The sequence below is a fragment of the Pseudomonas sp. GW821-FHT02C04 genome (assembly GCF_059421845.1).
On the sequence record NZ_JBWKVT010000012.1, the window covers coordinates 57,672 to 115,342 of the forward strand.

Annotated in this window: 48 protein-coding genes, 1 other RNA gene and 2 pseudogenes (2 of these 51 cut by a window edge); 20 read left to right on the top strand and 31 right to left on the bottom strand. The window is 58.4% G+C overall.

Translation table 11 applies throughout. The features are described from left to right. From secG to rlmE, 6 genes are all read right to left on the bottom strand, one after another. Positions 1–119, bottom strand: the start of a protein-coding gene (gene secG / locus AC07VV_RS29180; protein WP_011332406.1) for a preprotein translocase subunit SecG. Its footprint begins 265 nt before the window's first position; 119 of the gene's 384 nt are visible here — the first part of the coding sequence; the start codon lies at positions 117–119; its stop codon lies off the left edge, out of view. Between the two features lie 4 nt (positions 120–123). Continuing rightward, on the bottom strand, positions 124–879 hold the full coding sequence (gene tpiA / locus AC07VV_RS29185) for a triose-phosphate isomerase (protein ID WP_096818836.1): 756 nt from the start codon (positions 877–879) through the stop codon (positions 124–126). Positions 880–944: 65 nt separating this feature from the next. Beyond that, positions 945–2,282 carry a phosphoglucosamine mutase gene (gene glmM, locus AC07VV_RS29190; protein ID WP_102619399.1) on the bottom strand — a complete coding sequence of 446 codons (1,338 nt, stop codon included), beginning with the start codon at positions 2,280–2,282 and terminating at the stop codon, positions 945–947. A 16-nt stretch (positions 2,283–2,298) separates the two neighbouring features. Next, the gene (folP, locus tag AC07VV_RS29195) at positions 2,299–3,150 is read right to left on the bottom strand and encodes a dihydropteroate synthase (protein WP_495038213.1); all 852 of its coding nucleotides are present in this window, start codon (positions 3,148–3,150) and stop codon (positions 2,299–2,301) included. A gap of 8 nt (positions 3,151–3,158) precedes the next feature. After that, the gene (gene ftsH / locus AC07VV_RS29200; RefSeq protein ID WP_085711849.1) at positions 3,159–5,069 is read right to left on the bottom strand and encodes an ATP-dependent zinc metalloprotease FtsH; all 1,911 of its coding nucleotides are present in this window, start codon (positions 5,067–5,069) and stop codon (positions 3,159–3,161) included. 202 nt (positions 5,070–5,271) lie between these two features. Beyond that, positions 5,272–5,901 (bottom strand): 23S rRNA (uridine(2552)-2'-O)-methyltransferase RlmE, encoded by a 630-nt coding sequence (gene rlmE / locus AC07VV_RS29205; protein ID WP_096818828.1) that lies wholly within the window; start codon positions 5,899–5,901, stop codon positions 5,272–5,274. 101 nt (positions 5,902–6,002) lie between these two features. Between rlmE and AC07VV_RS29210 the strand changes: the two genes are divergently transcribed. Further along, positions 6,003–6,311, top strand: a complete 309-nt coding sequence (locus AC07VV_RS29210) for a YhbY family RNA-binding protein (RefSeq protein ID WP_011332401.1) — start codon at positions 6,003–6,005, stop codon at positions 6,309–6,311. 9 nt (positions 6,312–6,320) lie between these two features. Here the strand turns inward: AC07VV_RS29210 and AC07VV_RS29215 are convergent, their stop codons facing one another. The 8 genes from AC07VV_RS29215 to grpE form a co-directional block, all read right to left on the bottom strand. Beyond that, complete coding sequence (locus AC07VV_RS29215) at positions 6,321–6,725, bottom strand: MFS transporter (protein WP_495038214.1); 405 nt, start codon at positions 6,723–6,725, stop codon at positions 6,321–6,323. 28 nt (positions 6,726–6,753) lie between these two features. Next, positions 6,754–7,230, bottom strand: a complete 477-nt coding sequence (gene greA / locus AC07VV_RS29220) for a transcription elongation factor GreA (protein WP_096819323.1) — start codon at positions 7,228–7,230, stop codon at positions 6,754–6,756. 2 nt (positions 7,231–7,232) lie between these two features. After that, positions 7,233–10,454, bottom strand: a complete 3,222-nt coding sequence (gene carB / locus AC07VV_RS29225; protein ID WP_096818824.1) for a carbamoyl-phosphate synthase large subunit — start codon at positions 10,452–10,454, stop codon at positions 7,233–7,235. Positions 10,455–10,580: 126 nt separating this feature from the next. Continuing rightward, the gene (gene carA, locus AC07VV_RS29230) at positions 10,581–11,717 is read right to left on the bottom strand and encodes a glutamine-hydrolyzing carbamoyl-phosphate synthase small subunit (RefSeq protein ID WP_096818820.1); all 1,137 of its coding nucleotides are present in this window, start codon (positions 11,715–11,717) and stop codon (positions 10,581–10,583) included. 257 nt (positions 11,718–11,974) lie between these two features. Beyond that, positions 11,975–12,781 (bottom strand): 4-hydroxy-tetrahydrodipicolinate reductase, encoded by an 807-nt coding sequence (gene dapB, locus AC07VV_RS29235; RefSeq protein WP_085729543.1) that lies wholly within the window; start codon positions 12,779–12,781, stop codon positions 11,975–11,977. Positions 12,782–12,790: 9 nt separating this feature from the next. Further along, the gene (dnaJ, locus tag AC07VV_RS29240; RefSeq protein WP_249485688.1) at positions 12,791–13,915 is read right to left on the bottom strand and encodes a molecular chaperone DnaJ; all 1,125 of its coding nucleotides are present in this window, start codon (positions 13,913–13,915) and stop codon (positions 12,791–12,793) included. A 296-nt stretch (positions 13,916–14,211) separates the two neighbouring features. After that, entirely contained in the window at positions 14,212–16,128 is a 1,917-nt protein-coding gene (gene dnaK / locus AC07VV_RS29245; protein ID WP_495038215.1) for a molecular chaperone DnaK, read from the bottom strand. Between the two features lie 102 nt (positions 16,129–16,230). Continuing rightward, positions 16,231–16,800, bottom strand: a complete 570-nt coding sequence (gene grpE, locus AC07VV_RS29250) for a nucleotide exchange factor GrpE (protein WP_495038216.1) — start codon at positions 16,798–16,800, stop codon at positions 16,231–16,233. Between the two features lie 240 nt (positions 16,801–17,040). Here grpE and recN point away from each other — a divergent pair, with 240 nt between their 5' ends. Then, positions 17,041–18,714, top strand: coding sequence for a DNA repair protein RecN (gene recN / locus AC07VV_RS29255; RefSeq protein WP_495038217.1), 1,674 nt, complete (start codon positions 17,041–17,043; stop codon positions 18,712–18,714). Positions 18,715–18,789: 75 nt separating this feature from the next. Here recN and fur read toward each other — a convergent pair whose 3' ends face one another. Continuing rightward, positions 18,790–19,194: a ferric iron uptake transcriptional regulator gene (gene fur / locus AC07VV_RS29260; RefSeq protein ID WP_064119476.1), complete on the bottom strand. Its 405-nt coding sequence runs from the start codon at positions 19,192–19,194 to the stop codon at positions 18,790–18,792. A gap of 97 nt (positions 19,195–19,291) precedes the next feature. Between fur and AC07VV_RS29265 the strand changes: the two genes are divergently transcribed. Beyond that, entirely contained in the window at positions 19,292–19,819 is a 528-nt protein-coding gene (locus AC07VV_RS29265; protein ID WP_096818809.1) for an outer membrane protein assembly factor BamE, read from the top strand. 60 nt (positions 19,820–19,879) lie between these two features. Here AC07VV_RS29265 and AC07VV_RS29270 read toward each other — a convergent pair whose 3' ends face one another. From AC07VV_RS29270 to AC07VV_RS29280, 3 genes are read right to left on the bottom strand one after another with little or no spacing between them, the layout of a single operon-like run. Further along, the gene (locus AC07VV_RS29270; RefSeq protein WP_495038218.1) at positions 19,880–20,194 is read right to left on the bottom strand and encodes an RnfH family protein; all 315 of its coding nucleotides are present in this window, start codon (positions 20,192–20,194) and stop codon (positions 19,880–19,882) included. Further along, positions 20,187–20,621 carry a type II toxin-antitoxin system RatA family toxin gene (locus AC07VV_RS29275; RefSeq protein WP_016986510.1) on the bottom strand — a complete coding sequence of 145 codons (435 nt, stop codon included), beginning with the start codon at positions 20,619–20,621 and terminating at the stop codon, positions 20,187–20,189. Before AC07VV_RS29275 ends, AC07VV_RS29270 begins: the two co-directional genes overlap by 8 nt. Before the next feature lie 7 nt (positions 20,622–20,628). Continuing rightward, positions 20,629–22,032 carry a sodium-dependent transporter gene (locus AC07VV_RS29280; RefSeq protein WP_096818805.1) on the bottom strand — a complete coding sequence of 468 codons (1,404 nt, stop codon included), beginning with the start codon at positions 22,030–22,032 and terminating at the stop codon, positions 20,629–20,631. A 119-nt stretch (positions 22,033–22,151) separates the two neighbouring features. Here AC07VV_RS29280 and smpB point away from each other — a divergent pair, with 119 nt between their 5' ends. Then, complete coding sequence (gene smpB / locus AC07VV_RS29285; protein WP_007915208.1) at positions 22,152–22,634, top strand: SsrA-binding protein SmpB; 483 nt, start codon at positions 22,152–22,154, stop codon at positions 22,632–22,634. Positions 22,635–22,690: 56 nt separating this feature from the next. On the opposite strand, the gene AC07VV_RS29290 is transcribed toward smpB, so the two are convergent. Then, complete coding sequence (locus AC07VV_RS29290; RefSeq protein ID WP_096818803.1) at positions 22,691–23,458, bottom strand: FCD domain-containing protein; 768 nt, start codon at positions 23,456–23,458, stop codon at positions 22,691–22,693. A gap of 261 nt (positions 23,459–23,719) precedes the next feature. On the opposite strand from AC07VV_RS29290, the gene AC07VV_RS29295 reads away from it, so the two are divergent. The 8 genes from AC07VV_RS29295 to AC07VV_RS29330 all read left to right on the top strand — a co-directional run bounded on the left by AC07VV_RS29295 (position 23,720) and on the right by AC07VV_RS29330 (position 32,771). Beyond that, entirely contained in the window at positions 23,720–25,414 is a 1,695-nt protein-coding gene (locus tag AC07VV_RS29295) for a lactate permease LctP family transporter (protein ID WP_495038219.1), read from the top strand. A 150-nt stretch (positions 25,415–25,564) separates the two neighbouring features. Beyond that, positions 25,565–26,389 (top strand): (Fe-S)-binding protein, encoded by an 825-nt coding sequence (locus AC07VV_RS29300; RefSeq protein WP_495038220.1) that lies wholly within the window; start codon positions 25,565–25,567, stop codon positions 26,387–26,389. After that, positions 26,386–27,840, top strand: a complete 1,455-nt coding sequence (locus tag AC07VV_RS29305; protein ID WP_085711865.1) for a LutB/LldF family L-lactate oxidation iron-sulfur protein — start codon at positions 26,386–26,388, stop codon at positions 27,838–27,840. The genes AC07VV_RS29300 and AC07VV_RS29305 overlap by 4 nt, the downstream gene beginning before the upstream one ends. After that, the gene (locus tag AC07VV_RS29310; RefSeq protein WP_495038221.1) at positions 27,840–28,511 is read left to right on the top strand and encodes a LutC/YkgG family protein; all 672 of its coding nucleotides are present in this window, start codon (positions 27,840–27,842) and stop codon (positions 28,509–28,511) included. The genes AC07VV_RS29305 and AC07VV_RS29310 overlap by 1 nt, the downstream gene beginning before the upstream one ends. Further along, entirely contained in the window at positions 28,508–31,330 is a 2,823-nt protein-coding gene (locus tag AC07VV_RS29315; RefSeq protein WP_495038222.1) for an FAD-binding and (Fe-S)-binding domain-containing protein, read from the top strand. The genes AC07VV_RS29310 and AC07VV_RS29315 overlap by 4 nt, the downstream gene beginning before the upstream one ends. 127 nt (positions 31,331–31,457) lie before the next feature. After that, positions 31,458–31,736 carry a PA2433 domain-containing protein gene (locus AC07VV_RS29320; RefSeq protein WP_495038223.1) on the top strand — a complete coding sequence of 93 codons (279 nt, stop codon included), beginning with the start codon at positions 31,458–31,460 and terminating at the stop codon, positions 31,734–31,736. A 95-nt stretch (positions 31,737–31,831) separates the two neighbouring features. After that, positions 31,832–32,221, top strand: a transfer-messenger RNA (tmRNA) gene (gene ssrA, locus AC07VV_RS29325). Positions 32,222–32,288: 67 nt separating this feature from the next. Next, complete coding sequence (locus tag AC07VV_RS29330; protein WP_495038224.1) at positions 32,289–32,771, top strand: cysteine hydrolase family protein; 483 nt, start codon at positions 32,289–32,291, stop codon at positions 32,769–32,771. Positions 32,772–33,128: 357 nt separating this feature from the next. On the opposite strand, the gene AC07VV_RS29335 is transcribed toward AC07VV_RS29330, so the two are convergent. Beyond that, positions 33,129–37,769 (bottom strand): AAA family ATPase, encoded by a 4,641-nt coding sequence (locus AC07VV_RS29335; protein ID WP_495038225.1) that lies wholly within the window; start codon positions 37,767–37,769, stop codon positions 33,129–33,131. A gap of 1,010 nt (positions 37,770–38,779) precedes the next feature. On the opposite strand from AC07VV_RS29335, the gene AC07VV_RS29340 reads away from it, so the two are divergent. The 3 genes and pseudogenes from AC07VV_RS29340 (at position 38,780) to AC07VV_RS29350 (ending at position 40,182) form a co-directional block, all read left to right on the top strand. Further along, the gene (locus AC07VV_RS29340) at positions 38,780–38,989 is read left to right on the top strand and encodes a YegP family protein (RefSeq protein ID WP_495038226.1); all 210 of its coding nucleotides are present in this window, start codon (positions 38,780–38,782) and stop codon (positions 38,987–38,989) included. Positions 38,990–39,202: 213 nt separating this feature from the next. Next, positions 39,203–39,685, top strand: a pseudogene (locus tag AC07VV_RS29345) (isochorismatase family protein). Positions 39,686–39,825: 140 nt separating this feature from the next. Further along, complete coding sequence (locus AC07VV_RS29350) at positions 39,826–40,182, top strand: DUF6124 family protein (RefSeq protein ID WP_495038227.1); 357 nt, start codon at positions 39,826–39,828, stop codon at positions 40,180–40,182. A gap of 138 nt (positions 40,183–40,320) precedes the next feature. Here AC07VV_RS29350 and AC07VV_RS29355 read toward each other — a convergent pair whose 3' ends face one another. Continuing rightward, positions 40,321–40,899, bottom strand: a complete 579-nt coding sequence (locus AC07VV_RS29355) for a GNAT family N-acetyltransferase (protein ID WP_495038228.1) — start codon at positions 40,897–40,899, stop codon at positions 40,321–40,323. A gap of 156 nt (positions 40,900–41,055) precedes the next feature. On the opposite strand from AC07VV_RS29355, the gene rimJ reads away from it, so the two are divergent. Beyond that, positions 41,056–41,643 carry a ribosomal protein S5-alanine N-acetyltransferase gene (gene rimJ / locus AC07VV_RS29360; RefSeq protein ID WP_495038229.1) on the top strand — a complete coding sequence of 196 codons (588 nt, stop codon included), beginning with the start codon at positions 41,056–41,058 and terminating at the stop codon, positions 41,641–41,643. 30 nt (positions 41,644–41,673) lie between these two features. Beyond that, complete coding sequence (locus AC07VV_RS29365) at positions 41,674–43,149, top strand: ArnT family glycosyltransferase (RefSeq protein WP_495038230.1); 1,476 nt, start codon at positions 41,674–41,676, stop codon at positions 43,147–43,149. 64 nt (positions 43,150–43,213) lie between these two features. Here the strand turns inward: AC07VV_RS29365 and AC07VV_RS29370 are convergent, their stop codons facing one another. Then, positions 43,214–44,035 carry a phosphatase PAP2 family protein gene (locus AC07VV_RS29370; RefSeq protein ID WP_495038231.1) on the bottom strand — a complete coding sequence of 274 codons (822 nt, stop codon included), beginning with the start codon at positions 44,033–44,035 and terminating at the stop codon, positions 43,214–43,216. Continuing rightward, positions 44,032–44,703 (bottom strand): lipopolysaccharide core heptose(II)-phosphate phosphatase PmrG, encoded by a 672-nt coding sequence (gene pmrG, locus AC07VV_RS29375; protein WP_096818773.1) that lies wholly within the window; start codon positions 44,701–44,703, stop codon positions 44,032–44,034. The genes AC07VV_RS29370 and pmrG overlap by 4 nt, the downstream gene beginning before the upstream one ends. Positions 44,704–45,091: 388 nt before the next feature. Here pmrG and AC07VV_RS29380 point away from each other — a divergent pair. Both AC07VV_RS29380 and AC07VV_RS29385 read left to right on the top strand, forming a co-directional pair. Beyond that, positions 45,092–46,018, top strand: a pseudogene (locus AC07VV_RS29380) (methyl-accepting chemotaxis protein); the annotation flags it as partial. A 144-nt stretch (positions 46,019–46,162) separates the two neighbouring features. Beyond that, positions 46,163–46,876 (top strand): methyl-accepting chemotaxis protein, encoded by a 714-nt coding sequence (locus tag AC07VV_RS29385; RefSeq protein WP_415753118.1) that lies wholly within the window; start codon positions 46,163–46,165, stop codon positions 46,874–46,876. A gap of 95 nt (positions 46,877–46,971) precedes the next feature. On the opposite strand, the gene AC07VV_RS29390 is transcribed toward AC07VV_RS29385, so the two are convergent. The 8 genes from AC07VV_RS29390 to AC07VV_RS29425 all read right to left on the bottom strand — a co-directional run bounded on the left by AC07VV_RS29390 (position 46,972) and on the right by AC07VV_RS29425 (position 57,337). Continuing rightward, positions 46,972–47,403, bottom strand: coding sequence for a type II toxin-antitoxin system VapC family toxin (locus tag AC07VV_RS29390; RefSeq protein ID WP_495038232.1), 432 nt, complete (start codon positions 47,401–47,403; stop codon positions 46,972–46,974). Further along, positions 47,400–47,645, bottom strand: coding sequence for a FitA-like ribbon-helix-helix domain-containing protein (locus tag AC07VV_RS29395; protein ID WP_495038233.1), 246 nt, complete (start codon positions 47,643–47,645; stop codon positions 47,400–47,402). The genes AC07VV_RS29390 and AC07VV_RS29395 overlap by 4 nt, the downstream gene beginning before the upstream one ends. Before the next feature lie 94 nt (positions 47,646–47,739). Then, positions 47,740–49,113: a DUF1329 domain-containing protein gene (locus tag AC07VV_RS29400; RefSeq protein WP_495038234.1), complete on the bottom strand. Its 1,374-nt coding sequence runs from the start codon at positions 49,111–49,113 to the stop codon at positions 47,740–47,742. Between the two features lie 31 nt (positions 49,114–49,144). Further along, on the bottom strand, positions 49,145–51,103 hold the full coding sequence (locus AC07VV_RS29405; RefSeq protein ID WP_495038235.1) for a DUF1302 domain-containing protein: 1,959 nt from the start codon (positions 51,101–51,103) through the stop codon (positions 49,145–49,147). 45 nt (positions 51,104–51,148) lie between these two features. Continuing rightward, positions 51,149–52,435: a phospholipase gene (locus tag AC07VV_RS29410; RefSeq protein WP_495038236.1), complete on the bottom strand. Its 1,287-nt coding sequence runs from the start codon at positions 52,433–52,435 to the stop codon at positions 51,149–51,151. A gap of 116 nt (positions 52,436–52,551) precedes the next feature. Next, positions 52,552–54,120 (bottom strand): FGGY-family carbohydrate kinase, encoded by a 1,569-nt coding sequence (locus tag AC07VV_RS29415; RefSeq protein WP_495038237.1) that lies wholly within the window; start codon positions 54,118–54,120, stop codon positions 52,552–52,554. A 20-nt stretch (positions 54,121–54,140) separates the two neighbouring features. Continuing rightward, positions 54,141–55,736 carry a glycerol-3-phosphate dehydrogenase/oxidase gene (locus AC07VV_RS29420; RefSeq protein ID WP_495038238.1) on the bottom strand — a complete coding sequence of 532 codons (1,596 nt, stop codon included), beginning with the start codon at positions 55,734–55,736 and terminating at the stop codon, positions 54,141–54,143. Positions 55,737–55,741: 5 nt separating this feature from the next. Continuing rightward, entirely contained in the window at positions 55,742–57,337 is a 1,596-nt protein-coding gene (locus AC07VV_RS29425) for an FAD-binding oxidoreductase (protein WP_495038239.1), read from the bottom strand. A gap of 211 nt (positions 57,338–57,548) precedes the next feature. Here AC07VV_RS29425 and gliR point away from each other — a divergent pair, with 211 nt between their 5' ends. Continuing rightward, a protein-coding gene (gene gliR / locus AC07VV_RS29430) for an AraC family transcriptional regulator GliR (protein ID WP_495038240.1) crosses the window boundary here: on the top strand, positions 57,549–57,671 show its 5' end (the start). 906 nt of this gene lie beyond the right edge of the window; the window shows 123 of its 1,029 coding nt (coding positions 1–123); the start codon lies at positions 57,549–57,551; its stop codon lies beyond the right edge, outside the window.

Consider the following 57,671-nt stretch of genomic DNA (forward strand, 5'->3'; position numbering starts at 1 on the left):
GAAGCACCTGCTCCGAAAGACGCGCCAGCGTCCGCACCCTTACCCTGCTGCAGCAAAACCAGAGCTACTACGCCCAATGCACCCAGCAGATGAAAAACGACTACGACTGTTTCCAGCATTTTTTCAGTTTCCCGCGGCGCGACAGATCGCACCGAACTCATCTGCATTCAGGGAAGCTCCACCAATGAGCCCCCCATCGATATCCGGCATGCCGAACAGTTCGACCGCATTGGCCGCCTTCACGCTGCCGCCGTATAGAAGCCGCACACCTCGCGCGACTTCAGAATTCTCTGCCGCCAACTGCTCGCGAATGGCTTTATGCACATCCTGAGCCTGTTGCGGCGTTGCAGTCAGCCCGGTACCAATGGCCCAGACCGGCTCGTAAGCGATCACTGCATTGGCAAAAGCACCGACACCCAGCTCCTCTATGATACTGCCCAGCTGACGCCCGACAACCTCAAGAGTTTTTCCAGCTTCGCGCTGCTCCAGGGTCTCCCCCACACACAACACCGGAATCAAGCCACATGCCTGTGCCGCTGCGAACTTGCGATTCAGCATCCCGTCTCGCTCGCCCATGATCTGGCGGCGTTCGGAGTGCCCGACAAGCACCAGGGAACAACCTGCATCCACCAACTGACTCGGTGCAACTTCACCGGTCAATGCACCTTGCATCGATTCCACCGCAGAGTTCTGCGCGCCGACCGAAATCGACTTTCCTTTCAAGCCATCAATCACTTGATTGATATGCAGACAAGGCGGGAATACCGCGACATCAACACCGCTTGGCAAGGCCAGATGACGAAGGCCGTTGATCAGCTCAGCGACGCTGGCGCGGGTACCGTGCATCTTCCAGTTACCAGCTACCATAGGGCGACGCATGCTGTACCTCGTCGGTCAAAGTGGGCGCAGATGTTACCCAACACAATCATGGCTGGCAAGCCGTATCAGGCAGAAACTTCAGTTACCAGTTTTGCCAGTTCTTCGGCATAGCTGCGAACCTGCGCTTCATCCTCGCCCTCGACCATGACACGCACCAGAGGCTCTGTCCCGGACTTGCGCAGAAGCACACGGCCACGACCCGCCATCGCCTCGGTTACACGCTTGCTGGCTTCCTTGACAGCCGGGTGGTCGAGCGGACTGTCGCCGCCGCCAAAACGCACATTGATCAGCACCTGAGGGCACTTGCGCAGCGCCTGGCGGGTTTGCGCCAGACCTTCGTTGCGGGTTTTCAGTGCCATCAACACCTGCAACGCCGCGATGATCGCATCACCCGTTGTGGTGTGATTGAAGCAGACGACATGCCCGGAGTTCTCACCACCGACCAGCCAATCGCGCTCCAGCAACTCTGCAATCACATAACGGTCGCCGACATTTGCACGCACAAAAGGGATACCCAGATCTGCCAGGGCCAACTCCAGACCCAGGTTGCTCATCAGCGTACCGACCACGCCCCCCTGCAACTTGCCGCGCTCATGCAGATCGCGCGCGATGATGAAAATCAGCTCATCGCCATCAACAACCGCACCGGTATGATCAACCATCAACACCCGGTCGCCATCACCATCGAAAGCGATACCCAGGTCGGCGTGCTCGGAAAGCACCGCCGCCTGCAGCGGCCCCATGTGCGTCGAGCCACAGTTGTCGTTGATGTTCAGGCCGTTGGGCTGGGCGGACAACACCACAACCTCGGCACCCAACTCACGGAAGACGCTCGGCGCGACCTTGTAGGTTGCTCCGTGCGCGCAGTCGATCACGATCTTGAGACCGGCAAAACTGGTGTTGGTCGGGACGCTGCTCTTGCAGAACTCGATGTATCGGCCGGACGCATCGTTGATTCGCGAGACCTTGCCGATCTTGCTCGACTCGACGACTGTCATTGGAGTATCGAGCAGCTCTTCGATCATCAGCTCCAGCTCATCCGGCAACTTGGTGCCGCGACCGGAGAAAAACTTGATGCCGTTATCGTCGTGAGGATTGTGCGAAGCACTGATCACGATACCGGCCTCAGCCTGGAATGTGCGCGACAGGTAAGCGATAGCAGGCGTCGGCATCGGCCCGAGCAGCATCACGTCGGCACCTGCCGATGTGAGGCCAGCTTCCAGAGCCGACTCGAACATATAACCGGAAATTCGTGTGTCCTTGCCAACGAGCACCTTGCAGGCGCCCATTTTTCGGAATGCCATCCCTGCTGCCCAGCCAAGCTTGAGCATGAAATCCGGAGTAATCGGGTACTCACCGACGCGACCACGAATACCGTCGGTACCAAAGTATTTCTTGCTCATAAGTGCTCCATCATTCTTATTCGGCTGATTCTACGGCCGCGATCATCCGCACGACATCCACCGTCTCTGCCACATCATGGACGCGCAATATACGCGCGCCTTTGACGGACGCCAGTGCAGCCAGGGCCAAACCACCATACAGGCGCTCGCCCACAGGGCGATTCAGTGCCTGCCCGATCATGCTTTTTCGCGAGACGCCGACCAACAGAGGTCGCCCCAATGCATGAAGGGCATCCATATGCCTGAACAAGCTTAGATTGTGCTGCAGGGTTTTGGCGAAACCGAAGCCAGGATCGAGAATGATCCGCTCCGCAGGTATGCCAGCCGATGCGCATCGCTCCATACGCTCGGCGAGAAATTCACCCACTTCACGGGTGACATCCTGATATTGCGGATTGTCCTGCATGTCACCGGGCTCACCCAGCATATGCATCAGACAGACCGGCAACCCCGTGGCCGCAGCGGCATCCAGCGCACCGTCACGGCGTAGCGATCGCACGTCGTTGATCAACCCGGCACCCAGGCGTGCAGTTTCCCGCATGACGGCTGGAGTCGAGGTATCGACAGAGATGATCACATCCAGCTCGCGATTGATCAGCTCCACGATTGGCGCTACACGCTCCAGCTCCTCGATCGGTGAAACCGCTCGCGCACCAGGCCGCGTGGACTCTCCGCCGACATCAATCAGCGTCGCACCGGCCAGCACCATCGCCTCGGCATGACGCAGGGCCGCATCAAGCTGACTGTATCGGCCGCCATCGGAGAAGGAATCGGGAGTGACATTGAGAATGCCCATGACATGCGTCCGGGCCAAATCAAGAACCCGGTTGCCGCAAGGCAACCGGGTCAGGGACTGTACAGAAGTCATTTCAAACCTTAAACGTCAGCAGCCGGACCGCCAATCGGTGTTTCCGGACGCTCATCCTGAACCACCGGAGGAGGCGTGCCAGTACCGGTGCCACCCGACCAGTCGCGAGGTTCGCGTGGCGTGCGACCCGCCATTATGTCGTCGATCTGTTCGGCATCGATCGTCTCGTACTTCATCAGGGCATCAGCCATGGCATCGAGCTTGTCACGGTTGTCCGTAAGGATCTGTTTGGCGGTGCCGTAGCACTGATCGATGATGCTGCGCACTTCCGAATCGATCAACTTCGCGGTTTCACCCGAGAAGCTGGCGTTCTGACCACCGCCACCACGACCCAGGAACACCTCACCCTCTTCTTCCGCATACATCAACGGACCGAGTTTTTCAGACAGCCCCCACTTGGTCACCATGTTTCGCGCAATCTGGCTGGCACGCATGATGTCGTTGGAGGCGCCGGTAGTCACACCGTCGAAGCCCAGGGTCATTTCTTCAGCGATACGACCGCCGTACAGCGAGCAGATCTGACTGATCAACGCACGCTTGGACAGGCTGTAGCGATCTTCTTCCGGCAGGAACATGGTCACACCCAGCGCACGACCGCGCGGGATGATCGACACCTTGTAGACCGGATCATGCTCAGGCACGACGCGACCGACAATGGCGTGACCGGCTTCGTGATAAGCCGTGTTCTGCTTCTCTTTCTCGGACATGACCATGGATTTGCGCTCGGCACCCATCATGATCTTGTCTTTGGCCAGTTCGAATTCCTTCATCTCGACAATGCGCTTGCCGGCACGGGCAGCAAACAGCGAAGCCTCGTTGACCAGGTTCGCAAGGTCAGCACCGGAGAAGCCCGGAGTACCACGAGCGATAACAGCTGGAGCAACGTCATCACCCATCGGCACTTTACGCATGTGCACTTTGAGGATCTGTTCGCGACCACGGATATCCGGCAGACCGACCACCACCTGACGGTCGAAACGACCCGGACGCAGCAAAGCAGGGTCCAGTACGTCAGGACGGTTGGTTGCAGCGATGACGATGATGCCGTCATTCATTTCGAAGCCGTCCATCTCGACCAGCAACTGGTTGAGAGTCTGCTCACGCTCGTCGTGACCACCACCCATGCCAGCGCCACGATGGCGACCAACGGCGTCGATCTCGTCGATGAAGATAATGCAAGGTGCGTGTTTCTTCGCCTGTTCGAACATATCGCGAACGCGGCTGGCGCCGACACCGACGAACATTTCGACGAAGTCGGAACCGGAAATGGTGAAGAACGGCACTTTGGCTTCGCCGGCAATCGCCTTGGCCAGCAAGGTTTTACCGGTACCCGGAGGACCGACCATCAGAACACCGCGAGGAATGCGACCACCCAGACGCTGGAACTTGCCCGGATCACGCAGGAACTCGACGAGCTCGCCGACCTCTTCCTTGGCTTCGTCGCAACCGGCAACGTCAGCCAGGGTGGTTTTCACCTGGTCTTCGGACAGCAGGCGCGCCTTGCTCTTGCCAAAGCTCATCGGCCCGCCCTTGCCACCGGCACCACCCTGCATCTGGCGCATGAAGAACATGAACACCGCGATGATCACCAGGATCGGGAAGCTGGCCACCAGAAGCTGGGTCCAGATGCTTTGCTGCTCAGGCTGCTTGCCTTCGACCACGACGTGGTTGTCGACCAGGTCGCCGATCAGGCCATTGTCCTGAATTGCCGGACGAATGGTCTTGAAGCTGTCGCCATCATTGCGCTTGCCGGTAATCACGTAGCCATCAACCGCTACGCGCTCGACCTTGCCATCCTTGACCTGCTGGATGAAGTCGGAATAGTTGAGGGTCTGCGGCTCGTTAGGGCTGGAGAAGTTGTTCATCACCGTCACCAGGACAGCCGCGATGATCAACCACAGGATCAGATTCTTTGCCATATCGTTCAATTAACTACCCTCTGAAGCAAGCTCCGCTACTGGCGCGCGCTTCGCATGATATTCACCGGCCTAACTTACTACATTACCTACAGCTCTGGCAGGCGCCGTCTGTAACCCTTTGTGAAACACTTTCTACACAATATTCGCTTATGCGCGCGGGGCGAAATACGAAAAACCTATCACCCCGCCAAAAAACCTCGTTTTACTCGCTACGGCCGCGATAGCCCCAAGCCAGCATATATTGCTCTCGGGAGCTGCCACGGGAAGAGTCCGGCTTGATCATCTGGATCTTGTCGAACTTCTTGCGAGCATCCTTCAGGTAAACATCAAACCCTTCGCCCTGAAAAATCTTGATCACGAAATTGCCACCCGGCTTGAGTATCCGCTCCGCCAGATCAAGCGCCAGCTCGCAAAGGAACATGGCTTTTGGCATATCCACTTCAGGCGTACCACTCATATTGGGGGCCATATCGGAAATCACAAGGTCCACCTGCGAATTACCCACAGCCTCAAGGATCTGAGCGAGCACTGCGTCCTCGGTGAAGTCACCCTGGATGAAAGTCACGTCCGGAATGCTGTCCATTTCCAGGATGTCCGAGGCGATCAGTCGCCCCTGACCACCGATCAGCCGACTGGTGACCTGCGACCAGCCACCAGGTGCCGCGCCGAGGTCGACGACGCTCATGCCCGGACGGATCAGCTTGTATTTCTCCTGGATCTCCAGAAGTTTGTAACTCGCACGCGAGCGGTAGCCATCCTTCTGCGCTTGCTTCACATAGGGATCGTTGACATGTCGTTTCAGCCAACCAAGGCTTGTCTTGGAACGCGCCATTGGGCACCTCGTTGATTAGGGTCGTGATTAATTGGGCGGATCCACGAGCCCTCGGGTAAAATGGCCGCCATTTTACAGAATCCAGACGAAAGGGTCAGATTATGCCGCTCACTCCAGAGCAGAAGAAACAGTACAAATCCATCGGTCACCACCTGAAACCAGTTTTGACGGTGGCTGACAACGGTTTGACTGAGGGTGTTTTAGCCGAACTCGAACGCGCATTGGCGGATCACGAACTGATCAAGATCAAGCTCAACATCCTCGATCGCGAAGCACGCCTGGCGTCCGTTGCAGAGCTGTGCAAGGTCGGCAAGGCCGATCTGGTTCAGGTCATCGGCAAGATGGCACTGATTTACCGCAAGAACTTCAGCGTCAACAAGCAGCTGTCGAACGTCCATCGCTTCAAGTGATGGCAAGGGTCAAGGGTGTGCTTCGCGCACCCTGCCACTCCATCCCGGCACCGGTTGCAACACCAGCACCAACCCGGAAAAACCCAGAACAAGATAGCTGAACACCTGCCAGCGCTGCGCATCCGGCCAGCCGACACGCACTGCGACATACATCGCACTCGCATACAACGCCATCAGCAGCACTTGCCCGCGAAAATCCCGCCATAGACTGGCAAGGCCCTCGGCCTGTACCAGCACCAAAGCCTGAAAAATCACGCACGCGGCAGCAAAACCCACCACCGGCACTTCAAACGCACTGGCGACTTCGTCGATCAGCAGCGGCGCCAGGCCAATCTTGCCCAGCACCGGCCGCAGACCAAGGTGCACCAGCCATAATCCGCCGACCCACAACATCTGGGTCAGCTGCCAGAGCATGGCGCCCGCATGCAGCGGGCGCCCTGTTTCAGATGTGACGGACTTCGACAATCTCGTACTCGATAACGCCACCAGGCGTTTTCACGGCAACAACGTCACCCTCTTCCTTGCCGATCAGGGCACGGGCCAGAGGCGAACCGACCGAAATCTTGCCGAGCTTGAAGTCTGCTTCATCCTCACCAACGATGTGGTAAGTGACGCTTTCATCAGTCTCGACGTTGGCGATTTCAACAGTGGTGCCGAAAATCACTTTGCCTGTGTGAGGAATGGTCGTGACATCAATGACGACCTGATTCTGGATCCGGCCTTCGATATCACGGATGCGCGCCTCGACCATGCCCTGCTGTTCGCGGGCAGCATGGTATTCGGCGTTTTCCTTCAAGTCACCCAACTCGCGGGCCGTACCGATGTCCTGGCTGAGCTTCGGACGAACGACCTTGGTCAGGTGAGTATGTTCTTCTTCCAGGGCGCGAGCGCCCTGAACAGTCATCGGGTACTTGGTTATGCTCATGCCTTCAATCCTGCGTGTAGATCCTGCAAGCGGCGTACGGTCTTCTCGGGACCGAACTTCAGCGCTTCGCAGATGGCTTCGCCAGCAGCAATGGTGGTGGTGCAGTAAATCTTGTGCTGCAGGGCGTTGCGGCGAATGGAATAAGAGTCGGCGATCGACTGACGACCTTCGGTGGTGTTGATGATCAGGGTGACTTCGTCATTCTTGATCATGTCGACCACGTGCGGACGACCCTCGGTCACCTTGTTCACGCGACGCACTTTCAGACCTGCGGCCTCAATCAGCTTGGCAGTGCCGGCAGTAGCGACCACTTCGAAGCCCAAGTTGATCAGATCACGGGCCACGCCCGCAACCAGCGGCTTGTCGTCATCACGTACGCTGATGAATGCGGTACCGCCGGTCGGCAGCACTTCGCTCGCGCCCATCTGGGCTTTGGCAAAGGCTTCGCCGAAGGTATCGCCGACGCCCATCACTTCACCGGTGGACTTCATCTCTGGGCCGAGGATCGGGTCCACGCCAGGGAATTTGGCGAACGGGAACACCGCCTCTTTCACGCTGTAGAAATTCGGGATGATTTCCTTGGTGAAGCCGATTTCCTTCAGGGTCTTGCCGGCCATTACACGGGCAGCAATCATCGCCAGGGAAACACCGATGCACTTCGATACGAACGGCACGGTACGGGAAGCACGCGGGTTGACTTCGATGACGTAGATGTCTTCGCCTTGCAGCGCCAACTGAACGTTCATCAGGCCGACCACGCCCAGTTCCAGGGCCATTTTCTTGACCTGTTCGCGCATCTCGTCCTGGATGTGCGCCGGCAGCGAGTACGGCGGCAGCGAGCACGCGGAGTCACCGGAGTGAACGCCCGCCTGTTCGATGTGCTGCATGATCGCGCCGATCACGACATCCTTGCCGTCGCAGACCGCATCCACGTCCATTTCGATGGCGCAGTTGAGGAAGTGGTCGAGCAGCACCGGGCTGTCGTTCGACACTTGCACCGCGTCACGCAGGTAACGCTTGAGTTCTTCTTCCTTGTAGACGATTTCCATCGCCCGGCCGCCCAGCACGTAGGACGGACGCACCACCAGCGGGTAACCGATCTTCGCGGCAGCGCGAACAGCTTCGTCTTCGCTGCGCACGGTAGCGTTTGGCGGCTGACGCAGGTTCAGACGCTCAACCATCTGCTGGAAGCGCTCACGGTCTTCGGCACGGTCAATGGCGTCAGGGCTGGTGCCGATAATCGGCACGCCGGCCGCTTCAAGGGCGCGAGCCAGTTTCAGAGGGGTCTGGCCACCGTACTGGACGATCACGCCTTTCGGCTTCTCGACGCGGCAGATTTCCAGCACGTCTTCCAGGGTCACCGGCTCGAAGTACAGACGGTCGGAAGTGTCGTAGTCAGTGGAAACGGTTTCCGGGTTGCAGTTGACCATGATGGTTTCGTAGCCGTCTTCGCGCAGTGCGAGAGCGGCGTGTACGCAGCAGTAGTCAAACTCGATGCCCTGGCCGATACGGTTCGGACCGCCACCCAGAATCATGATCTTGTCGCGACCGGACGGCGCTGCTTCGCACTCTTCCTCGTAAGTCGAGTACAGGTAAGCGGTGTCGGTGGCGAACTCGGCGGCGCAGGTGTCGACGCGCTTGTAGACCGGGAACACTTCCAGTTTTTGACGGTGAGTGCGCAGGTTCTTCTCGGTGACGCCCAGCAACTTGGCCAGACGCTGATCGGAGAAGCCTTTGCGCTTGAGCTTGAACATCAGGTCGCGGTCGATAGCGGACAGACCGAGGGTCTTGACCTTCTCTTCGTCCTTGATCAGATCTTCGATCTGCACCAGGAACCACGGGTCGATCATGTTCATGCCGAAGATTTCTTCGACGGTCATGCCGGCGCGGAAAGCGTCCGCCACGTACCAGATACGCTCGGCGCCCGGAACAGTCAGCTCGCGCTTGAGCACGCTCATGCTTTCCGGATTGCTCAGGTCGACTTTCTCGTCCAGACCGCAAACGCCCACTTCCAGACCGCGCAGGGCTTTCTGCAGGGATTCCTGGAAGGTACGGCCGATGGCCATGACTTCGCCTACCGACTTCATTTGAGTGGTCAGGCGAGCGTCAGCGTTGGCGAACTTCTCGAAGGCGAAGCGCGGCAGCTTGGTCACGACGTAGTCGATGGAAGGCTCGAAGGACGCCGGGGTCTTGCCGCCGGTGATGTCGTTCGACAGCTCGTCGAGGGTATAGCCGACTGCCAGTTTGGCTGCGACCTTGGCGATCGGGAAACCGGTGGCTTTCGAAGCCAGGGCCGACGAACGCGATACACGCGGGTTCATTTCGATCACGACCATGCGGCCGGTGTCCGGGCAGATGCCGAACTGAACGTTGGAACCGCCGGTCTCGACGCCGATCTCGCGCAGTACCGCCAGCGAGGCGTTACGCAGGATCTGGTATTCCTTGTCGGTCAGGGTCTGGGCTGGAGCCACGGTGATCGAGTCACCGGTGTGCACGCCCATCGGGTCGAAGTTTTCGATCGAGCAGACGATGATGCAGTTGTCCTTTTTGTCGCGGACAACTTCCATTTCATATTCTTTCCAGCCGATCAGCGATTCGTCGATCAGCAGTTCCTTGGTCGGCGACAGGTCCAGACCACGGGCGCAGATTTCTTCGAACTCTTCACGGTTGTAAGCGATACCGCCACCAGTACCGCCCATAGTGAAGGACGGACGGATGATGCACGGGAAGCCCAGGCGCTCGAGCACCGCGTTGGCTTCTTCCATGCTGTGGGCGATACCGGAACGCGGGCATTCCAGGCCGATGGACTTCATCGCCTTGTCGAAACGCGAACGGTCTTCAGCCTTGTCGATGGTGTCGGCGTTGGCGCCGATCATTTCCACGCCGAACTTCTCCAGAACGCCTTCGCGCTCCAAGTCCAGGGCGCAGTTCAGAGCGGTCTGGCCGCCCATGGTTGGCAGCACCGCATCCGGACGCTCTTTTTCGATGATCTTGGCAACGGTCTGCCACTTGATCGGCTCGATGTAGGTGGCGTCGGCCATGTCCGGGTCGGTCATGATGGTGGCCGGGTTGGAGTTCACCAGGATGACGCGGTAACCCTCTTCGCGCAGGGCTTTGCAGGCCTGGGCGCCGGAGTAGTCGAATTCGCAGGCCTGGCCGATAACGATCGGGCCAGCGCCGAGAATCAGGATGCTTTTAATGTCTGTACGTTTTGGCATGGGTTTGTCACTCAAATCCGCAGGTCAGTCGGCAAGCCGTCTTGATCGATTTCTGAAGTCCCGAGGGGGCCGCCGGTTTCGGGGCCACCCTCGAGGGGCTTCTCGCTACAGTCTCAAGGCGAACGCTTAGCGTCGCTTGGCCATCTCGTTGATGAAGCGGTCAAACAGTGGCGCCACATCGTTCGGGCCCGGGCTCGCTTCAGGGTGACCCTGGAAGCTGAACGCGCTCTTGTCGGTGCGCTCGATACCTTGCAGGGTGCCGTCGAACAGCGATTTGTGGATCGCGCGGACGTTGGCTGGCAGGGTCGCTTCGTCAACCGCAAAACCGTGGTTCTGGCTGGTGATCATCACGACGCCCGTGTCCAGATCCTGTACCGGGTGGTTGGCACCGTGGTGGCCGTGACCCATTTTCAGGGTCTTGGCGCCGGAGGCCAGAGCCAGCAGCTGGTGGCCGAGGCAGATGCCGAAGACCGGAATTTCGGTTTCCAGCACTTCCTTGATTGCCTTGATCGCGTAGTCGCAAGGCTCCGGGTCACCAGGGCCGTTGGACAGGAACACGCCGTCCGGCTTCAGGGCCAGTACGTCGGCAGCCGGGGTTTGCGCCGGCACTACGGTGACGCGGCAGCCGCGCTCGACCAGCATGCGCAGGATGTTGACCTTGACGCCGTAGTCGTAGGCAACCACGTGGTAAGGCAGCTCGGAGGCTTCGATGGTCGCGTGGCTGTCGGTTTTCAGATCCCAGACAGTGGAGCGCCATTCGTACTGGGTCTTGGTGCTGACGACTTTCGCCAGGTCCATGCCCTTCAGGCCCGGGAAGCCTTGTGCGGCGGCAATGGCAGCGGCTTCGGAGATGTTGTCGCCGGCCATGATGCAGCCGTTCTGTGCGCCTTTTTCACGCAGGATGCGGGTCAGGCGACGGGTGTCGATACCGGCGATCGCCACAACATTGTTGGCTTTCAGGTAGTCGGACAGGGACATCGTGTTACGCCAGTTGCTCGCTACCAGCGGCAGGTCACGGATGACCAGGCCAGCGGACCAGACGCGGTCGGACTCGGCGTCTTCCGGCGTGGTGCCGGTGTTGCCGATGTGCGGGTAAGTCAGGGTAACGATCTGTTGGGCGTAGGAAGGATCGGTAAGGATTTCCTGATAGCCGGTCATTGCGGTGTTGAACACCACCTCACCAACGGTCTGACCGTCGGCTCCAATGGCTTCGCCGCGAAAAATGCTGCCATCAGCAAGGGCGAGTATGGCTGGCTTAGTCAAGAAGACCTCCCGTAAATAACGCATGAAAGGGCAATCGCAGGTTGTAAAAAAGCGGAGTGACGTATGGACACGTCACCCCGCTTCTTCACTGAATTATTCTGCGCGCTTTTAGTGGACACACTAAAGCTGTAGCTTACAGAAAAAGGGATTTTTGGTCTACCGCCAATGAGCCTGAAAGGCCGGAGAATGCGACAGGGCGTCGCTGGGCGGAGTAAAACCGGCACAAACAGGGCGTTTGCGCCGGATTCAAACAAGGCTCAACGCAGGTCGAGCACGTCCTGCATGTCGTAAAGACCGGGTTCGCGAGCATCCAGCCACAACGCTGCACGCACCGCGCCCTTGGCGAACGTCATGCGGCTCGAAGCCTTGTGCGTGATCTCCAGACGCTCGCCTTCACAGGCGAACAACACCGTGTGATCGCCCACCACATCACCACCGCGAACAGTGGCGAAACCGATGGTTTCACGCTCACGCACACCGGTGTGACCTTCACGACCATAGACCGCAACCTTCTGCAGATCGCGATCCAGCGCACTGGCGATCACCTCGCCCATGCGCAGAGCGGTGCCCGATGGCGCATCGATCTTGTGACGGTGATGAGCCTCGATGATTTCGATGTCCGCGTCATCACCCAGCACGCGAGCCGCCATGTCGAGCAATTTCAGCGACAGGTTGACGCCAACGCTGAAGTTGGCGGCGAACACGATCGGAATATCCTTGCCCGCTTCGGCCAGCAGCTGCTTCTGGGCAGCATCCAGACCGGTGGTGCCGATCACCATGGCTTTACCGGCCTTGCGGCAGAACGCCAGGTTTTTCAGCATGACTTCCGGCAGGGTGAAGTCGATCAACACGTCGAACTCTTCCGCGACCGACTCCAGATTCCCGGACAGCGGCACGCCGATTCGCCCAAGCGAGGCCAGCTCACCGGCATCCACCCCGATCAGCGTACTGCCAGGGCGGACAATGGCGGCCGTCAAACCGGTCAGCGGCGCGCGCTGTTGCACGGCCTCGACCAGAATCTTGCCCATGCGCCCGGCGGCGCCCATCACAGCTATACGTCGCATGCCGACTCCTTACAGATCGCCGAAGAAGCGCTTCACGCCATCGAACCAACCGGTGGTTTTTGGTGAATGGCTGTTGTCGTCCGCAAGAGAGCTGCGGAACTCTTCAAGCAATTCACGCTGACGACGATTCAGGTTGACCGGGGTCTCGACCGCTACACGGCACATCAGATCACCTGCACCGCCACCACGCACCGGCGCCACACCTTTACCACGCACGCGGAATTGCTTGCCGGTCTGAGTCCCCTCAGGGATCTTCAGCTTGACGCGACCGTCGAGGGTCGGAATTTCCAGCTCGCCACCCAGCGCCGCATCGACAAAGCTGATCGGCACTTCGCAGAACAGATGCTTGCCGTCACGCTGGAAGATCGCGTGCTCGCGCACATTGATCACAACATAAAGGTCGCCAGTCGGCCCACCCTGAGTACCCGCCTCGCCTTCGCCGGACAGACGAATGCGGTCACCGGTATCAACGCCGGCTGGCACTTTGACGGAGAGGGTTTTGTATTCTTCGACGCGACCGTCACCGTGGCAGGAGTCGCACGGGTCGGAAATGATCTTGCCCTGACCATGGCAACGCGGGCAGGTCTGCTGTACGGAGAAGAAGCCTTGCTGCATGCGCACCTGGCCGATGCCGCCGCACGTCGGGCACGTCGATGGCGACGAACCTTTCTTGGCGCCCGAACCATCGCATGGCTTGCAGTTGACCAGCGTCGGAACGCGGATATTCACGGTCGTACCGCGCACCGCTTCTTCCAGGTTCAGCTCCAGGGTGTAGCGCAAGTCGCTGCCACGCTGGGCGCCGCCACGGGAACCACCGCGACCGCCACCAAAGAAGTCACTGAATACATCACCGAAAATATCGGAGAAGTTCTGACCGCCGAAACCGGCACCGCCGCCACCCATGCTCGGGTCGACGCCGGCATGGCCGTACTGATCGTACGCCGCACGCTTGCTGGAATCGGACAATACTTCGTAGGCCTCGTTGGCCTCTTTGAACAGTTCTTCCGACGCTTTGTCATCGGGATTACGGTCCGGGTGATGCTTCATCGCCAGACGGCGATAGGCCTTCTTCAGGTCTGCGTCGCTTGAGCCACGCTCAACACCCAACACTTCGTAATAGTCACGCTTTGCCATAAGTCTTTGCACTCTTAAGGACGTTCGGCAAACCCCTCCTGAGCTTCGCCAAACTCGTTGAGCCCCAATACAGGCCCGGACCCAACTCACGTCAATTCAACGATCCTGGTCTTTGATTCATGCGGCACTTGCAGCGCGAAAAGCAGGAGCATTTCCGGCCATGCCACCAACACACGAAGCTTGTCGCATGCTGTAAAAATTCGCGTATTCCAGATACGCCAACGCGGGAGCAAGCTCCCGCGCGGCGACATCCTACCAGTCAGTGCCCAAAGGCAGTCAACCGGCCGACCAACAACTTACTTGTGGTCTTTGACTTCTTCGAACTCGGCATCGACAACATCGTCAGCCTTTTCAGCTTTCTCTGCGTGCGGAGCCGCGCCTTCGGCAGGCTGAGCCTGTTCGGCGTACATCTTCTGGGCAACCGGCGCGGAGACTTTCGACAGCTCTTCGATCTTCGCTTCGATGGCAGCCTTGTCGTCGCCTTTGACGGCAGCTTCCAGGGCAACCACGGCCGCTTCGATTGCAGTTTTCTCTTCTGCAGTCACTTTGTCGCCAGCGTCGGTGACCATCTTGCGAGTCGAGTGAACCAGCGCGTCACCCTGGTTACGGGCACCGGCCAGTTCTTCGAACTTGCGGTCTTCCTCAGCGTTCAGCTCGGCGTCGCGCACCATCTTCTGGATTTCTTCATCCGACAGACCGGAGTTGGCCTTGATGGTGATCTTCTGCTCTTTGCCAGTCGCCTTGTCTTTCGCGCCGACGTGCAGGATGCCGTTGGCGTCGATGTCGAAGGTCACTTCGATCTGTGGCACACCGCGTGGCGCTGGTGGAATCTCGGCCAGGTCAAACTTGCCCAGGGACTTGTTCTGTGCGGCTTGCTTGCGCTCGCCTTGCAGGACGTGAATGGTCACGGCGCCCTGGTTGTCGTCGGCAGTCGAGAACACTTGCGATTTCTTGGTAGGAATCGTGGTGTTTTTCTCGATCAGCGCGGTCATCACGCCGCCCATGGTTTCGATACCCAGGGTCAGCGGGCTGACGTCGAGCAGCAGAACGTCTTTCACGTCACCAGCCAGAACGGCACCCTGGATGGCAGCACCCATGGCAACGGCTTCGTCCGGGTTGACGTCTTTACGAGCTTCTTTACCGAAGAAATCGGTAACCAGTTTCTGTACCAGCGGCATACGGGTCTGACCGCCGACCAGGATCACGTCGTTGATCGCGCCAACGTCGAGACCGGCGTCTTTCATGGCGATACGGCAAGGCTCGATGGTGCGCTGAACCAGGTCTTCAACCAGTGCTTCGAGCTTGGCACGCGAGATTTTCACGTTCAGGTGCTTAGGACCGGTGGCGTCTGCAGTGATGTACGGCAGGTTCACGTCGGTCGACTGAGCGGACGACAGCTCGATCTTGGCCTTCTCGGCAGCTTCTTTCAGGCGCTGCATGGCCAGCGGGTCACCCTTAAGGTTCATGCCGCTTTCTTTCTTGAATTCGTCAACGAGGTAGTCGATCAGACGAATGTCGAAGTCTTCACCGCCCAGGAACGTGTCACCGTTGGTGGCCAACACTTCGAACTGGTGCTCGCCGTCAACTTCAGCGATTTCGATCACGGATACGTCGAAAGTACCGCCACCCAGGTCGTAAACGATCACGGTGTGATCGCCCTTGGCCTTGTCCATACCGTAAGCCAGAGCGGCTGCGGTTGGTTCGTTGATGATACGTTTTACGTCCAGACCCGCGATGCGGCCGGCGTCTTTGGTCGCCTGACGCTGACTGTCGTTGAAGTAGGCCGGAACGGTGATCACCGCTTCAGTCACTGCTTCGCCGAGGTAGTCTTCGGCGGTCTTCTTCATCTTCTTCAGAATTTCAGCCGAGATTTGTGGCGGTGCCATTTTCTGGCCGTTCACTTCAACCCAGGCGTCGCCGTTGTCAGCCTTGGCGATCTTGTAAGGCACCATCTGAATGTCTTTCTGTACGACTTCTTCTTCGAAGCGACGACCGATCAGACGCTTTACCGCGTACAGGGTGTTGTGCGGGTTGGTCACTGCCTGACGCTTGGCGGACTGGCCGACCAGGATTTCGCCATCGTTGGCGTAAGCAATGATCGACGGCGTGGTACGCGCGCCTTCGGCGTTTTCAATAACTTTGGCTACGCCGTTTTCAAGAATGGAGACGCAGGAGTTGGTAGTCCCCAGGTCGATACCGATAATTTTGCCCATGTTAACTCTCCCGAAACTTTGGATTTGGTTGCCGCAGTGGTTGTGGCCAACTGCGGTAGCACTTAAACGCTTGACTTCTAAATGGGGGCCTTGCGGCTAATTTCAAGCCTTCTCGTCAATCGAAGGCGAAACTGGCGCCGGTGCCTTGCTGACCACGACCATCGCCGGACGCAGCAGGCGACCATTGAGCTGGTAGCCCTTCTGGAAAACCTTCAATACGCTGTTCGGTTCCACATCTGCGCTTTCCTGCATGGCCATCGCCTGATGCTGAACAGCGTTGAACGGCTCACCTTCCTGCGGTGCGACAGCCACAAGCTGATAGCGCGAAAGGGTGTCGTGGAACATTTTCAGGGTCAGCTCGATGCCTTCGCGCATCGGACGGATGCTTTCGTCGTCCGGGTTCGACAGCTCAAGGCCGCGTTCCAGGCTGTCGACGATCGGCAGCAGGTCGCCGGCGAATTTTTCCAGCGCAAACTTGTGAGCCTTTTCGACGTCCTGCTCGGCACGGCGGCGGACGTTCTGCAGATCGGCAGCTACGCGCAGAGATTGATCCTGCGCGGCGGCCAATTGCTCTTCGAGCACTTGTACACGGGTCGCCAGGTCATCACCCGCTGTCTCGGGCGCCTGATTGGCTTCTGCTTTTTGCGTATCTACTGTCTGTTCGTCAGCCATAGAATTCTCCTTTCAATAACGTCCGCGAGCTCGACTCGCGCTTCTGCCCCGGTATATGGGGCCGCAAAATCAGGCTTCAAGGGCTGACAATGATTAACCCTACAAAAAAGTGCTGCATTGTCATTCCCGGGCGCGATAAGCATTTGATCGGATCAAGCCAATCGAGCTAAGCGAGGGCATTGTCAGGCCGAAACAAAACACTGTATAAATAACCAGACCTAAAGCCTGGGAGCGGCCCTTATGCTGGTGCACCTGTCCGTACACAACTACGCCATCGTTGAACATCTCGATCTCGAACTCGATCGCGGGATGAGCGTGATTACCGGGGAAACCGGCGCCGGCAAATCGATCATGCTCGACGCGCTGGGCCTGACCCTTGGCGATCGCGCCGACAGCGGCGTGGTTCGCCCGGGCGCCGACAAGGCCGATATCCTGGCAACCTTCGACCTGGTCGACATTCCCGAAGCCAGCGCCTGGCTGGCCGAGCGCGACCTGGAAATCGACGGCCCGTGCATTCTGCGCCGGGTCATCACCTCGGAAGGCCGCTCCCGTGGCTATATCAATGGCACGCCCTGCCCGCTCGGCGACCTCAAAGCCCTCGGCGAGCTGTTGATCGACATCCACAGCCAGCACGAACACCAATCCCTGCTCAAGACGGACACCCACCGCCGCCTGCTCGACGAGTACGCCGGCGCCACCGATCTGGCCCGACAAGTACAACTGGCCGCCCAGCGCTGGCGCCAGACCCGCCTGGAGCTGGAGCGCCTGTCCAACTCCGGCGACGAACAACGCGCACGCCATCAACTGCTCAGCTATCAGCTCGAAGAACTGGAAAATCTCGGCCTCGGCGAGAACGAGCTGGAAGATCTGGAGCAGGAACACAAGAACCTGACCAACGCCGAAACCCTGCTGGGCATCTGCCGGCAAGTGGTCGAGCAGTGCAGCGAAAGTGATTCCGGCAATGTGCTGAATGCACTGACCGCCAGCCTCAATCGCCTGTCGAGCGTGAACAACTCGATCGACGCCCTGGGCGAAGCCAGCAGTTTGCTGACCAGCGCGCAGATCCAGGTCGAAGAGGCTGTCGGCGAGCTCAACCGCTTCCTCGACAACTTCGACGCCGATCCGGCGCGCCTGCAGTATCTGGAAGAGCGCCTCGACGCCATTTACACCCTGGCACGCAAGCACCGGATCCAGCCGACCGAAGTCGCCGAGATGCAGCAAAAGCTGCTGGATGAAATCGAAACCCTCAATGCCAACGACGAATCCATCGAGCGCCTGGGCGAAGAGCTCGCATCGTATGCACGTCACTACCAGGAAAAGGCCCGGGAACTGAGTGATCTGCGCCATCAGGCTGCGGGTAGTCTGGCCAGCGCAGTCGAACAAGAGATTCAACGACTCGGCATGCCTGGCGGGCGCTTCACCATCGAACTGCGCCCCAACGCCAGCGGTGAACTCCTGCCCAACGGCCTCGAACAGGTCGAACTGCTGGTCAGCGCCAACCCCGGCCAACCATTGAAAGCCTTGGCCAAAGTGGCATCCGGCGGTGAACTCTCGCGGATCAGTCTGGCGATTCAGGTGATCACCGCCCAGACCTCACGTGTGCCGACGTTGGTGTTCGACGAAGTGGACGTGGGTATTGGCGGTCCGACTGCCGAGATTGTCGGCCAGCTATTGCGGCGCCTGGGCGAACGCGGACAAGTACTGACCGTTACGCACTTGCCGCAAGTGGCTGCCCAGGGGCATCAGCATTTATTCGTGCACAAGGTGCGAGGCGAGCAGGCGACGCACACCGCCGTCTCGAAGCTGAGCAAAAATGACCGTATAGAAGAAGTCGCGAGGATGCTCGGCGGCATTGATCTGACCAAAGAGTCTCTGGCGCACGCCAAGAAGATGGTCGTTACCGCAAAGGTTTAAGCACGACAGAAAGCACGAAGGCGACCCTTGGGTCGCCTTCGTTCGTTTCGCGAACCTGAAATTCGCGCGACATGCTTACTTTTTCTTGCGCACGTACAGCACCAGGTTGTGATCTACCAACTCGACACCGTGCTCTTCGGCAATTGCCTTCTGGAGCTTTTCGATTTCGATGCTGACGAATTCGACAACCTCACCGGTTTCCACGTTGACCATATGGTCGTGGTGGCCACCGTCGGCCAATTCGAATACCGCGTGACCGCCATCGAAGTTATGACGGACCACGAGGCCAGCCGCTTCGAACTGGGTCAGAACACGGTAAACCGTGGCCAGACCGACGTCCTCGCCAGCTTCCATCAACGCCTTGTAGACGTCCTCGGCACTCATGTGACGCTGCTCGGTAGAGTCGAGCATTTGCAGGATCTTGACCCGTGGCAGGGTCACTTTGAGGCCGGCTTTGCGTAGTTCGCTATTTTCAACCATGGTCAGCTTTCTCGCGATGCTGCTTCGCAGCTTCTCTTAATGCGGGTATGATCGGCGTTTACGTTGTCCCAGCCAAGATAGTGGAAGTCGCCCACCGATGCAAAACACCAAGCTCTTGCTAACCAGTTTCACCTTTGTGGGACTGCTCGCACTCGCCGGTTGTTCATTCCCCGGGGTTTACAAAATCGACATCCAGCAGGGCAATGTCGTCACGCAGGACATGATAGACCAGTTACGCCCGGGAATGACCCGGCCGCAAGTACGGTTTATCATGGGCAACCCTCTGCTTGTCGACACGTTCCATGCCAATCGCTGGGATTATCTGTACAGCCTGCAACCTGGTGGCGGTGAACGCCAGCAGGAACGCATGAGTGTCATTTTCGACTCTAACGACCGCCTTGTCAGCCTGTCCGGTGACTTCATGCCGGGCGTGAGCCGTGACGAAGCCATTCTCGGCAAGGAAAGTGGCACTAACGTGACCGCTCCTGCTGAAAACGCCGAGAAGCCAAAACCGGAAAAACCGGTCAAGCCAGGTTCCTTGCTGGATCAGATCCAGAAGGACGTCGATGGTGTGGAAACCGTTCCGGTTCCGACACCAGAGCCGCTGGACACCTCGCCGCAATAATTTGCGACGCAATAAAAAACCCGGAAATTCCGGGTTTTTTATTGCCTGCAGATTGGCGCATCACTGATTTCTGGCTTTAGCCTCGGCAGCCTTGGCGGCCCGCAATCGGCGCACCTCTTTCGGATCGGCCAGCAGTGGTCGGTAGATTTCGAGGCGATCCCCCGCCTGAACAACCCGCACATCCGGATCAGCAATCACTTTGCCGAAAATCCCGACCGGACAACCGGCCAGATCCAGCTCAGGAAAGTCGCCATCAATGCCGCTGGCCAACAGTGCAGCACGGACCGTCGAACCCTCCGCCACGCTGATCGTCCGTAACACCTGACGATCAACCGCCGCGTACACCACTTCTATTTCGATCACCGGCTCAACCATGCATCTGCTTGGCGCGCTGGCAGAATGCATCCACCAACGTATTGGCAGCCTGATTGAACAGGGGCCCGAGCGTGGCGCGCACCAACGGGCCGGCATAATCGAAGGACAGATCGAGGCTGATCTTGCAGGCCTTCTCGTTCAACACCTTGAACACCCAGACACCGTGCAACTGATTGAACGGACCTTCCTCGAGGTTCATCTCGATCGATTGTCCCGGCACCAGGGTATTGCGTGTCACGAAGTGCTGACTGAGGCCGCCCTTGGCCACACCGACGCTGGCGCGCATGTGTTCAGGCGAGCTTTCCAGGACCTCTGCTGACGAGCACCACGGCAGGAACTCCGGATAACGCGCCACGTCATTGACCAGGTCATAGAGAAATTGCGCCGGGTAAGGCAGCAGCGCTGATCGTTGAATATGTGTCGTCATGTAAGCGTCACTTCCAGAGCTGGGTGGCAAACACTACAAGAATGCCGATGGGCGCCACATAGCGCATCAAGAACAGAGACAAGGCGAACAGCGCCGGGCTGCGAATCGACAATTCGTCGCGCACCGCGTCACGCCCCATCACCCATCCGGCAAACAGTACAAAGCACAGCCCGCCGAGCGGCAGCATGATCCGTGAGGTGAAGAAGTCGATCACACCAAAGAAGTCCAGACCGCCTGCGGCACCCCATTGGTAGAGATGGAACATTCCGCCTTCGTTCACGAAAAATTTCGCCTCCTTCCAGATATTGAAGGAGAACACCGTGCCCAGGCCGACAAACCAGCAGGTAAACGCCAACCAGAATGTCACCCAGGCACGACTGATTTTAGTCCGCTCGACCAGATAGGCGACCATCGGCTCCAGCAGGGAAATCGCCGAACTCCAGGCGGCGATGGCCACCAGAACGAAGAACACCACGCCCATCAACTGGCCGAATAGCACATTACCGAAAGCGAATGGCAGGCTGACGAACATCAGCCCCGGGCCTTCGCTCGGGTTCAAACCGCCAGCGAACACAATCGGAAACAATGCCAGACCGGCCACCAGCGAAACGAAGGTATCGAGCAGCGCTACACCCACAACGGTGCCGGACAGCGAAGCTTCCTTTGTCATGTAGGCGCCGTAGATCATGATCGAACCCACGCCCACGCTCAGGGAAAAGAACGCGTGGCCCATGGCTGGCAGCAAGCCGTCGAGAACTTTCTCCGGGTGGAAGTCGAACATGAAATGCACGCCTTCCATGAAATGCCCGGTGGTCATGCTGTAGCCCAGCAGGACGAGGACCATCACAAACAATAGCGGCATCATGATCCGCAGGCTGCGCTCAAGCCCGGCAACCACACCTTTGGCGATCACCACGGCGGACAGCAGCATGAAAACCGTGTGCCACAGCGTGATGCGCCAAGGGTCGGCGATGACATTGCCGAAATAGGCACCGACCTGATCGGCCGTTGCGCCCTGGAAATCCCCGCGCCCCATATCAATGATGTAATCCAGCGACCAGCCGCCGACCACACTGTAGAAAGACAGGATCAGCAACGCCGTGATCATCCCGGCGAACGCGCCCCACGACCACTTGCCCGAATGCCCGGCTTCGATCGCCAGCACCTTGAGGGCGTTGGCTGGACTCAGCCGCGCACGCCGGCCGATCAGGGTTTCCGCGAGCATCACCGGAATACCGATCAGCGCGATGCAGGCCAGAAACATCAGCACAAAGGCGCCGCCACCGTAGACCCCGACCATGTAGGGGAACTTCCAGATGCTGCCCAATCCCACGGCCGAACCGGTCGCGGCGAATATGAAAACCCAGCGGCTAGCCCAACTGCCGTGGACAGAAACCTTGTCTGTCGACATCGTTTATCACGCCCAAGCGTTAGAAAAAGAGGCCGCATTGTCCGGGATTCACTCAACCTGCTCAAGCTCGCAGCATCACCGTAGCCGACAGCCGTTTATCTCCATATAATGCCGCCCCTATGGCTAAACAGAAGAAACACCCAACAGGGACCATCGCGCAGAACAAAAAGGCGCGACACGATTACTTCATCGAGCACAAGTTCGAGGCTGGTCTGGTCCTGGCCGGCTGGGAAGTAAAAAGTCTGCGGGCAAGCAAGCTGCAACTGGTCGACAGTTACGTCCTGCTCAAGGATGGCGAAGCCTGGCTGCTTGGCAGCCACATCACGCCTCTGATGACCGCCAGCACCCACGTCATCGCTGACCCGGTCCGCACCCGGAAGCTGCTGCTAAACCGGCGCGAGCTGGAGAAGCTGGCCGCCGCCGTGCAGCAGAAGGGTTATGCCTGCGTATGCCTGTCCTGGTACTGGAGCAAGCACATGGTCAAGTGCGAGATCGCTCTGGGCAAGGGCAAGAAGGAATACGACAAGCGTGATACCGAACGCGAACGCGATGCCGGTCGCGAGTTGCAGCGTGCGGTGCGCAACAAGGGCAAGGAAGACTGATTCTTCTGCCTGAATGACCATTCCCGCGCTCAGCGCGGGAATGGTCATGCCTGAACCTACATCCCTTTGCGCCGCTCGGCCCGAGCCACGCGCTGAACTTCCTGGCGTACCTCTTCCAGCACTTCCTGCACATACAGAATGTGTCGGCTGGAAACCTCTCGCGCCTGCTCTGCACGTCCTTCGATAATGGCCTGGTACAGTTCCCGGTGCTGAGTGATCAGCATGTCGCGGGTTTCCGTGCGCTGCTTGTACATGCCGCCGATGTTGGTCACCACATTGCGCTTGAGCAGGTCGAACAGCCCGCGAATGGTGTGCAGCAACACCGCGTTATGACTGGCCTCGGCGATCGCCAGATGAAATTTCGCGTCCGCCGCCCCCTCCTCCGCCCGACTCACTTCGTCATGGCGCGAGTAGCAATCCTGTAGCTCTTCGAACGCCGCGGTCAGCCGCTCGCGATCCACATCCGTGGCGCGCAATGCCGCGTAATAGGCACACGATGCCTCCAGCGTGTGGCGAAACTCCAGCAGATCGCGCTGGGCCTCGGGATTACTTTCCAGCAGTTGCAGCAATGGGTCGCTGAAGGTCGAGCCCAGGCTTTCCACCACGTAATTGCCGCCGCCCTGCTTGCTGACCAGCAGCCCCTTGGCCGCCAGCTTCTGGATTGCCTCGCGCAACGAAGGCCGGGACACACCGAACTGCTCCGCCAATGTGCGCTCGGCCGGCAGGCGCTCACCGGACTTCAATGTCCCCTCGAGGATCATCCCCTCAAGCCGCTCGACAATATCGTCAGACAAACGGCGCTGACGTATCTGATCAAACCCCATCACTCAATTCTCCACGATCCCGACCACTCGCCGGGCTCTCTATTCTGGCCTATCGGCGCCTTGCCGACACCTGCCAGATGAAACGCCCCGGACCGGATCAGATCGAGCCTGCACCGGTCATTCGACAAAAGTTTTAGGGCGGCAAATTGACACACCGACATCAAGGCTTTTACCCTAGCCAACAGCGATTGTAAATTGGTATTACCAATTAACCAAGAACGCTGACAGTGCCTGACCAACAACAATTAGGGGCCACCCCATATGCAAACCTGGCAACAGCTCTACAGCCCGCTCGGCAGTCTCGGCGTGTCCGCACTCGCGGCCGTCATCCCCATCGTGTTCTTCTTCCTCGCCCTGGCGGTGTTCCGCCTCAAAGGTCATGTCGCCGGCAGCATCACGCTAGCCCTGGCGATCCTTGTGGCAATCTTTGCGTTCCAGATGCCGGTCGACATGGCGCTCGCCGCCGCTGGTTATGGTTTCGCCTATGGTCTGTGGCCGATTGCCTGGATCATTGTCGCGGCGGTGTTCCTGTACAAACTGACGGTCAAGAGCGGTCAGTTCGAAGTCATCCGCAGTTCGGTCCTGTCGATCACCGATGACCAGCGCTTGCAGGTGCTGCTGATCGGCTTCTGCTTCGGCGCCTTCCTCGAAGGTGCAGCCGGTTTCGGCGCGCCAGTGGCGATTACCGCTGCGCTGCTCGTAGGACTGGGCTTCAACCCGCTGTACGCCGCCGGCCTGTGCCTGATTGCCAACACCGCGCCGGTCGCGTTCGGTGCCTTGGGGATTCCGATCATCGTCGCCGGGCAGGTCACCGGTATCGATGCGTTCAAGATTGGCGCCATGACCGGCCGCCAACTGCCACTGCTGTCGCTGTTCGTACCGTTCTGGCTGGTATTCATGATGGACGGCCTGCGCGGTGTGCGTGAAACCTGGCCTGCGGCGCTGGTTGCAGGCCTGAGCTTCGCTGTGACCCAGTACTTCACCTCGAATTTCATCGGCCCGGAACTGCCGGACATCACTTCGGCCCTGGCCAGCCTGATCTCGCTGACCCTGTTCCTGAAAGTCTGGCAGCCAAAACGCACTGCAGGCGCACAGATCGCCGGTGCCACCTCGAACGTGGCGGTCACCGCCAGCGTCGGCGGTTTCGGCCAGAAACGCACCACCATCGCTTCGCCCTACAGCCTCGGGGAAATCTTCAAGGCCTGGTCACCGTTCCTGATCCTCACCGTGCTGGTCACCATCTGGACCCTCAAACCGTTCAAGGCGATGTTCGCCGCTGGCGGCTCGATGTACGCCTGGGTGTTCAACTTTGCGATCCCGCACCTGGATCAACTAGTGATCAAGACCGCACCGATCGTCGCGACGCCGACAGCCATTCCGGCCGTATTCAAACTTGACCCGATTTCCGCCACCGGCACGGCGATTTTCTTCTCCGCGCTGATCTCGATGATCATCCTGAAGATCAATTTCAAAATTGGTATGACCACCCTGAAAGAAACTTTCTACGAACTGCGCTGGCCTATTTTGTCGATCGGCATGGTGCTGGCGTTTGCTTTCGTCACCAACTATTCCGGCATGTCCTCGACCATGGCCCTGGTGCTGGCAGCAACCGGCGCGGCATTCCCATTCTTCTCGCCGTTCCTGGGTTGGCTGGGCGTGTTCCTCACTGGTTCCGATACCTCGTCCAACGCGCTGTTCAGTTCGCTGCAAGCGACCACCGCGCACCAGATCGGGGTCAACGACACCTTGCTGGTGGCGGCCAATACCAGCGGCGGCGTGACCGGCAAGATGATTTCGCCACAGTCGATTGCCGTGGCCTGTGCCGCGACCGGGCTGGTGGGCAAGGAATCCGATCTGTTCCGCTTCACCCTCAAGCACAGCCTATTCTTTGCAACGATCGTCGGCCTGATCACTTTGGCTCAGGCCTACTGGTTCACTGGCATGCTGGTGCATTAAGACCACAAGCAACATGGAAATAACCGACGCCGGTTCGTGATTCCGGCGTCAGCAATTCACAACCCGGTCTGTAAGGCTGCTGAAAGCAACGCGCTCTATATTCGGCAGCCTCAATAGACGGATAACCGGGCCCACCCGGAGACACGCCTGATGAGCGAGCTTTTTTACAACGCTGTGCCCAACGCCACTCGCGTTGCACCGCCACTGCCCGAACCCCGGCAATACCCGAGCGAGAAACCGTCGCGGGTCTACCTGTTCGGAACCTGCGTGGTCGATCTGTTCTACCCGGAAGCCGGGATGGACGCGATCCACTTGCTGGAGCGCGAGGGCATTCGGGTCGACTACCCGCAAGGGCAGAGCTGCTGCGGACAACCGGCCTACACCTCAGGTTATACCGAGCAGGCACGGACGGTGGCGCGCTCGCAACTGGCACTGTTTGCCGGCGATTTTCCGGTGGTGGTGCCATCGGGCTCCTGCGCGGGAATGCTCCGTGAGCATTACGCCGACTTGTTCAAGGACGAGCCGGAAACGTTGAAACAGGTTCAGGCCCTCGCGGCCCGCACCTATGAATTGGCCGAGTTTCTGCTGTTCGTCTGCAAGGTGCAGCTCAAGGACAGCGGCGATCCGGTCAAAGTGGCGCTGCACACCTCGTGTTCGGCACGACGGGAAATGAACACCCACCTGCACGGTCGCGAGTTGTTGGCGCAGTTGAGCAACGTGGAACGGGTCAATCACGATCACGAAAGCGAATGCTGTGGCTTCGGTGGGACATTCAGCGTCCGTATGCCAGACATTTCCGGCGCGATGGTGGCTGACAAGACCCGGGCGCTGAAGGAATCTGGCGCGCATCAGGTACTCAGTGCCGACTGCGGCTGTTTGATGAACATCAACGGCTCGCTGGAAAAACAGAAGGAAGCGCTGCGCGGGCAACACCTGGCGAGCTTCCTCTGGCAACGAACCGGAGGTGCCCGATGAGCACTTCCACGATTATTCCTACGGTTGCCGTAGAAGAAGATTTCCGCACCCGGGCGCACAACGCCCTGGGCGATTCGCAGCTGCGGAACAACTTCCGCACGGCGATGGATTCACTGATGACCAAGCGGGCAGCGGCTTTCAGCGATGCCCACGAAAGAGAACACCTGCGTGAACTGGGCAATGCAATCCGTGCCCGCGCGCTCTCCAAGTTGCCCGACCTGCTCGAGCAACTGGAACAGAACCTGACCCGCAACGGTGTGACAGTGCACTGGGCGGAAACGGTGGACGAGGCCAATGGCATCGTCCTTTCGATCATCCGCGCTCACGAGGCGCGGCAAGTGATCAAGGGCAAATCGATGGTCAGCGAAGAGATGGAGATGAACCATTTCCTTGAGGCTCGGGACATTGAATGTCTGGAGTCCGACATGGGGGAGTACATCGTCCAGCTCGACCACGAGAAGCCTTCTCACATAATCATGCCGGCAATCCACAAGAATGCCGGTCAGGTCGCGTCCTTGTTCCACGACAAACTTGGCGTGGAATACACCAAGGACGTTGACCAACTCATTCAGATCGGTCGCAGGGTCCTGCGGCAGAAATTCTTTGAAGCGGACATCGGCGTCTCCGGTGTCAACTTCGCCGTGGCCGAAACCGGCACCCTGCTGCTGGTGGAAAACGAAGGCAACGGTCGCATGACCACCACCGTGCCACCGGTGCACATCGCCGTTACCGGCATCGAAAAAGTCGTGGAAAACCTGCGCGACGTGGTGCCGCTGCTGTCATTGCTGACCCGCTCGGCACTGGGCATTCCGATCACCACCTACGTCAACATGATCTCCGGCCCGCGCAAGGAACACGAACTCGACGGCCCGCAGGAAGTGCATCTGGTGCTGCTCGACAACGGTCGCAGCCAGGCGTTTGCCGACAGCGAACTGCGCCAGACCCTGAACTGCATCCGCTGTGGCGCCTGCATGAATCATTGTCCGGTCTACACCCGTGTCGGCGGCCATACCTATGGCGAGGTTTACCCCGGCCCGATCGGCAAAATCATCACTCCGCACATGGTCGGCCTGGCGAAAGTCCCGGATCACCCGAGCGCCTCTTCGTTGTGCGGCGCCTGCGGTGAAGTGTGCCCGGTGAAGATTCCGATCCCCGCATTGCTGCGTCGCCTGCGCGAAGAGAACGTCAAAGCCCCCGACAGTCCTCATCAAGTGATGCGCGGCCAGGGCAGCAAGTATTCGCGCAAGGAACGCTTTATCTGGAACGCCTGGGCGAAGCTCAACAGCTCGCCGACTTTGTATCGGCTGTTTGCGTTTTTCGCCACGCGCCTGCGTGCCCTGGCGCCGAACAATGTCGGTCCTTGGACGCAGAATCACAGCGCTCCGAAACCCGCCGCCCGCTCACTGCATGACATGGCTCGCGAGCATCTGGCCAAACAAGGAGACCGTTGATGAGCGCCAAGCAAAATATCCTCGGCAAGTTACGGAACAGTCTGACGGGCACCACACCGATTGCCGACAACTTCGATGTCGATCTGGTGACCCAGCCTTACACCTACAGCGCCGAACAACGCATCCCGCAGTTGCGCAAACTGATGGAAGCGGTGCACACCGAAATCCATCTGACGTCCGCTGATGCGTGGCCGGCGCTGCTGGCGCAATTGCTGCGCGACCGCCAGTTGCCGAGCCTGTTGATCGCACCGACTACGCCTCACGGGCAACGCATCACACAACACTGGGCGAACAATCCGGATCTGCCGGCACTGAAATCCTACGACCGGCCGATGGAAGAGTGGAAAGCCGAGCTGTTCAACGACACCCCGGCCAGCCTCACCGGCACCCTCGGTGCCATCGCTGCAACCGGCAGCCTGATTCTCTGGCCGACCCGCGAAGAACCACGGCTGATGAGTCTGGTGCCGCCCGTGCATTTCGCTCTGCTCAAGGCCAGCCAGATCCGCGACAACTTCTATCAGGTCCAGCAGGAATTCGAGTGGGCCCAAGGCATGCCGACCAACGCGCTGCTGGTGTCCGGCCCGTCGAAAACCGCCGACATTGAACAAGTGCTGGCCTACGGCGCCCACGGCCCGAAAGACCTGGTGGTATTGATCCTGGAGGACCAATGACCTTACCGGCGACTTTCCTGCGCGATGCGCAGCAGCTGATTCCGGCCGAACGGCGTTTCGACGATCCATTGTCGACTCTGGCATTCGGCACCGATGCCAGCTTCTACCGGTTGATTCCGCAACTGGTGATCCGCGTCGAATCCGAAGATGAAGTGGTGGCGCTGCTGAAACTGGCCCAGCGTGATCAGGTCCCGGTGACCTTCCGCGCAGCCGGCACCAGCCTGTCCGGCCAGGCGATCAGCGATTCGGTGCTGATCGTGCTGGGGGATAACTGGAATGCCCGGGAGATTCGTGGCCAAGGCACGCAAATCCGCCTGCAACCGGGCGTGATCGGCGCCCAGGCCAACGCCTGGCTCGCGCCATTCGGGCGCAAGATTGGCCCCGATCCGGCGTCGATCAATGCCTGCAAGATCGGCGGCATCGTCGCCAACAACGCCAGCGGCATGTGCTGCGGCACTGCACAAAATACCTATCACACGCTGGCGGGAATTCGTCTGGTGCTGGCCGACGGCACCCGACTCGACACCGAAGACGCCGCCAGCGTCGCGGCGTTTCGAACGAGCCACGGTGAATTGCTGGAACGCCTGGCGACATTGGGCCGCGAAACCCGCGCCAATGCCGAACTGGCTGCGCGAATCCGCCACAAATACCGTCTGAAAAATACCACCGGCCTGTCGCTCAATGCCCTGGTGGATTTCGATGAGCCTGTGGATATCTTGAGCCACTTGCTGGTGGGCTCCGAAGGCACCCTCGGTTTTATCAGCGCAGTGACTTACGACACGGTGATCGACCACCCGAACAAGGCCTCGGCGCTGATCGTGTTCCCCGACGTGGAAACCTGCTGCAACGCCGTCACCGTGCTGAAAAGCCAACCGGTGTCCGCCGTGGAACTGCTGGATCGACGCAGTCTGCGTTCGGTGCAGGACAAACCCGGGATGCCCGATTTCGTACAGCACCTGTCGAACAATGCCTGCGCACTGTTGATCGAATCCCGCGCCGCTTCTTCCACATTGCTGCAGGAACAACTGGCGCAGATCATGGCGTCGCTCGGCGGCTTCCCGGTGGAGAAACAGGTCGACTTCACCGAAGACCCGGTCGAGAACGCCCGCCTCTGGGCGATCCGCAAGGACACCTTCCCCGCCGTCGGCGCCGTGCGCAAGACCGGCACCACGGTGATCATCGAAGACGTGACCTTCCCGGTGGAACAACTGGCAATCGGCGTGAATCGCCTGATCGAGCTGTTCGACAAACATCACTACGACGAAGCGATCCTTTTCGGACACGCACTGGAAGGCAATCTGCACTTCGTCTTCACCCAAGGCTTCAACAGCCCGGAAGAAGTCGCACGCTATCAGGCGTTCATGGACGACGTGGCGCAACTGGTGGCCGTGGAGTTCGGCGGTTCGCTGAAGGCTGAACACGGCACCGGGCGCAACATGGCACCATTTGTCGAACTGGAATGGGGCAGCGATGCCTATCAGTTGATGTGGCAGCTCAAGCGTTTGCTTGATCCTGAGGGCATTCTCAATCCGGACGTGGTGCTCAGCGAAGATCCGCAGATCCACCTCAAGCACCTGAAGCCGCTGCCTGCCGCCGATGAGATTGTGGATAAGTGCATCGAATGCGGTTTCTGTGAGCCGGTTTGTCCATCGAAGGGCCTGACCCTGAGCCCACGTCAGCGCATTGTGATCTGGCGAGATATTCAGGCGAAAAAGCGGGCCGGCATCGACACCCGCGAACTCGAAGAAGCCTACGAGTACCAAGGCATCGACACCTGCGCTGCGACCGGGTTGTGTGCGCAGCGTTGCCCTGTAGGCATCAATACCGGCGAACTGGTGAAAAAGCTGCGCAGCCGTCACGCCACGCACACCAAAACGGCCAACTGGATCGAAGGAAATTTCGCCACCACCCTGCAAGGGGCTCGCTTCACCCTGCACGTGGCCAACGGTGCGCGAATGCTGCTGGGAGCGCCGCGTCTGGCGAAGTTTTCGGCAACACTGACGCGCTTGTCCAAAGGCCAGGTGCCGCAGTGGAGCAACGCAATGCCGCAGCCGGAAAGAGCCATTCGCCTCAGTCCAACAATCTCGGACGAACGCCCGCGCGTGGTGTATCTGGCGGCCTGCGTGTCGCGGGTGATGGGACCGACGGCGGGCGACAAGGAACAAATGTCGCTATACGACAAAACCCGTGGCCTGCTGGAAAAGGCCGGTTATCAGGTGGTGTTCCCGGACAATCTGGACAACCTCTGCTGTGGCCAGCCTTTCGCCTCCAAAGGCTATGCCGAACAGGCCGAGCACAAGCGTCAGGAGTTGATCGGCGCCTTGCTACACGCCAGCCGCGGCGGACTCGACCCGATCTATTGCGATACCAGCCCCTGCACATTACGACTGGTGCAGGATGTGGGAAATGTTCGCCTTGATCTGTATGACCCTGTGCGGTTTATCCGTACGCACCTGATCGATCGACTGGAGTTCATCCCGCAGGACGCACCGATTGCCGTTCATGTGACGTGCAGCACTCAGCACCTGGGGGAAAGTCAGGCGCTGATCGACCTGGCCCGCAAGTGCAGCAAGAACGTGGTCATCCCGGAAGGCATTCATTGCTGCGGCTTTGCCGGCGACAAGGGCTTCACCACACCGGAGCTGAACAGCCATTCTCTGCGCACCCTCAAGGATGCAGTGCAGCATTGCAGCGAAGGGATTTCCACCAGCCGCACCTGTGAGATCGGTCTGACACAACATGGCGGCATCGACTACCACGGCCTGGTGTATCTGGTGGATCGAGTGACCCGGGCCAAACCCCGAGAAACCATCATCTGAAGAAAAATAGAACCCTTGCGAGCGACCGCAGTCCACAGAACAAGCCCCGCTGACGGGGCTTTTCCTCCATTCGGTTGCCCGTCCTGACGGCCAGCGAAGTCTGGATCCTCAGTTCAAGGAGATTTATATGAAACGTTCTGTACTGTTAGGTCTGTTCGTTACTGCCTCGATGATGGCGTCTGCTTCGTTTGCCGCTGACAAGCCTGCCAGCCTTTGCGATACCAATATCCAGACCATCAACAATGCCAAGGGGCAGCTGTCATCGTCGCCCGAATTGAGTCAGCGTGCCGAGGCCAGTGTGCAGAAAGCTCAGACGCTCAAAGCCCAGGGCAAGATCGACGATTGCATTGCAGAAACCCAGCAAACCATTCTGGAACTGCGCAAATCCACCGGCACCAACAATTGATCCAGGCCCGGCCAACCTTCGGGTTGGCCTTGACGGCCGATTGGCGTACACTGCACAGGCTTGCTGCTCTTCGAGATGTACAGAGCATCAGGCTCGGGGCCGTTTAGGATTCGACGCCGGTTGCGAAACTTTAGGTGCATGCCGACTTGGTAACAGAAGTCGTAAATCCACTGTTGCAACTACTTATAGTTGCCAATGACGACCAATACGGTGCTGCTCTCGCTGCTTAATTGCAGCTGACATGCACTCCTGGTACCTTCGGGTCCAGCAATCATCAGGGGATGTCTGTAAACCCAAAATGATTGTCATATAGAACAGAATCGCCGTGCAGTACGTTGTGGACGAAGCGGCTAAAACTTACACAACTCGCCCAAAGCACCCTGCCCGTCGGGTCGCTGAGGGTTAACTTAATAGACACGGCTACGCATGTAGTACCGACAGCGGAGTACTGGCGGACGGGGGTTCAAATCCCCCCGGCTCCACCAACTCTCAACGACAAGGCCCGCCAAGTGCGGGCCTTGTCGCATCTGGGGATTTTTATCCGGAGAGCCCATGCGCCAGGCACTGCTGATCATCGACGTACAACCCTGCTTCTCCCCGCCGCCATGGCTGGTCGAAGGCATCCGCTCGCTCATCGGCATATTGCCCAGCGTCGCCACGGTCGAACGTCACGACGAAAGCCGCACCCCGTTCCAGCGCCAGCTCGGCTGGCATCCGGCGGCGGACGATGACAGCCTGATCGCTGCGGATCGCATTTTCATCAAACACGGTTATGCACCGTCGCTGGACACGATCGATTATCTGAAAAGCCTGAATCTGGATCGTGTTCTGGTCTGTGGTCTACAGACCGAGACCTGTTGTCTCGCCGCTGGGTTTGCGCTGTTTGATGCAGGGTTGCAGCCGACGTTGCTGACCGATCTCACCGTGGGTTCTTCGTTGGATCGTTCGGGCGAGCTGGGTGTGCGGTTATGGGAACATCACTTCAAGCACACGCTGACGTCGAGTGAACTTCGCTCCTGTCTACAGGCGTCCTAGGAAATTTCCCGCAACCTGCGTCGACTTTCATGAGCTGGTTCAAGATGCTTCCGGGCGCTAGTCTTCGCAGCTCCGCTGCAACCAGGAAGATGGTTTACCAAAGGAGCTCGCCAGGAGCCTGAAATCATGGAGCCTCGTCATGAGAAAGACACTCGAAGACAAATGAAAAAAGGGGACAGATTGATTTCCTTCAAAATAAATCTGTCCCCTTTTTCCCCAACACGGCGCCGATGTCGTCGAGGGGTGGCTGAAGAAATAAAATGGCAATACCTGAAAAAAGGGCCTATGTAGGCCCTTTTTTAATATCGAGCAAAGCAATTGCTTACCGCTGAAGATCCTATTGCAGAAACATACGCATTATGGCCTCTCAGCAGCTTTCAACCAATCATTTACACCATTAACGCCAAGTGACAGTAGAGCATCCTGTATTACAACTACGCGCCGCAACATTGAACCGCTATCGTAGTCCTCACGCTCTTCCGCTTCAGCGAAGAGCCGTGTCATGAGCTGGGTCAAGCTATTTTTATGATCATAGAGATGAACGCTTCCAGCACTGACATAAGCAAGATAACTTTCTGTTGCCGCTAAAGCCAGGTCTGGATCACGCTGTACGATAGTGTTCAGCCACTCATGAAATCCGAAGAGACGATGCTGTCTTTTTTCCTCCTCCCTGTTACTTTCATACACTGAAAAAAATCGTTCAACAAACTCTATTGGAATCGAGATCGCTTCGATTCTATCGTCGAAAATATGAGCCATTTGCTCGGCAACAGATAAGGCGTGAGCGCCACCTACATTTAATCCAAGGCTGATACCGGTTAGGCACTGCGCACGGTTCTTTCGAATATTTTCGTGATACGTCCAAACGGTTGCCGCACCCCGCCAAGCGTCTGTACTGTCCAGCGCACTCAAGTCCTCAACAAACTCAGAAATATTTATATGATTAGTCATTGTAGCTAGCGCGGAAATACGACCCCATACCTCTAATTCCTCACCTCCCCCCTCGTCACAAAGGCGAGCGAGCACGGGCATGACAACTTCGAAATTATTGTGATAGGCATAATAAAGGCACGGTTCGGCAATTTTCCAAAGTTCATTCCCACCTTGAATGGCGAGATCAAACATTTCCCATCCCAAATCGAAATACACGCTTTGCAAATATGGTAAGCGTCGCAGGATCATGGCGCGGATCGCAGGTTGATTATCACAGGCAAAACGTTTAAGCGTGGATATTAAGGAATCCGGAAGTTCATAATTACGCTCTCCAAAATTATTGGCCAATATCATTAAGGCATCGGCGACGTCTCCCTTTGCCATATTAATACCTAATTCAATCAAGCCTACAGAGTCCCCCTCAATTGGGTCAGCCTCATAAAGCTCCAAAAACTCTTCGGCCAAAGATACAAGCCGTACCGCTTCTTGCGGGCTGTCTATAACGTAGGCACAAGCTTCAAGCGCTTTGGCTGTAGAGCGTCGATGGCGCCATTCTGTTGGATGTCGTTCTAGTTCATCGAGAATCTGGCATGACAGCAGTTCGGCTTGAGTTTCTTCGATTGGCTGCCAAGTTTCATTTGCTTTCAAGTTTCCATACCGATGTGCCAAGTAGGTGGCAACACCATCCATAATGTCATCGCGGAAAACCTGAGGCATTACACTCCAATTGAGACATAATAAACTTAAAAATCTGGAGGGATGCCGGGAAGAGGCCTCCCGCAACTGCCAACCAACTTCACGCTCCCCGCCGACCAAAAAATCCGAACCTCCCCAATCCGAGTGGCCATGGTAGTGGGATAACAATCTCAATACACCACTATCAGTTGCGTCACAAAAAACTTCGAATGTGAATGGCGGTCGAACCATACCGCCGAACGAGTTAATACTTGGCTGTCTGATCATTGCTCCTTCTTTTTTCTCGTAATGGTCCACTATCGACTGCAACTCACGTGACCGGAGATAGGTAGGAATAGCTATTATTAGCTCAGTTTTCGCCCTCAGCACCCATAGCGTTGACATCTCTGAATCGTGTTCTTTCCAGAGACCAAGGATATTAGCCGTTACAAGGTCTTGCACACAGATGTCTAGCAGAATAAATGCCGTATTAATTAGAGACCCCAATTCGTAAGACAGCTCAAACTCCAGCATATTTTGATCACACAACATCCTGCCGATCAGAGGAAGATTGGTTGATGGAGATGCAGTGCAAGCAAGAATGGCAAAATAAAGTAACGCGCCTTCGTGGTTGAAACAAAGCCGCTCTCTATTAGTATTCCACCATTCGGAATTGTTTTCCGCGTGATGCATAACTGATGCTTCAATCGCATCAAAAAGAACATTCAAACTACCCTTATGACTCATATCTCTTCGACTATGCGCATCTTGATATGAGGTTTCGTTTAGAAACCCAGCCCGATAGCCTATACGGGTGTCACCAAAACGTGATGCGCGGACATTGCTCCAGTGCTCGATTGACTCAATCGCCAAATCCAGAAAATTAGTGGAATGCAGCATTCGTGTGCCGATAAAGTTTTTATCTCTGTCCCCAAATTCATGCGCCTGACAACGCAACTTGTTATCCAGCCTGAATTTAAGAGCATCCTCGTCGCTTATGTCACCTGACACATAACGCCAGAGCACTTCATCTTCAACAACACCTGCCTCCACACAATTAGAAATAACCCTGCCGAGAAAACTATATTCCCTCTGCGGCATAGCAAGTAGTCGCTGAAGCAGCGGTACGATGAGCGCCATGTGCTCCGACTTGATTTCGGATAAATAAACTCCTAGTCGCTCCGCAATTTCAGTGCTGTCGAGCCAGCTTATAGACAATATTTCCATCCAGAAAGTCAACACGCCCGAGCATTCAACATTGCTCCATTGTGCAACGCGATGAGCATGTACTTTCAATCCTTCCGCATCCTGCGCGACTCGCAAAGCGGGTACTAAGTGCTCGATCCAAAAATGATGCCATTCAACTGCACTGGCCAAACCATAAATCACCTGAAAGACATCCCGGTGCCTGTCCCGCAAGTCGCGTATTAGTGGCCAATCCTCCTCATGCGGTAACTGCTCAGCAAAAGACTCTGCTACCAGGCGTCTGATATGAAACGCTCCAGAGCCCATCAACACCGACCTGAGTTGTTTTCTAAATTCCCGGCGCTCACCCAATACTAACTGTGCGACAAAACTGCGTATGCTAGGCCTTACAAAAGGAACGGGCGGTAAACTTTGTATAAACTCATTCAGGGTGACACCACTACGTAATGCACCACTAATTACTAGGACATCCAATAAAGTTTGATGCCCAAATGTTAATTTTCCGTCCTGCGTTTCTTGCAGCACGTTAAGGCTACAAAGTTTACGCTGAATTTCTTGAGAGGCCGCGAATCGCTGGTGGGGAACCACTAAGCTTCTAGCTTTCAGCATTTCTGATGCGAGAGCTTCAATTGCTTGTACAGCCACGTCTCCCAATTCATTGTTGGAGCGCACAACCGTATCGAGATAACGCTGCCCCAAAGCTTGGCTGGTTACAACATTGAAACTTCCGTCACGCTGGGCTAACTCGACGAATAATGCGAGCTCGCGGGGATTCCGTATCAAATGGCGAGTACTAGCATCAATAGTATCAGTCGAAATTCCCAATGCTTCAAGTAACGGGACAATCTCGCTCGACCAATCTAGAGGATTGCACCTCAACTCACACGCCCATTTTCGCTCAGCAATCCTTCTATCATAGCGTCTATCAAACTCGCGACAGGCAGTGATTACTGTGATATTAGGAATCAATAAAAGACGGTCTATTTGTGCTAAGAAGTATTGAAGCACTCGATGATCGCGTGCAATGGACAATACGTCCAAAGAATCAATTAGTACAATTACCTGTGCTTCTTCAGCTAATCTGGCAGCTTTCTCAACCCATAAAACAGACAAACCCTGCGCTGCACGATCCTCTGATGCTGCCAGATCTGCGAATTCACGGGACTGGATAAAGAGTGGCACAATATCAGGGTTAGTTTGTGCTCTTTTTTCTAGCGCCTCCTGCAACTCCAGCATGACACAGGATTTCCCTGATCCTGGAAGACCTGTTAGCAAAATTGATCTTTTTTGAGCATCAATAGAGACAAGAAGCTCATCCAACACCCCATTACTGAGACGGTGGCCAGCGATGTCTCGTCGCCAAGATCGGCCGATTGCCGAAGTGCTTGAGAACGAATGGCGTATATCGACTAGGTTCATTGGTGGAACCAGAAGTGCTCCCGCCTTTTGGAGAATGTTTTTCAGGTCACCTTTGGTCAAGCGATCCTGGATTGCAGCAGAGGAATTAATACCAACAAAACGTGCACCCAGTTTGTCGAGGCTTGTCCAAAGTGCCGCAAATGCTGAGTCAGGATTGCTCACCATACTGCGCAGACGCTCACGCAACAGACCCTCCATACGGTCCAAGTCGTCACTAGTTATAAAATTTGTTCGACGAAGAAACTCAAAGACTGAGAGATTTTTGGAAAATTTCGCAAGCAGCGCCGTTAAACTTGCATCTACAGCTTTAAGCTCTATACCCAAGCTACTTCTGTAACTAGCTTCATTGGACTGAGTCGAACAATGCTCTTTTAATTTTGCCACATCACCAAAGTTACTTCTAGAATAAAACCTGACATACGCGTTCTGATTAGCCGCTACTAATTTAGAGGCTTTCTCCAACTCATCGGAGAGGTCGCTCATCGACCAAGCCTTGAAATCGGTTTGATTTTTTTTGCACTGACAGGCAATCAACGTACCATCAGTTTTACTGATTACGACGTCATCTACGGAATAGGTGGTCGAATCTATTTCAAGCCATTGAAAGTCTTGATCTGACAGTACTGTCAGCGCCCAGTCGAATGCAACCAGGGTCTGGTAGACGTCGCCTCGATTGGAGCGTATGCCTGCAATGCTCATTTGTTCACTCCTGTCATAGGTTGTCTCTTCCTGATTTATCCTTAGCGCTCCAATCATCTTGAGCATGACTTTCGGCTCTGAGGCGCATCACTATGGATTACTAACCGGAAGAAGTGTAGTTACATAACGATCGGGACGTTAAGCATAATTATGTAGCTGTGGGTTCTTCTTGGATTTTGTCCTAGCTTCTTGAGGCTCTGCTCTGACGGCTAGCAAAATCCTGTGGTGAAAGCCGAAATGTGTTACACCAGCATGCGTTGTTACACCAGCATGCGTTGTTACACCACACGCAGGACGAACCGAACATTACGTGCAACGGTTATTTATGGCTTATTTTCAATAAGTTAGGCCAGCTCGCTACATCTGTAACACGAGTTACACTTCCTTTAATAGGTATTCGCCCCCACTCCCCGTAAGCAATGGGAGCCATCAGCGAATGCACCCCGACCGCGAAGGGGACTCCTGAGCAGATAACATCCCCACGGGGTCGGAAACCCGCCGGACCTTGTTAGCGGAAAGGAGCTCAACTTAGTGAACAGGTGAACCGGGTGAACAGGTGAACCGGGTGAACACGCAGTTCACCTGTGCATCTGCACAGATGTTGGGAGGTCGCCGGGGACCCTGGGCATTTCTGAATGACACGGGCACAAAACCCGCGTGATCTTGGTAGTGGGTGATTTTTTTGCATTGGTTGACTTGGTGGACGGCCCGAGACGTGCAGGATCATCGACACAAAAGACCATCGTTACCAATGCGGTAATAATGGTCTTTTTTCAACCAAATCCTTTCGATTTCAATGACTGAAATTTCAGTAAGCTGGGGGCTTACCACAACCAAAATCCCGCGGGTTTCCGACCCCGTGTGAACGCAAAGCACCCAGGGTCCCCCCGCACTTTAGGACGGTAGACCGTCAGGACTTTCAAAAGCTGCATGGACAGCCTCAATGGGAAGCAGTAGTGTCGAATTCGAGCTGCTGAGCCAGTCCTTTTTGCTGTGGGCACTATGCACGGACGCTAATAGACGTGCTGATCCACATGCCGGTTAGCACTACCTACACAGACAACGGGTGACCAACTATGAGTGGCGTATCGTATTTCTATATCTACAAAGACACGGCTGCTGAATGGCGCTGGAGGTTCACCGCAAAGAATGGCAAAACCATTGCGGTCAGCTCCGAGGGATACAACAACCTTGTCGATTGCGAGCATGCGGTCAGCTTAATGAAAACGGAGTCGTCGACTGCTCCTGTAATCGGCGATGACGATTACGACAGGCTAAGAAAATAGGCTCCCAGCGTGTAAAAGATATAGCGGTCGACCTCGTAGGATATTTTGGTTGTGTATCCCTACGTGTATCCCGAGGTTTCAACCATCGGCCTCAGCCAGTAAAAGCTGGCACTTAACAGCCGAGTTCAAACGCCCCCGGCCCACCAACTCTCAACGACAAGGCCCGCCAAGTGCGGGCCTTGTCGCATCTGGGGATTTTTATCCGGAGAGCCCATGCGCCAGGCACTGCTGATCATCGACGTACAACCCTGCTTTTCCCCGCCGCCATGGCTGGTCGAAGGCATCCGCTCGCTCATCGGCATAATGCCCAGCGTCGCCACGGTCGAACGTCACGACGAAAGCCGCACCCCTTTCCAGCGCCAGCTCGGCTGGCACCCTGCGCCGGACGATGACAGCCTGATCGAGGCGGATCGCATTTTCATCAAACACGGTTATGCGCCGTCGCCGGACACGATCGATTATCTGAAAGGCCTGAATCTGGATCGCGTGCTGGTCTGAGGTCTGCAGACTGAGACTTGCTGCCTCGCTGCCGGATTTGCGCTGTTTGATGCAGGGTTGCAGCCGACGTTGCTGACCGATCTCACCGTGGGTTCTTCGCTGGATCGTTCGGGTGGATTGGGCGTGAAGTTATGGGTGCATCACTTCGGGCACACGCTGACGTCGGAAGAACTTCGATCCAGTCTGCACACATCCTAGGAAATTTCCCTCAACACGCGTCGACTTTCATGAACTGGTGCCCTCCGTTTCACACGGTTACCCTCCGGACTTCGCTGCACTCAGGTGAACGGCACAGACCCGCCGAAGCGCAAGGATCACCCATCACATGGAGCCCGGTCATGAAAAAAGACCCCCCGAATCCTGTCGAGAGCCCGACGATTACCGATCGATCAGACACTGTCGTTCGCACGGACAACACTAGCAGACGCAGTTCCCAGCTCGTTCCGGTCAACCAGATCTTCAGCGTGCGGCCTGATGTCGACTTGCTCACCTTGTTGACCCACGCCAGCCAGAACCTCGCCTCGCTCAACGCCATTGCGCAGGATTTCATCCACCGCCCGGATGAAGCACAGCGCGCCCGGGCAGTCGCGATGCATCAGTTGGCCGGGTTGGCGGAGATGCTGGTCGACAGCGCCTTGAGCAAGCTTGCCCCGCAGCACTTGTCCGCCGAATCGATGCCAATTCGCTGTCACTGAAATCTAAACTCTGACGCATCAACCCACGATAAACGCTTGCTGCCCTGTTCTGTTGCAGCCTTGCTCGGGGGTGAGTCGGGACATGAATTTTTCTTCACAGCTCCCTTTCCACCAAAGCTGTACAGTCCGCTCGCTCATTCAAGAAACTACGGTTCGCCCGCTCTCCTGCGGGCTTTTTTTTGCCCGGGATTTGGCGGTGAAGCGATACACATACGTGTCCTGAACACCGTGTTGCTCCGAATGCCGGGCCTGTAGACGAACCCTGATCAACAAGAACCCTGCAGCAGCGGCCAAGTGCTGACTGCGCAGGTTGGCGGAAGACGTGGTCAGGTAAAACGTGGCCTCGGGAAATCGACCCAGCACTTGAGTCAGCGCGGCGCGCAGATAACCCTTTCCCGAATGTTCGCTGTTAGCCCAATAACCAACAACGTAACGATGACGCCCCCGCGGTTTCAAGCCGATGCAACCGATGATCGCCGTCCCGTCGGCAGCAACGACGAAAAACCTGCGCTCGCCGGTTTCGCTGTCGAACTCATCACGAGCCTTGTGCAAGAACTCCAGCGCCTGTTCCTCGGTCGTGTGCGCACGGGCCCAGGGCAAAAACTCCGAATGCTCCGGGTAACTGACGTTCAACGCTCGCTGAAACGCAAGGTACAACGCCGGATCCGGGGATCTGACGAGCAGTGACTCGCCCCCCGCCATTAACGCAAACTCCATCGCATCCTCCTTGAAAACGCCTTCGTGCACGACAAGCCAATACCTGACTGTGCGGCGAACGGCGCAAATTTATAGAACGAATCAAACCACCCGCGATTTGTAATTTCCTGCCTGCCGGGCAATTCTGTTGATCAATCCCGAGACCCGGAGCGTCCGATGCCGCTGTTGACCCTGCCCTGCCAACGCCAGACGCTCGCGGTACTCGACCCGGATCAGGCGCCCCTGGAAAGCGATTTCTACCAACGCAACCTGCGCCATCTCGCCCCGTGGTCACCGATTCGCACCACCGACTACTTCTCCACCGAACAGATTCGCCGACGCCTTGAAGTGCAAGCCAGCGCTTTCGATGCCGGGCTGGCCGTGCACCTCGCACTGCTGACTCCGGACGGTCAGCAAATGATCGGTGCCTGCAACTTCAGCGGGATTATTCGCGGTGCGTTCCAGGCGTGTTATCTGGGTTATCACATCGATGCAGCCCATCAGGGTCAGGGTCTGATGCAGGAGGCGCTGGAGTCCGCCATTGCCTACATGTTCGAGACCCAGAACCTGCACCGGATCATGGCCAACTACATTCCCGGCAATGAACGCAGTGCACGGTTGCTTGAGCGCCTGGGGTTCAAGAAAGAAGGCTACGCAAAGGCCTACCTGAACATTGCCGGACGCTGGCAAGACCATGTGCTGACGGCTCTGGTCAATCCGCAATTCGAAGCACCGGACCAACGCTGGTCCCGTCGCCTTGCATGAGTTTCACAATTTGTTAAGCATTGGCGACGTATGCTCACGCCTCTCGCCCCTTCCGGTTATCTGAAACCTATGTCGTCGCGTGCCGCCACTTCACTGTTCCTGCTTGCCGCCCTGCTGTTTTTCTTCGCGCTGGGTAACCATCAATTGCAAGGCTCCACCGAGGCCCGCGTCGCCGGCATCGCCATGGAGATGCATCTGGACGATGACTGGGTGACGCCCCGTCTGTTCGGCGAACCGTTTCTGGAAAAACCACCGCTGAGCCTGTGGCTGGACGCTGGCGCCATGCGCGTGTTCGGTGTTTCTCCGTGGGCAGTGCGACTGGCATCGGCGGTGGCTGGCCTGCTCAGCGTGATGCTGTTGTACGGCATGTTGCGGCGCTTCGAACGGCCGAAAACGATCGCGTGGACAGCAGGCATTCTGCTGGCGACCATGGCCAGTTACTGGAGCAATGTGCGCGGGGTTGGCGAGGATGCCTTGCTCGCACTCGGCGTGACCACGGCACTGCTGGCGTTTTTCCAGGCGCAACGAGCATCGACGTTCGGCAATTCGCTGCTGTTTGCCGTCGGGATTGCCATCGCCACGCTGAGTAAAGGCGTGCTCGGTCTGGCGATGCCGGGGGTGGTGATTTTCGCTTATCTGCTGGCCGACACCCTGATGGACAAGCACTTCAAACTGACCGACTGGCTGCGGCCGGGATTGCTGACAATCGTCGGGCTGATTCCGCTGCTGATCTGGCTCGCGGTGCTCTATCAGCACGGCGGCGCTCAGGCAGTCAGAGAAGTCTTGCTGACCAACAGCGTCGGGCGTTTCAGCGGATCGTTCGTCGAAGCCGGGCACTATGAGCCGTTTTACTACTACATCGCCAAACTGCCCGAAGCGTTCCTGCCCTGGAATATTCTGGTGTACCTGGGGCTGTGGCACTTCCGCAAACAATTGAAGGCCAATCGTTACCTGCTGTTTTTCAGCCTGTGGATCGTTGCGCAGTTCATCATGCTGACTCTGGCCTCGAGTAAACGCACGGTGTACCTGATGTCGATGACGCCAGCGGCGGCGGTGATCGCGGCGGAATATGCGGGTGTACTGTTCGAGAGGTTGAAGGACCGTAACAGCGGGTTTGTCGGATGGATCGCCCGTCATCGTCAGGCGTTAGCGGCCGGCTTACTGACCGTGGTGATCGCCAGCTATCTCGGCGCGGCGCAATGGGCACTGCCAAACGCGGACAAGGAATTGTCGTTCCTGCCACTGACCGAACATATCCAGAGCCTGCAAGCCAGCGGCCATCAGGTCGCGCTGTTTCAAGCCAACGAACGGGTCGGCGGCGCCAGCGTGTTCTACACCCAGAGTGTCCTCAAGGGGCTGGATACCGATGCGCAATTGAAGGATTTCCTCAGTGCTTCGCCATCGAACATCGCGGTGATGTCGGGGGACAGCGAGCCCGTCGCACCGCTGAAGGTGCTCAAGGTCATGATGGTCGGACGCCAGGCGTACTACTTCGTCGGCTATTGATGCCGTGACGCAAAAACGAAAAACCCGCCGATGATGGCGGGTTTTTCATTTCAGTGGCGACGCTTCAGAGAGAAACCTCAGGCTGTGCACTGAACACCTGTCGCTCACGTTTGCTCAACACCGGCAGTTCCAGACGAGCCCGTCCATAAAACGCCAGAGCCGTCAGCAAACACGCCAGCCACACGAAGATCCCGGCCCAGAACGTGTGGGACATGTAGTGCCAGCCTTGCAGGACGCGTGTGGTGCCGTAGACGAAACCGAGCAACAGCGAGCCCCACAACAAGGCGCTGGAGAAGCGCCACTGATAACGACGCGCGACAAAATACAGCGCCAGCATGGTGAACCCGCCGGACGCATGTCCGCCCGGCCAGCAACGACCGTCACCAGCTTCATGGAACAGCTGGAAATTGCTGTACCACTCGATGTGAGCCATTTTTCCGCCGTACAGCGTCGTCTCGATCGGGCAGTAAACGCTGGTGTGGGCCTTGAGGAAGTGGATCACGCCGGTACACACCGCGAACGCCACCACCACAAACAGAAAATCCCGCCGATGGTCAGCGGCAAAACGCAGCACCGGCGCCACTTTGCTGCGCTCCAGAAACCCGGCGAGGCCCGGGCGCTTCTGCGGATTGACCAACGGCCAGACCACCGACAGCATCGCGCCGATCAGGGCGATTTCAGCGGTCCAGTTCGGAATGATCCGCGCCCACTTGTGGGTCAGCTTTTCAAAGAAGTGAATCTTGTCGAGCGGGAAGGTATTGGTCAGCGGATCGAACAGCAGGTTGCTGAAGGCGATGTCGATGTGAGTCATGTCGAACATCAGGAACACCACCGCCGCACAACACAGCGGGATGCCGAAGTTGTAAGCGTAAAAGCGAGAAGTCATCGGGTGGTCACCGTACGCCAGTCAGAGGCCTCGATGAAGCCGAGCATCTTTGGAGCCGCCAGGCTGGCAGCGGAAACGAACAGCGAAGAACCATAACCGAGGGTCGAGGCCGGGACCTTGAGGTCTTTTTCCAGCTGCGCCATGCATTCGCTGTGGGTGACCAGGATCAGGTTACGCCCCGGGACCTTGTGCGCGAGCGCGTCCTGCAACATACGGCCCTTGCAACTGATCAGCCAGTCTTCGCCGGCCGTCGCCCGGTTGAACATGTAACCGGCGGTCTGCACGGTGCGGGTCATCGGGCTGTTATAGATGTCGGCGTTGTTCAGGCCCAGGCGCTCGAATTGCGCACCGACAGCAACCGCGACACTGCGCGAACGGTCGGTGATGCCGTCATTGCCGCTCAGGCACGGCGCCGGGGAGTGATCGCAGCGCTCGACATGACGCACCAGCACTATCATGTCGCCCTTGGCCCAACCGGTCGCCAACGCCTGTGCGCCGGCCACATTGCCGTGGGCGAGGTCAGGCACCGCCGCCGGGGCGAGCAGCCACAGGGTCAGCGGAATCACCAGTGCCGACACGGCCAGAACAACCCCGGCGTTTCGAAAGCGGGCCAAACCACTCAGATCGATCGAGCGTTTGACGCCGAACAGACTCAGTCTCAATTCCACAAAAATTCGCCTCGCCAGCCTATATCACTGTCATTTGATGCGGCGAAGGTACAGACGCCCCCGTGGGCAGCCAGTGAAAGTCATGTGAAAAAAGTCTTGGGATCCCTTGTTACAAATTCCGTCGGACAAAATCCTTTCAGCTCCAGGATTTGCGGCCGATACAGTCCTGCTAACACCCTTGCTGGCTCAAAAAAACAACAATCTTCCAGCCTAACCGACGATCAAGAAGCACAACGTTTCTGGAGGAATTGTGATGAATAGCTGGTTCGGCAACATCAGCGTGAACCTCAAACTGGGGCTGGGATTCGGTCTCGTCCTGGCCCTGACCTGCATTCTGGCCCTGACGGGCTGGACCAGCCTGGGCGGCCTGATTGACCGCAGCAACTGGATGAGTGACATCACCCAGCTCAACTCTGGCCTGACCAAGCTGCGCGTGGTGCGCCTGCAATACATGCTGACCAACGGCGACGAAACCGCCGCGCAGAACGTGCAGACCACCCTCGACGGTTTCGCTGCGCAACAGCAAGCGTTGATCGGCAAATTCAAGAGCCCGGAAAACGTCAAGTTGCTCAAGGCGCAGGCGGCGACCATCGCCGAATACCAGACGTCCCTGAACAAGATGCGCAACGCCTACCGCACCGGCAACACGGCGCGCGACACCATGAGCGTCAATGCCGAGACCGCGTACGACCTGATCGAATCGATCAGCACCCGCGTCCAGCAGATGGCCATGAGTGAACAGCGTTTCGAGCAGTTCCAGGCCATTACCGCCGCCAAGGAAGCCTTCATCCTGGCGCGCTACGAAGTGCGCGGCTACACCGCCACCACCAACGCCGAGACCGAGCAGAAAGCCGTCGGTCAGCTGGACGTGGCCATCGCCAGCCTCAAGCAACTGAACGCGCATTTCGCCGACACCCAGCAAGACGCCCTGCGTCAGCTGGAAACCGCCCTGACCAACTACCGCAGCGCGTTGCAGGCTTACAAGAACGCCAACACCGATGCGGTGCAGGCACGCAAGGAAATGACCGATCAGGGCGCCACCATCGTGACCCTGAGCGAGCAGATGTATCAGATCCAGCTCGACCGTCGTGACATGGAAAGCGCTCAGGCCCGCACCCTGCAACTGATCAGCACCCTGCTGGCCTTGCTGGTCGGCGTCATCGCTGCCTTCATCATCACCCGCCAGATCACCCGTCCGTTGCAGGAAACCATGGCCGTGGTCGACCGCATCGCCAGCGGCGACCTGAGCCACAACGTGATCGTCACCCGCCGCGATGAACTCGGCGTGCTGCAACAAGGCATCGCGCGCATGGGCGTGACCCTGCGTGACCTGATCAGCGGCATCCGCGACGGCGTGACCCAGATCGCCAGCGCTGCCGAAGAGCTGTCGGCCGTCACCGAGCAAACCAGCGCCGGCGTCAACAGCCAGAAGATCGAGACCGATCAGGTGGCCACCGCCATGCACGAGATGACTGCCACCGTGCAGGAAGTCGCGCGCAACGCCGAAGAAGCCTCGCAAGCCGCGGCCGCCGCTGACGGCGAAGCCCGCGAGGGTGACAAAGTGGTTAACGAAGCCATCGCCCAGATCGAGCGTCTGGCCAGCGAAGTGGTGCGTTCCACCGAAGCCATGAGCGTGCTGCAACAGGAAAGCGACAAGATTGGCAGCGTCATGGACGTGATCAAGGCCGTGGCCGAGCAGACCAACCTGCTGGCCCTCAACGCCGCCATCGAAGCCGCCCGTGCCGGTGAGGCCGGTCGCGGTTTTGCCGTGGTTGCCGACGAAGTCCGTGGCCTGGCCCAGCGCACGCAGAAATCCACCGAGGAAATCGAAGGCCTGGTAGCCGGTCTGCAAAACGGCACTCAGCAAGTCTCGGCCGTGATGAACAACAGCCGCGCCCTGACCGACAGCAGCGTCGCCCTGACCCGCAAGGCCGGCTCATCCCTGGAAAACATCACCCGCACGGTGTCGAACATCCAGTCGATGAACCAGCAGATCGCCGCTGCCGCCGAACAGCAAAGCGCCGTGGCCGAAGAAATCAGCCGCAGCATCATCAACGTCCGTGACGTGTCGGAGCAGACTGCTGCGGCGAGTGATGAGACGGCTAAATCCAGTGTTGAACTGGCGCGGTTGGGTGGGCAGTTGCAGCAGATGGTTAGCCATTTCCGCGTTTGATGTTTAGCGTCGAATAGCAACGCATAACAAAAAGCCCGCGTCCGAAATGATTCATCATCACTTCGGACGCGGGCTTTTTTGAGCATTAAAAACGACTACGCCATCTCTCCGGTCACCCAAGGGTTGATCACCTCGACCCCGCTGAACTCAAAGTCCTTCACATTGCGAGTAGCAATCGGCACTCCATGAGTTCGACAGATGGCTGCTATCTGCGCATCTGCCATCGATGCGGCTCGTCCCCTTGATTCGCAATCTGCAACCAGTGTCGCGTACTCGACAGCGGCATGCGCATCAAAGGGCAATATGCGTCCGGCAAAGTCCTCTTCGAACATCGCCATGGCAAGAGCTTCAAGATTTTGTTTGCGCTTTCCCGAGGGAAGCCGTGCGATTCCGTGAAGTATTTCTGCCACCGTTATCGCGCTGATTGCCAAATCCATCGCGGGTTGTGCATCAACCCAGGCAAGCACCCGGGTCTCAGGTTCGACGCGCATAAACTCTGAAAGAACGTTGGTATCGAGCACTATCATTCAGAAAAATCCACCCCGGCAGCTTTCTCTGAACGGTCGGGCAGATCAAGGTCCACTCCGCCTACGGCACTGAACCTATTGCGTATCCGGCTTCCAAGACCTCCGGTGCGATCGACTGTTGCCAAGGCCCGGCCGAGTATCAGACGAGCCTCTTCTTCCATGGAGTGTCCGTTGTGAGCGGCGGTGATCCGCAATTGCTCCTTGAGCTTTTCATCAAGGTTTCGAATGGTGATGCTGGCCATGACGCCTCCTGCAATCAATGAAATCATTGATTGCAGGCTAGCACACTGGATCTTGCTGAAACTTGAAAAACTGCTGAACGGCCGATTTACCTGTTCAGCGCGTCCCCCGCTGCCGCAACGCCGACGGCATGAAATACGAATCCTCCGGCACCGGTTGCGAGAAGTCGACGGTGGAGGCCTCTTCGTTATCCAGGTTTTGCACGTAATAACGACGCGCCTGCAAGTCGTGGAACACGTCTAGTGCGCTCCAGGTGGTGGGCAGGTCGTAGAAGTTTTTCAGGTAGGCCATCGATACGCGCCACAACTCCCCTCGCCCGTCGTATTGATCCACCAGGGCGGCGCCCCAGCTGTCTTCGTCGAGGAACAGCACGCGTTTGGAATAGATATGTCGTGCGCCTGGTTTGAGTGTGCCTTCCACCACCCAGACCCGGTGCAGCTCGTAGCGGGTGTATTGCGGGTTGAGGTGGCCGGGGGTGAGCAGTTGGGCGTATTTCACGTCGGGGCTGCCGACTTTGTAGTTGTTGTAGGGAATGTAGATTTCCTGCTTGCCCTTGAGCTTCCAGTCGAAGCGGTCGGGGGAGCCGTTGAACAGGTCGGTGTCGTCTGCGGTGCGCAGGCCATCGGATGAGGCGATCGGCGTGTCGTAGGCGAGGTTCGGCGCGCGGCGGACGCGGCGTTGGCCGGCGTCGTAGATCCAGGCCTGGCGGGCGTCCTTGAGCTGGTCCAGTGTCTCGTGCACCAACGCTGCGCCACCGGCGAGGCGTGCCGGGCTTTTCACGAAGGCGAGGTAGTAGAACAGGATGTTTTTCAGGTCGGCGAACTGGCCGCCCGGGCGGTAGTAGTTGAAGAAGCCTTCCTGCTGCGAGGTCACCAGCGCGAAGCTGCCGTTGCGTTGCACCGGTGCTTCGGAAGCGCGACGGACGACGTAAATGCCGCGATAGCGAGTGATGTGATTCCACAGCACTTCGACCCCATCCTTCGGCACCGGGAACGGCACGCCGCCATAGGCATCGGCGAATCCGCTGCCGCCCTCCAGCAGTTTGGCCGAGGTCGCATTCTTCAGGGTGTTGTCATACAGCCATTGCGGCGCCGAGCCGGATCGGCGCGAAGGATAGACCGGCATCTGGAAGGTGTCGGGGTAGCTGTTGAACAAGGCGATCTGACCCGGTGTGAGATGCGCCTTGTACTGGTCGAGATTGGCCTTGGTGATGGTGAACAGCGGTTTGTCCGCCGCGTACGGATCGAGGTGATGTTGACCGGGTTTGTATCCGGCCGGTGCCTGGGTGATGCCGCCGGTCCAGGCCGGAATGGTGCCGGCAGCATTGCCGGCGCGCTCGGCGCCCATGGGGGTGAGCGAGGTTTTCAGTTGCTCGGCTTGCTGGGGCGAGATGGCGGCCAGTGCGCTTGCGGCGGTGAGGCTCAAAAGCAACGCCAGTGTGGTCTTGGTCAGTCGTGATGCAGGAAACATGTTCGTTCTCCGAATTCAAAAACCTGTGGGCTCACAAGAAATACTTGAGGTTGAAACCGACGTTGTCGCGGTCGCGAATGCCGTTGTTCTGCCCGCCGCCCCAGAACTCGGTGTACTGCAGTTCGGCTTCGAGCTTGTTCTGGTAGTTGGCCTTGACCCCCAGCGTGTAGGCCTTGCGACCCTCGATGGCATTGCCGGCCTGGTAGCTGTTGCCCTTGAAATCGTCCTTGTAGACGACGTAAGGCGAGACGTTGATCCCGGCGTACACGTCGTTCCAGGTGCCGTTGAACATCACCGTGTAGCTGTAAGAATTGCGATTGACCTGATCGTCGCGATCACCGCCGGACACGTACGAAGTGTTGCCGGTGCCGGCGTAGTAACGGGTGCTGCCGTCGTAGGCGGTGTATTGCAGGCTGCTGCCGCGCAGGTGCTCGGAGGCCAGTTCGAAGATGCCGAACATCGAGTCGAACGACAGCGTCGGGCCGAAGTTGTAGATGCTGCCCAGCGAAGTGTTGAACGCTTCCACCCGCTCGGCGTTGTTGATCTGGCTGTCGAGGGTGACCATTTGCCCGCCGACATTGATGGTCTTGCCGGACACCGCTGCGGCAGCCCCGTTGGCCAGATCGCCGATCAGGTCGTTGGTGGCCGCGACGCCGATGGGCAGGTTCGGCCGATAGGCCAGTTCACCGAATACCGAGGCATTGCCCAGCGTGGTGTTGAAGCTGAAACCGTACATGCGGATGTCTTCGGCATAACGCCGATGGGCCTGAATGTTGCCCATCACATCGGCAGTCGCCAGACCGTTGGCGAGAGCCCCGGCCTGACTGCCGGCAACGCTGGAGAGCATGTTGGTCAGGGCATTCATGTCGATGCCCTTGTAACTGCCCAGGTCAGCGGCGATGGTCGGCTCCTTGGCGTGGTAGTTGACCATGTACAGGCCGAATTCGGTGCTGTTGAGCTCTTCGGCGATGTAGCGAAAGGCAAAACCGAACTGGCCGTCATTGCGCGCGTTGTAGTCCTTGCCGATCGACGCCACCTTGAGGGTGTTGCCATAAGCAGGGGTCACGCCATTGGCGTAGAGACCGGTGGACTTCAGCGCCGGGCCGAGCAACGGGTTGTTGCCCAGTGCGCTGTATAGACCGATGACATTGCCAAACCCCGGCACCGGCGTATCAAGTGCGGTGCCGCTGAAGTTGTTGTAAGCGGTGTTGCCGCCGTCGGCGAACAGGTCGGTCTGCGAGTAGAACGTGCCGACCGGATCGATGCGGGTTTCTTTCCAGTTGGTCTGGTAGAAGCTCTCCATCGTCAGGCTGTCGGTCAGGCCGATGTTGAAGCTGACCGCCTCCACCGGCATCAGCACTTCCTTGACCTCGGCGCCGGGCAAGCGGTACTTGGCGGCGTCCACCGGGTTGGTGGTGTTGATCCCGCCGCGATAGAAAATCCCCTCGCCCCAGTTGAACACCTGACGCCCCACTCGCGCGGTGACCGGCATTTGCGCAACGTCCCAGCTGCCATGGACGTAGGCGTCGAGCATCTCGATCCGGCTGCCGGCGATGTCGCGGGTCTGGCTGGTGAAACGATCGTCCTGGGGATAACTCTGGCTCGGCTGCGACGGGCTGTTGTTGTGGTAGTAGTCGTTGCGCTTGTCCATCAACTGGGTGTCGTAGAACGCGGTGCCGCGCAGGAACATGCCGTAGTTCTGGTAGTTGGCCTCCAGCTCCGAGGTGATCTTGTACACCTCGGAAACCAGCCCGGTGTCGAAGTTGCGATTGCCGTCGTTGGTGTTGACGTCATCGTTATTCTTGTCCCGGCCCTGGACCCGCCACAGGCGACCGTAGGACAAGGTCGTGTCGAGCGAGCCGGTGACCTGATTGTCCAGCACGCTGAACTCGGCGGCCTGCACCGCGTCGACTGCGCAGAGTTGCAGCAGCCCTGCCAAACCGACACCGGGGAGCGCTACGCCAGACAGGCGCAATCGAGTGTTGATCATCTGTTCCTCCTTCCCTGTTCTTATTGTTGTGTGTTGCCGCGATGCTTATGGCGCCAGCCCCGCGCTGACATAAATCCGACTGTGGGCGCCGAAATGGCCTAGCAATATGAGTAATTGCCGATTGAGTTCCGGGTGCTCGAAGGTCTCGCGCTGCAACTGATTGCCCGCGCTGAAATCGCTGGTGACCGGCGCCGTTTCCAGCCACTGGCCGATGGCTTCATCGAAGGCGGCAGAGTCGTCGACGGACTCGGCGCTCACCACTTCGCGCAGGTAGTCCACGGAGTACGGCGGGTAATGCGCGTCCCCGACGGCATCGGCGTAAGCGTCGAGCATCGGATGCGGCTGACCGGCGCGCAGCACACGGCGCAGCCAGATCGACTGGTATTTCTCGACCTCCATGTGGCGGGTCGCGACCCGTTCGATGGACGCCTGTTTGTCATCCGCAAAACCGGCCAGCGCCTTGCCCTCCAGCAGCAGAAGGCTCGGCAGTTCGACGCCCGGCAACGGCTTGGCGTGATACGGCTGGGTCAGGTCCTGAACGTGGTGCAGGCCCCAGCCGAGAAAGCGATAACCCCAATAAGAATGACCGCTGGCAAACGCCAGTCGCGCCAGCCCCATATATTGATAGGCGCGCCAGTCCGGCCAGCTGCGTTCGAGAAATCCGGCCGCCGCGTACACCACCGGGCTCTCATGGAAGAAGCCCATGTGGAACGGTGCCTGGGAGCTGTACTGAAAGCGCGCATCGCCAAACGGCTGCGGGCCGAAGCCGTACAACGCGGCGACTTCGCCGGGGTTGTCGCTGAACAGATTGATGTCGTGGCCGTAATCCGGCTCATCGGCGGCGCTCGCCAGTACGGCGAGGGGTGCGACTTTTTCGTGATCGGCCATGCGAATGAAACGCTGGCGATTCCAGGGTGAAAGCGTCTGCTCGACCATGACCTGATCGGCCTGCAGATGTTCACGCTCGGGCAGGTCTTTGCCGGGCAACGGCTGGATGACCATCGCCAGATGAATCTGCGGATTGATCCGCAGCGCGGTGAGGAAATCGTGGCGCAAATTGTCGCTCGGCACGGCGGGCAATTTGAGGTTGTCGGGGCGCGGCGGGTATTGCTTGAAGTGTTCGCGTGCGAAGCGTTCCTGTTGATCGAGCAACGCGACGATTGCCGGGTATTGCTCGGAGAGAAACCGCTCCAGCGGCTCGACTTCAACGGGCGATGCATCGCGCAACGCCGGCAGGTCCTGCAACGCCAGGTAGCTGCCCACCGTATGATTCGACCAGCCCCACGCGGTGGGGGCCATTGCGCAAAGCAGCAGGAGGGAGATCAGCTTCATTGCTTCTGGTTCTTGTTATGTGTGCCGTGGGGATCGAGCCTAACAATCGACCCCGCCTCTGACACTGTCCGATCTCACCAGAAAAGTTCTCCGATAGCGCCACATGCGCTGTTCTTTCAGGCCGGGTAACCGGTGATCTTGCGGATGCTCTGGTACAACGGTTTGAGCTGTCGGTACATGCGCAGATACACGTCCCTGTACAGTCGCTCATAGACCTTTTGCGCCTCGGGCTGCGGCATGAACACCGCGCCCACTCGGGTCATTGCGGCAATTGCCGTGGGAAAATCTGCGTGCAACCCCAGCCCCACCGCACAACAAATCGCCGCGCCCAGACCGGACGCTTCATAGACGTGCGGACGCTCCGCCGGCAGGCCGAAGATGTTCGCCGTCAGTTGCATCGCCGCATCACTTTGCGAGCCACCTCCGGCGACACGCAAACGGGTGACGGAGATCTTCGAGCGCTTCTCGATTTTCTCCATGCCCTGACGCAACGCATAGGCCAGGCCTTCGAGGATGGCCCGGTAGATGTGCGCGCGGGTGTGCACGTCGCCGAAGCCGATCATCGCGCCTTTGGCTTCCACACCCGGCTCACGAATCCCCGGCGACCAGTACGGTTGCAGCATCAACCCCATCGAGCCCGGAGGCACCGCATCGACCAGCGCATCGAACAGTTGCTCAGGCTCGATGCCCTGCTCCTTGGCCTGCTGCATTTCCCGCAGGCCGAACTCGTTCTTGAACCAGCTGACCATCCAGTAGCCGCGATAAATCATCACTTCGCAGTTGTACTGATCCGGCACCGCTGACGGGTACGGCGGAATCAACGGGACGATTTCCAGATAGCGCGAGCGGGTGCTGGTGATCGTCGCGGTGGTGCCGTAGGACAGGCACACCGTGCCCGAGTCTACGACGCCGGAACCGAGCACTTCACAGGCCTTGTCGGCCCCCGCCGCGATCAGCGGAACGCCTTCCGGAATGCCGGTGTGAAGACTCGCTTCGGCGCTGATGTGGCCGAGGGTTTCACCGGGTTTGTGCAAGGTCGGCAGCTGCTCGGGACGCACCGCCAGCGCCTGCCATTTCCAGTCACGCGGCGCCGCCCAGCGCAGGCGTTTGAAGTCGAACGGCAGGTAACCGACGCAACAGCCCACCGAGTCGACGAAGCGCCCGCACAGACGATGCGTGAGAAAACCCGAGAGCAGCAGAAACTTGTCGGTCGCCGCCCACACTTCGGGTTGATGACGGGCGATCCAGTTGGCCTCGGCCTGGGCGCGAAAGTAATCCACTGTGGCCTGCGCGCCGGCCAGTTTGAACAGCCAGCCCCACGGCCCCTTGATCCCGCCTTCGACTTCGCTCTGGCGCTGATCGAGCCAGAGAATCGCCGGGCGCAGCGGCTTGCCTTGGGCATCGACGTTGATCACCGTGCCGCGCTGGGTCGTGAGAGAAACGCCGGCAATCTGCGAGCGATCGATACCGGTTTGCGCCCACACTTGCTGGCAGGCCTCGCCCAGTTTCGCCCAGTAATATTCCGGATCCTGCTCGGCCCAGCCCGGTTGCGTCGAGTAATAGGCCTGCAATTCAACCTTGCCCTTGCCGAGCAGATTGCCCTGCAAATCGAAGAGCAGCGCGCGTACGCTCTGGGTGCCATTGTCGATGGCCAGCAGGTAACGCTTGTTCGGGTGGTTGTCCATGGAGCTCTCTTCGAGGGGCATCACTGCGCGATTTCCGGCAGGCCGTGATGGCGTTGCCATAACGCCTGATAGCGTTGCTGTTCCTGTTGCCAGTGTTCGTCGTCCCAGCCCAGCCGTGGTTGGCAGAGTCGGCGAATGGCCGGGAAATAATCCGCGCCGCCACGGGGCAGCAACAGGCCCAGACGGGTTCGACGCAGCAGCAGGTCATCCAGATGCAGGACCATTTCCGCTTCGCAGGCGAAGGCCAGCTCGGCCCACGAGGTGTCGGTGGCGCCGACCGTTTCATGGCCCAGTTTGTCGAGCAGTTGCGCCAGCCTCGGCAAGTCCCGGCCATGTCGCCCGGCCAGACGTCTCCACTGGCCGGGGCTGAGCCCGGGGATCGCCAATGGCGGCACGGCGGCAAATACCGGTGCGGCATCGTCATCAAAAGAACGGCCGAGCATGTCGGCACACGCTTTGAGCACTTCGATGGCTTGGGGGCGGAACGTCGTTAGCTTGCCGCCGGCCAACGTGACGCAACCCGGCTCCTGCCACAGCACATGTTCACGGGTTTCGTTCGACGGTTTGTCTTGATGCTCACCCGCCGCACTGCCCACCACCGGGCGCACGCCGGACCAGGTTGAAAGCACATCGGCTGCAACCACTCCAGCGCCGGGAAACTGCTGTCGGCAGGCCGCCAGTAGATAGTCCAGTTCTTCGGCGCTGATGCTCGCGCTCTGATCCAGATTTTCGCGGTGATCGAGGTCGGTGGTGCCGACCACTGTGGCGCCTTCCCAAGGGAAAACGAACACCGGTCGCCGATCCTGCTCGTGCATAAACGTAAAGGCCTGCGCCACCGGCAAGCGCCAGCCCGGCAGCAACAAATGACTGCCGCGCAACGGGCGCAACTGACGCGGCGCCTCGGGCGGACGCAAGCGTTCGGCCCAGGCGCCAGTGGCCACCGCCAGCACACCACAACGCAATTGCAGTGACGTGCCGGCCTCGCAGTCCTCGACCTGAACCCCGCACACCCGCCCGTTTTCACGCAGTACATGTTCGACACGCATGCCGTTGAGTACCACTGCGCCATCGGCCCGCGCTTCGCTCAATACGCGCATCACCAGCCGCGCGTCATCGGTCAGCGCATCGACAAAACAGGTGCCGCCGAGCAGGTCATGTTCTTTCACGCCCGGCGCCAGATAACGCAGTTGCTGCGAGTCATGGAAACGATGGTCGCGCCGCCCGGCCAATGCGTCGTAGATCGACAACAGACCACCCAGCACCCGAGGCCCGGGAAAGCCGCCGCGATAGTGCGGCATCATGAAACTCATCGGCTCCACCAGCCCCGGCGCTTCGTCGAGCAGACGCTGGCGTTCGCGTACCGAATCGCGGGTCAGTCGCCACTGGCCCTTGGCGATATAGCGCAAGCCGCCATGGACCATTTTCGAGGATCGGCTGGACGTGCCCCAGGCAAAATCACGCTGTTCCAGCAGCAGGCAACGCCAGCCACGGCGCGCGGCTTCGCGCAGGATGCCGGCGCCGCTGATGCCGCCGCCGATGACGATCAGGTCCCGGGTTTCACCCGCCAGTGTCGGCAGGACTTGCTGGCGCCATTCGGCGTTCCAGTCCGCGCTCATGACGGTCACTCCTGCAACAGCGTGCCGGGGTTCAGGCGCCCGGCCGGGTCGAAGTGCCGGCTCAGCGCCTGCAAGGTGTCCATCGCCAAAACGCCTTTTTCACGCAGCAGGTACGGCGCGTGATCCTTGCCCACTCCGTGCTGGTGGCTGATGGTGCCGTGGTTGTCGACGATGGTCTGGCTGGCCGCGTGTTTGAGTGCTTTCCAGCGGGCCAGCGTCGCAGGATAGTCCGCCGCCGGGCGAAACACGTAGGTGGTGTAGATGCTCGAGCCTTCGCCGTAGACGTGGGACAGATGGGTGAAGACGTGCACTCGCTCACCCTCGGCCGCCAACGCATCGCGCAGGCTGTTTTCGATCCGGTTGAGCAGGTTGTCGACGTTGCTCCAGTCGGTGGCGGTTTCGAGGGTGTCGACCACGTAACCGGCGTTCCACAGGTTCTCCCGCAGATACGGAAAACGAAAGCGATTCTGCGCCCACTTCTTGCCGAGCAGCGTGCCAGTGAACACCCCGCCGAACGCCTTCAGATGCTGGCGGGCCTGGCTCAGGGACAACGCATTCTGCTTGCGATTACCGGTCACGCCGAAGGTCAGCAGGCATTTGCCCTGCCCCGCGCCGCGCAGGTTCAGGTACTTTTCCAGCCAGGCGATCTGCTGCGGATGGCCGGCCAGCGCCAACTGGGTTTCGGTTTCCACCGCGTTGGACAGGCGCAGCATCGACAGCGGCACCCGCGCCTGGGCAAGTTGCTGAATGGCTTGCAGTGCCTTGCTCCAGCTGGGCAGAAACACACCGTAGAAACGCTCATCGGCCGGCAGCGCGCTGACCCGCACCTTGACCTCGGAAATGATCCCGAAACGCCCCTCGCAGCCCAGCACCACTTCACGCAGATCGGGCCCGGCCGCCGACGCCGGGAAGGTTGGAATCTGTAGCGGCCCGGCAAAGGTTTCCAGGGTTCCGCCGGCGAACAAGTGCTCGATCCGCCCATAGCGCAGCGACTGCTGACCACTGGAACGACTGGCCACCCAACCACCCAGCGTCGACAGCTCCCACGACTGTGGAAAATGCCCCAGCGTGTAGCCACGGGCACGCAATTGACTCTCTACCTGCGGACCACTGGCGCCGGGGCCGAAAGTCGCCAGCAGGCTTTGTTCATCGAGGTCGAGCAGGCGATTCATCCGCGCCAGAGACACCGTCACCACAGGCCGCGCAGAGTCTGGCGGGTTGATGTGCCCGGCCACCGACGTACCGCCGCCATAGGGAATCAGGCACAGGTCCTGCGCCTGGGCGAGCGCCAGCAACTGGCGAATGTGTTCGGCGGTTTCCGGGAACGCCACGGCGTCGGGATAGTTGCCCAGCGCACCTTCGCGCAATGCCAGCCAGTCCGGCAGGCTCTGCCCCCGGGCATGCAGCAGACGGTCATGGGCATCGATGCTGTACAGCGCGTGTTCCGCCAGCCGCGAGACCGGCACGCGGGCCATCGCCGCTTCAAGCGTCGCATCGGGCAACGCGCGTCCCTCCCCCAGTCGCTCATGGAGAAAACTTGCGCCCTGGGCCGGCAGTTCGACCACCGTGGTTGCATCTCCCCAGCCGTTCCAGCGTCGCATGCGTGTGTCCTTCTGTGCAGTCTGATCAGTGAGATTTCAGGCCCTCATACTAGTCAGCCGGCCGAAAGTGTCACGGTCGCATCCGGCCAGTTCGAGTAGCCAATTGAGTCAAACGTCGCGCAAGCGTCAGCCATTTACTTTAGTCGTGGATTCAAATTACCTTTCAGGGCGCTCATCCGCCCGTGGCGGCCTCGATCAAGGGAATACGGTCATGCAATCGCTCGGCTTCACCTCCGTTCCACCGCTGCTCAAGTACCTGCGCCATGCCGAACACCTGGGCATGGCCATCGAGCCTGCGTTGGCGGCGGCCGGGTTGCAGGCACAGCAGTTGAGC

What these genes read in the sequence shown, in the direction of transcription:
- tpiA (WP_096818836.1), bottom strand. Translation starts at nt 879, where the DNA reads ATGCGTCGCCCTATGGTAGCTGGTAACTGGAAGATGCACGGTACCCGC.
- glmM (WP_102619399.1), bottom strand. Translation starts at nt 2,282, where the DNA reads ATGAGCAAGAAATACTTTGGTACCGACGGTATTCGTGGTCGCGTCGGT.
- folP (WP_495038213.1), bottom strand. Translation starts at nt 3,150, where the DNA reads ATGACTTCTGTACAGTCCCTGACCCGGTTGCCTTGCGGCAACCGGGTT.
- ftsH (WP_085711849.1), bottom strand. Translation starts at nt 5,069, where the DNA reads ATGGCAAAGAATCTGATCCTGTGGTTGATCATCGCGGCTGTCCTGGTG.
- rlmE (WP_096818828.1), bottom strand. Translation starts at nt 5,901, where the DNA reads ATGGCGCGTTCCAAGACAAGCCTTGGTTGGCTGAAACGACATGTCAAC.
- AC07VV_RS29210 (WP_011332401.1), top strand. Translation starts at nt 6,003, where the DNA reads ATGCCGCTCACTCCAGAGCAGAAGAAACAGTACAAATCCATCGGTCAC.
- AC07VV_RS29215 (WP_495038214.1), bottom strand. Translation starts at nt 6,725, where the DNA reads ATGCTCTGGCAGCTGACCCAGATGTTGTGGGTCGGCGGATTATGGCTG.
- carB (WP_096818824.1), bottom strand. Translation starts at nt 10,454, where the DNA reads ATGCCAAAACGTACAGACATTAAAAGCATCCTGATTCTCGGCGCTGGC.
- dapB (WP_085729543.1), bottom strand. Translation starts at nt 12,781, where the DNA reads ATGCGACGTATAGCTGTGATGGGCGCCGCCGGGCGCATGGGCAAGATT.
- dnaJ (WP_249485688.1), bottom strand. Translation starts at nt 13,915, where the DNA reads ATGGCAAAGCGTGACTATTACGAAGTGTTGGGTGTTGAGCGTGGCTCA.
- dnaK (WP_495038215.1), bottom strand. Translation starts at nt 16,128, where the DNA reads ATGGGCAAAATTATCGGTATCGACCTGGGGACTACCAACTCCTGCGTC.
- grpE (WP_495038216.1), bottom strand. Translation starts at nt 16,800, where the DNA reads ATGGCTGACGAACAGACAGTAGATACGCAAAAAGCAGAAGCCAATCAG.
- recN (WP_495038217.1), top strand. Translation starts at nt 17,041, where the DNA reads ATGCTGGTGCACCTGTCCGTACACAACTACGCCATCGTTGAACATCTC.
- fur (WP_064119476.1), bottom strand. Translation starts at nt 19,194, where the DNA reads ATGGTTGAAAATAGCGAACTACGCAAAGCCGGCCTCAAAGTGACCCTG.
- AC07VV_RS29265 (WP_096818809.1), top strand. Translation starts at nt 19,292, where the DNA reads ATGCAAAACACCAAGCTCTTGCTAACCAGTTTCACCTTTGTGGGACTG.
- AC07VV_RS29270 (WP_495038218.1), bottom strand. Translation starts at nt 20,194, where the DNA reads ATGGTTGAGCCGGTGATCGAAATAGAAGTGGTGTACGCGGCGGTTGAT.
- AC07VV_RS29275 (WP_016986510.1), bottom strand. Translation starts at nt 20,621, where the DNA reads ATGACGACACATATTCAACGATCAGCGCTGCTGCCTTACCCGGCGCAA.
- AC07VV_RS29280 (WP_096818805.1), bottom strand. Translation starts at nt 22,032, where the DNA reads ATGTCGACAGACAAGGTTTCTGTCCACGGCAGTTGGGCTAGCCGCTGG.
- smpB (WP_007915208.1), top strand. Translation starts at nt 22,152, where the DNA reads ATGGCTAAACAGAAGAAACACCCAACAGGGACCATCGCGCAGAACAAA.
- AC07VV_RS29290 (WP_096818803.1), bottom strand. Translation starts at nt 23,458, where the DNA reads ATGGGGTTTGATCAGATACGTCAGCGCCGTTTGTCTGACGATATTGTC.
- AC07VV_RS29295 (WP_495038219.1), top strand. Translation starts at nt 23,720, where the DNA reads ATGCAAACCTGGCAACAGCTCTACAGCCCGCTCGGCAGTCTCGGCGTG.
- AC07VV_RS29300 (WP_495038220.1), top strand. Translation starts at nt 25,565, where the DNA reads ATGAGCGAGCTTTTTTACAACGCTGTGCCCAACGCCACTCGCGTTGCA.
- AC07VV_RS29305 (WP_085711865.1), top strand. Translation starts at nt 26,386, where the DNA reads ATGAGCACTTCCACGATTATTCCTACGGTTGCCGTAGAAGAAGATTTC.
- AC07VV_RS29310 (WP_495038221.1), top strand. Translation starts at nt 27,840, where the DNA reads ATGAGCGCCAAGCAAAATATCCTCGGCAAGTTACGGAACAGTCTGACG.
- AC07VV_RS29315 (WP_495038222.1), top strand. Translation starts at nt 28,508, where the DNA reads ATGACCTTACCGGCGACTTTCCTGCGCGATGCGCAGCAGCTGATTCCG.
- AC07VV_RS29320 (WP_495038223.1), top strand. Translation starts at nt 31,458, where the DNA reads ATGAAACGTTCTGTACTGTTAGGTCTGTTCGTTACTGCCTCGATGATG.
- AC07VV_RS29330 (WP_495038224.1), top strand. Translation starts at nt 32,289, where the DNA reads ATGCGCCAGGCACTGCTGATCATCGACGTACAACCCTGCTTCTCCCCG.
- AC07VV_RS29335 (WP_495038225.1), bottom strand. Translation starts at nt 37,769, where the DNA reads ATGCTCAAGATGATTGGAGCGCTAAGGATAAATCAGGAAGAGACAACC.
- AC07VV_RS29340 (WP_495038226.1), top strand. Translation starts at nt 38,780, where the DNA reads ATGAGTGGCGTATCGTATTTCTATATCTACAAAGACACGGCTGCTGAA.
- AC07VV_RS29350 (WP_495038227.1), top strand. Translation starts at nt 39,826, where the DNA reads ATGAAAAAAGACCCCCCGAATCCTGTCGAGAGCCCGACGATTACCGAT.
- AC07VV_RS29355 (WP_495038228.1), bottom strand. Translation starts at nt 40,899, where the DNA reads ATGGAGTTTGCGTTAATGGCGGGGGGCGAGTCACTGCTCGTCAGATCC.
- rimJ (WP_495038229.1), top strand. Translation starts at nt 41,056, where the DNA reads ATGCCGCTGTTGACCCTGCCCTGCCAACGCCAGACGCTCGCGGTACTC.
- AC07VV_RS29365 (WP_495038230.1), top strand. Translation starts at nt 41,674, where the DNA reads ATGCTCACGCCTCTCGCCCCTTCCGGTTATCTGAAACCTATGTCGTCG.
- AC07VV_RS29370 (WP_495038231.1), bottom strand. Translation starts at nt 44,035, where the DNA reads ATGACTTCTCGCTTTTACGCTTACAACTTCGGCATCCCGCTGTGTTGT.
- AC07VV_RS29385 (WP_415753118.1), top strand. Translation starts at nt 46,163, where the DNA reads ATGCACGAGATGACTGCCACCGTGCAGGAAGTCGCGCGCAACGCCGAA.
- AC07VV_RS29390 (WP_495038232.1), bottom strand. Translation starts at nt 47,403, where the DNA reads ATGATAGTGCTCGATACCAACGTTCTTTCAGAGTTTATGCGCGTCGAA.
- AC07VV_RS29395 (WP_495038233.1), bottom strand. Translation starts at nt 47,645, where the DNA reads ATGGCCAGCATCACCATTCGAAACCTTGATGAAAAGCTCAAGGAGCAA.
- AC07VV_RS29400 (WP_495038234.1), bottom strand. Translation starts at nt 49,113, where the DNA reads ATGTTTCCTGCATCACGACTGACCAAGACCACACTGGCGTTGCTTTTG.
- AC07VV_RS29405 (WP_495038235.1), bottom strand. Translation starts at nt 51,103, where the DNA reads ATGATCAACACTCGATTGCGCCTGTCTGGCGTAGCGCTCCCCGGTGTC.
- AC07VV_RS29410 (WP_495038236.1), bottom strand. Translation starts at nt 52,435, where the DNA reads ATGAAGCTGATCTCCCTCCTGCTGCTTTGCGCAATGGCCCCCACCGCG.
- AC07VV_RS29415 (WP_495038237.1), bottom strand. Translation starts at nt 54,120, where the DNA reads ATGGACAACCACCCGAACAAGCGTTACCTGCTGGCCATCGACAATGGC.
- AC07VV_RS29420 (WP_495038238.1), bottom strand. Translation starts at nt 55,736, where the DNA reads ATGAGCGCGGACTGGAACGCCGAATGGCGCCAGCAAGTCCTGCCGACA.
- AC07VV_RS29425 (WP_495038239.1), bottom strand. Translation starts at nt 57,337, where the DNA reads ATGCGACGCTGGAACGGCTGGGGAGATGCAACCACGGTGGTCGAACTG.